At 70.7% G+C, this 56663-nt stretch carries 52 protein-coding genes, 2 pseudogenes and 1 riboswitch (2 of these 55 cut by a window edge); of the genes and pseudogenes, 36 read left to right on the forward strand and 18 right to left on the reverse strand.

Annotation, left to right across the window (positions count from 1 at the left end; genetic code table 11):
* Positions 1–61, forward strand: partial view of an NAD(P)-dependent oxidoreductase gene (locus JIG38_RS00730; RefSeq protein ID WP_199421584.1) — the 3' end only. It extends 680 nt beyond the left edge of the window; only the last 61 of its 741 coding nucleotides appear in the window; the start codon falls outside the window, past its left edge; its stop codon occupies positions 59–61.
* Positions 62–212: 151 nt separating this feature from the next.
* Positions 213–413: pseudogene (locus JIG38_RS21200) on the forward strand (GNAT family N-acetyltransferase); the annotation flags it as partial.
* Between the two features lie 35 nt (positions 414–448).
* Here the strand turns inward: JIG38_RS21200 and JIG38_RS19835 are convergent.
* Both JIG38_RS19835 and JIG38_RS00740 read right to left on the reverse strand, forming a co-directional pair.
* The gene (locus tag JIG38_RS19835; protein WP_233404110.1) at positions 449–1423 is read right to left on the reverse strand and encodes an ATP-grasp domain-containing protein; all 975 of its coding nucleotides are present in this window, start codon (positions 1421–1423) and stop codon (positions 449–451) included.
* A 53-nt stretch (positions 1424–1476) separates the two neighbouring features.
* Complete coding sequence (locus tag JIG38_RS00740) at positions 1477–1938, reverse strand: RyR domain-containing protein (protein ID WP_199421586.1); 462 nt, start codon at positions 1936–1938, stop codon at positions 1477–1479.
* Between the two features lie 53 nt (positions 1939–1991).
* On the opposite strand from JIG38_RS00740, the gene JIG38_RS00745 reads away from it, so the two are divergent.
* From JIG38_RS00745 to JIG38_RS00795, 11 genes are all read left to right on the forward strand, one after another.
* Positions 1992–3758, forward strand: coding sequence for an NAD-binding protein (locus tag JIG38_RS00745; RefSeq protein WP_199421587.1), 1767 nt, complete (start codon positions 1992–1994; stop codon positions 3756–3758).
* Between the two features lie 73 nt (positions 3759–3831).
* Complete coding sequence (locus tag JIG38_RS00750) at positions 3832–6576, forward strand: TIR domain-containing protein (protein ID WP_199421588.1); 2745 nt, start codon at positions 3832–3834, stop codon at positions 6574–6576.
* A complete protein-coding gene (locus JIG38_RS00755; protein ID WP_199421589.1) occupies positions 6573–7526 on the forward strand; it encodes a D-2-hydroxyacid dehydrogenase in 954 nt (317 codons plus the stop codon). The genes JIG38_RS00750 and JIG38_RS00755 overlap by 4 nt, the downstream gene beginning before the upstream one ends.
* Positions 7526–8752 (forward strand): DegT/DnrJ/EryC1/StrS family aminotransferase, encoded by a 1227-nt coding sequence (locus JIG38_RS00760; RefSeq protein WP_199421590.1) that lies wholly within the window; start codon positions 7526–7528, stop codon positions 8750–8752. Before JIG38_RS00755 ends, JIG38_RS00760 begins: the two co-directional genes overlap by 1 nt.
* Positions 8749–9762: an ATP-grasp domain-containing protein gene (locus tag JIG38_RS00765; protein WP_199421591.1), complete on the forward strand. Its 1014-nt coding sequence runs from the start codon at positions 8749–8751 to the stop codon at positions 9760–9762. The genes JIG38_RS00760 and JIG38_RS00765 overlap by 4 nt, the downstream gene beginning before the upstream one ends.
* A complete protein-coding gene (locus JIG38_RS00770; protein WP_199421592.1) occupies positions 9752–10516 on the forward strand; it encodes a class I SAM-dependent methyltransferase in 765 nt (254 codons plus the stop codon). Before JIG38_RS00765 ends, JIG38_RS00770 begins: the two co-directional genes overlap by 11 nt.
* The gene (locus tag JIG38_RS00775; protein WP_199421593.1) at positions 10513–11013 is read left to right on the forward strand and encodes a hypothetical protein; all 501 of its coding nucleotides are present in this window, start codon (positions 10513–10515) and stop codon (positions 11011–11013) included. The genes JIG38_RS00770 and JIG38_RS00775 overlap by 4 nt, the downstream gene beginning before the upstream one ends.
* 1474 nt (positions 11014–12487) lie before the next feature.
* Entirely contained in the window at positions 12488–13660 is a 1173-nt protein-coding gene (locus tag JIG38_RS00780) for a site-specific integrase (RefSeq protein ID WP_199421594.1), read from the forward strand.
* A 129-nt stretch (positions 13661–13789) separates the two neighbouring features.
* Positions 13790–14086, forward strand: a complete 297-nt coding sequence (locus JIG38_RS00785) for a helix-turn-helix domain-containing protein (RefSeq protein ID WP_199421595.1) — start codon at positions 13790–13792, stop codon at positions 14084–14086.
* A gap of 418 nt (positions 14087–14504) precedes the next feature.
* Positions 14505–14699: a hypothetical protein gene (locus tag JIG38_RS19840; RefSeq protein WP_233404114.1), complete on the forward strand. Its 195-nt coding sequence runs from the start codon at positions 14505–14507 to the stop codon at positions 14697–14699.
* Between the two features lie 86 nt (positions 14700–14785).
* Positions 14786–15181, forward strand: coding sequence for a hypothetical protein (locus tag JIG38_RS00795; RefSeq protein WP_199421597.1), 396 nt, complete (start codon positions 14786–14788; stop codon positions 15179–15181).
* Positions 15182–15206: 25 nt separating this feature from the next.
* Here JIG38_RS00795 and lnt read toward each other — a convergent pair whose 3' ends face one another.
* The 3 genes from lnt to JIG38_RS00810 are packed head-to-tail and all read right to left on the reverse strand — an operon-like array spanning position 15207 to position 17342.
* Complete coding sequence (lnt, locus tag JIG38_RS00800; RefSeq protein WP_199421598.1) at positions 15207–16817, reverse strand: apolipoprotein N-acyltransferase; 1611 nt, start codon at positions 16815–16817, stop codon at positions 15207–15209.
* A gap of 31 nt (positions 16818–16848) precedes the next feature.
* Positions 16849–17097 (reverse strand): DUF2933 domain-containing protein, encoded by a 249-nt coding sequence (locus tag JIG38_RS00805; protein ID WP_199421599.1) that lies wholly within the window; start codon positions 17095–17097, stop codon positions 16849–16851.
* Positions 17094–17342, reverse strand: a complete 249-nt coding sequence (locus tag JIG38_RS00810) for an SHOCT domain-containing protein (protein ID WP_233404116.1) — start codon at positions 17340–17342, stop codon at positions 17094–17096. Before JIG38_RS00810 ends, JIG38_RS00805 begins: the two co-directional genes overlap by 4 nt.
* Before the next feature lie 252 nt (positions 17343–17594).
* Positions 17595–17738: riboswitch (cyclic di-AMP (ydaO/yuaA leader) on the forward strand.
* A 2-nt stretch (positions 17739–17740) separates the two neighbouring features.
* Here JIG38_RS00810 and JIG38_RS00815 point away from each other — a divergent pair.
* The 4 genes from JIG38_RS00815 to JIG38_RS00830 all read left to right on the forward strand — a co-directional run bounded on the left by JIG38_RS00815 (position 17741) and on the right by JIG38_RS00830 (position 21664).
* On the forward strand, positions 17741–18511 hold the full coding sequence (locus JIG38_RS00815) for a C40 family peptidase (RefSeq protein ID WP_199421600.1): 771 nt from the start codon (positions 17741–17743) through the stop codon (positions 18509–18511).
* 90 nt (positions 18512–18601) lie between these two features.
* Positions 18602–19297 carry a DUF305 domain-containing protein gene (locus tag JIG38_RS00820; protein ID WP_233404117.1) on the forward strand — a complete coding sequence of 232 codons (696 nt, stop codon included), beginning with the start codon at positions 18602–18604 and terminating at the stop codon, positions 19295–19297.
* A 193-nt stretch (positions 19298–19490) separates the two neighbouring features.
* On the forward strand, positions 19491–20315 hold the full coding sequence (locus JIG38_RS00825) for a prolipoprotein diacylglyceryl transferase (RefSeq protein WP_199421601.1): 825 nt from the start codon (positions 19491–19493) through the stop codon (positions 20313–20315).
* A complete protein-coding gene (locus tag JIG38_RS00830; protein ID WP_199421602.1) occupies positions 20315–21664 on the forward strand; it encodes a phenylacetate--CoA ligase family protein in 1350 nt (449 codons plus the stop codon). The genes JIG38_RS00825 and JIG38_RS00830 overlap by 1 nt, the downstream gene beginning before the upstream one ends.
* Positions 21665–21924: 260 nt before the next feature.
* On the opposite strand, the gene JIG38_RS00835 is transcribed toward JIG38_RS00830, so the two are convergent.
* Genes JIG38_RS00835 through JIG38_RS00845 form a run of 3 tightly spaced genes read right to left on the reverse strand, consistent with a single transcriptional unit; the run spans position 21925 to position 23866 of the window.
* Entirely contained in the window at positions 21925–22551 is a 627-nt protein-coding gene (locus JIG38_RS00835; RefSeq protein ID WP_199421603.1) for a peroxiredoxin family protein, read from the reverse strand.
* Positions 22548–23558 carry a cytochrome c biogenesis CcdA family protein gene (locus tag JIG38_RS00840; protein WP_199421604.1) on the reverse strand — a complete coding sequence of 337 codons (1011 nt, stop codon included), beginning with the start codon at positions 23556–23558 and terminating at the stop codon, positions 22548–22550. The genes JIG38_RS00835 and JIG38_RS00840 overlap by 4 nt, the downstream gene beginning before the upstream one ends.
* Positions 23558–23866, reverse strand: coding sequence for a glutaredoxin (locus tag JIG38_RS00845; RefSeq protein WP_199421605.1), 309 nt, complete (start codon positions 23864–23866; stop codon positions 23558–23560). Before JIG38_RS00845 ends, JIG38_RS00840 begins: the two co-directional genes overlap by 1 nt.
* Positions 23867–24018: 152 nt before the next feature.
* Here JIG38_RS00845 and JIG38_RS00850 point away from each other — a divergent pair, with 152 nt between their 5' ends.
* The 7 genes from JIG38_RS00850 (at position 24019) to JIG38_RS00880 (ending at position 31893) form a co-directional block, all read left to right on the forward strand.
* Positions 24019–24726 (forward strand): response regulator, encoded by a 708-nt coding sequence (locus JIG38_RS00850; RefSeq protein WP_372419622.1) that lies wholly within the window; start codon positions 24019–24021, stop codon positions 24724–24726.
* Positions 24723–25853: a sensor histidine kinase gene (locus JIG38_RS00855; protein WP_199421607.1), complete on the forward strand. Its 1131-nt coding sequence runs from the start codon at positions 24723–24725 to the stop codon at positions 25851–25853. Before JIG38_RS00850 ends, JIG38_RS00855 begins: the two co-directional genes overlap by 4 nt.
* Before the next feature lie 145 nt (positions 25854–25998).
* On the forward strand, positions 25999–26211 hold the full coding sequence (locus JIG38_RS00860; protein WP_199421608.1) for a heavy-metal-associated domain-containing protein: 213 nt from the start codon (positions 25999–26001) through the stop codon (positions 26209–26211).
* A 101-nt stretch (positions 26212–26312) separates the two neighbouring features.
* Positions 26313–28616, forward strand: coding sequence for a heavy metal translocating P-type ATPase (locus JIG38_RS00865; RefSeq protein ID WP_307844409.1), 2304 nt, complete (start codon positions 26313–26315; stop codon positions 28614–28616).
* 217 nt (positions 28617–28833) lie between these two features.
* Positions 28834–29616 (forward strand): class E sortase, encoded by a 783-nt coding sequence (locus JIG38_RS00870; protein WP_307844411.1) that lies wholly within the window; start codon positions 28834–28836, stop codon positions 29614–29616.
* A gap of 136 nt (positions 29617–29752) precedes the next feature.
* Positions 29753–31060 (forward strand): M23 family metallopeptidase, encoded by a 1308-nt coding sequence (locus JIG38_RS00875; RefSeq protein ID WP_199421610.1) that lies wholly within the window; start codon positions 29753–29755, stop codon positions 31058–31060.
* Positions 31061–31095: 35 nt separating this feature from the next.
* On the forward strand, positions 31096–31893 hold the full coding sequence (locus JIG38_RS00880; RefSeq protein WP_233404119.1) for a thioredoxin-like domain-containing protein: 798 nt from the start codon (positions 31096–31098) through the stop codon (positions 31891–31893).
* 48 nt (positions 31894–31941) lie between these two features.
* Here JIG38_RS00880 and JIG38_RS00885 read toward each other — a convergent pair whose 3' ends face one another.
* Positions 31942–33096, reverse strand: a complete 1155-nt coding sequence (locus JIG38_RS00885; RefSeq protein WP_199421611.1) for a YVTN family beta-propeller repeat protein — start codon at positions 33094–33096, stop codon at positions 31942–31944.
* Between the two features lie 649 nt (positions 33097–33745).
* Here JIG38_RS00885 and JIG38_RS00890 point away from each other — a divergent pair.
* Positions 33746–34861, forward strand: coding sequence for a prolipoprotein diacylglyceryl transferase family protein (locus JIG38_RS00890; RefSeq protein WP_199421612.1), 1116 nt, complete (start codon positions 33746–33748; stop codon positions 34859–34861).
* 470 nt (positions 34862–35331) lie between these two features.
* Here JIG38_RS00890 and JIG38_RS00895 read toward each other — a convergent pair whose 3' ends face one another.
* The 3 genes from JIG38_RS00895 to JIG38_RS00910 form a co-directional block, all read right to left on the reverse strand.
* The gene (locus JIG38_RS00895; RefSeq protein WP_199421613.1) at positions 35332–35607 is read right to left on the reverse strand and encodes a metal-sensitive transcriptional regulator; all 276 of its coding nucleotides are present in this window, start codon (positions 35605–35607) and stop codon (positions 35332–35334) included.
* A 74-nt stretch (positions 35608–35681) separates the two neighbouring features.
* Positions 35682–38462 carry a heavy metal translocating P-type ATPase gene (locus tag JIG38_RS00900; RefSeq protein WP_199421614.1) on the reverse strand — a complete coding sequence of 927 codons (2781 nt, stop codon included), beginning with the start codon at positions 38460–38462 and terminating at the stop codon, positions 35682–35684.
* 746 nt (positions 38463–39208) lie between these two features.
* Positions 39209–39715: a flagellar basal body-associated FliL family protein gene (locus tag JIG38_RS00910; protein WP_199421616.1), complete on the reverse strand. Its 507-nt coding sequence runs from the start codon at positions 39713–39715 to the stop codon at positions 39209–39211.
* A 681-nt stretch (positions 39716–40396) separates the two neighbouring features.
* On the opposite strand from JIG38_RS00910, the gene JIG38_RS00915 reads away from it, so the two are divergent.
* From JIG38_RS00915 to JIG38_RS00925, 3 genes are all read left to right on the forward strand, one after another.
* Positions 40397–41080 carry a M15 family metallopeptidase gene (locus JIG38_RS00915; RefSeq protein WP_199421617.1) on the forward strand — a complete coding sequence of 228 codons (684 nt, stop codon included), beginning with the start codon at positions 40397–40399 and terminating at the stop codon, positions 41078–41080.
* A 146-nt stretch (positions 41081–41226) separates the two neighbouring features.
* Positions 41227–42012 carry an electron transfer flavoprotein subunit beta/FixA family protein gene (locus JIG38_RS00920; protein ID WP_199421618.1) on the forward strand — a complete coding sequence of 262 codons (786 nt, stop codon included), beginning with the start codon at positions 41227–41229 and terminating at the stop codon, positions 42010–42012.
* Positions 42009–42980 carry an electron transfer flavoprotein subunit alpha/FixB family protein gene (locus JIG38_RS00925; RefSeq protein WP_199421619.1) on the forward strand — a complete coding sequence of 324 codons (972 nt, stop codon included), beginning with the start codon at positions 42009–42011 and terminating at the stop codon, positions 42978–42980. Before JIG38_RS00920 ends, JIG38_RS00925 begins: the two co-directional genes overlap by 4 nt.
* Before the next feature lie 58 nt (positions 42981–43038).
* Here JIG38_RS00925 and JIG38_RS00930 read toward each other — a convergent pair whose 3' ends face one another.
* The 4 genes from JIG38_RS00930 to JIG38_RS00945 form a co-directional block, all read right to left on the reverse strand.
* Entirely contained in the window at positions 43039–43446 is a 408-nt protein-coding gene (locus JIG38_RS00930; protein WP_199421620.1) for a hypothetical protein, read from the reverse strand.
* A 64-nt stretch (positions 43447–43510) separates the two neighbouring features.
* On the reverse strand, positions 43511–44917 hold the full coding sequence (locus JIG38_RS00935; RefSeq protein ID WP_199421621.1) for an FAD-dependent oxidoreductase: 1407 nt from the start codon (positions 44915–44917) through the stop codon (positions 43511–43513).
* A 54-nt stretch (positions 44918–44971) separates the two neighbouring features.
* Positions 44972–46396 (reverse strand): 4Fe-4S binding protein, encoded by a 1425-nt coding sequence (locus JIG38_RS00940; protein ID WP_199421622.1) that lies wholly within the window; start codon positions 46394–46396, stop codon positions 44972–44974.
* Between the two features lie 20 nt (positions 46397–46416).
* Entirely contained in the window at positions 46417–47067 is a 651-nt protein-coding gene (locus tag JIG38_RS00945; RefSeq protein ID WP_199421623.1) for a hypothetical protein, read from the reverse strand.
* 258 nt (positions 47068–47325) lie between these two features.
* Between JIG38_RS00945 and JIG38_RS00950 the strand changes: the two genes are divergently transcribed.
* The 4 genes from JIG38_RS00950 to JIG38_RS00965 all read left to right on the forward strand — a co-directional run bounded on the left by JIG38_RS00950 (position 47326) and on the right by JIG38_RS00965 (position 51501).
* Positions 47326–47727 carry a four-helix bundle copper-binding protein gene (locus tag JIG38_RS00950; RefSeq protein WP_199421624.1) on the forward strand — a complete coding sequence of 134 codons (402 nt, stop codon included), beginning with the start codon at positions 47326–47328 and terminating at the stop codon, positions 47725–47727.
* 97 nt (positions 47728–47824) lie between these two features.
* Complete coding sequence (locus JIG38_RS00955) at positions 47825–48466, forward strand: DUF305 domain-containing protein (RefSeq protein WP_233404121.1); 642 nt, start codon at positions 47825–47827, stop codon at positions 48464–48466.
* A gap of 116 nt (positions 48467–48582) precedes the next feature.
* On the forward strand, positions 48583–50868 hold the full coding sequence (locus tag JIG38_RS00960) for a heavy metal translocating P-type ATPase (protein WP_199421625.1): 2286 nt from the start codon (positions 48583–48585) through the stop codon (positions 50866–50868).
* Between the two features lie 66 nt (positions 50869–50934).
* Positions 50935–51501, forward strand: coding sequence for a CueP family metal-binding protein (locus JIG38_RS00965; RefSeq protein ID WP_307844412.1), 567 nt, complete (start codon positions 50935–50937; stop codon positions 51499–51501).
* 481 nt (positions 51502–51982) lie between these two features.
* Here JIG38_RS00965 and JIG38_RS00970 read toward each other — a convergent pair.
* Positions 51983–52940: pseudogene (locus tag JIG38_RS00970) on the reverse strand (IS481 family transposase).
* A gap of 276 nt (positions 52941–53216) precedes the next feature.
* Positions 53217–53615, reverse strand: coding sequence for a heavy metal-responsive transcriptional regulator (locus JIG38_RS00975; RefSeq protein ID WP_199421626.1), 399 nt, complete (start codon positions 53613–53615; stop codon positions 53217–53219).
* Between the two features lie 56 nt (positions 53616–53671).
* On the opposite strand from JIG38_RS00975, the gene merA reads away from it, so the two are divergent.
* From merA to JIG38_RS00995, 4 genes are all read left to right on the forward strand, one after another.
* Entirely contained in the window at positions 53672–55045 is a 1374-nt protein-coding gene (gene merA / locus JIG38_RS00980; protein WP_199421627.1) for a mercury(II) reductase, read from the forward strand.
* 577 nt (positions 55046–55622) lie between these two features.
* Complete coding sequence (locus JIG38_RS20850) at positions 55623–56078, forward strand: helix-turn-helix domain-containing protein (protein ID WP_307844413.1); 456 nt, start codon at positions 55623–55625, stop codon at positions 56076–56078.
* Positions 56056–56454 carry an ArsR/SmtB family transcription factor gene (locus JIG38_RS00990; protein ID WP_199421628.1) on the forward strand — a complete coding sequence of 133 codons (399 nt, stop codon included), beginning with the start codon at positions 56056–56058 and terminating at the stop codon, positions 56452–56454. The genes JIG38_RS20850 and JIG38_RS00990 overlap by 23 nt, the downstream gene beginning before the upstream one ends.
* Positions 56451–56663 carry the start of a cation diffusion facilitator family transporter gene (locus tag JIG38_RS00995; protein ID WP_199421629.1) on the forward strand. The gene runs 456 nt beyond the window's last position, so only the first 213 of its 669 coding nucleotides appear in the window; the start codon lies at positions 56451–56453; its stop codon lies beyond the right edge, outside the window. The genes JIG38_RS00990 and JIG38_RS00995 overlap by 4 nt, the downstream gene beginning before the upstream one ends.

The raw sequence follows: 56663 nt of genomic DNA on the forward strand, positions 1-56663 counted from the left end.
CACCTGGGCCGACCTGCGCGCCAGTCGGCTCCCGGCAACACTCGTCACAAGGCCCGGCTGACGGCGTGCCAGGACGAGGGGAGGCCGGCCGCGCCGGCGACGAGGGGACCCGTCTGGTGTCACCGGTCGGCGAGCGCCGCGTCGACGAGGTGATGCGGCTCTACGCGCAGGCGTGGTGGACCCGCGACCGAGACGCGCGCGACGTCGCAGCGATGCTCCGCTCCGCGCAGCCGACCATCGGGGCCGTCACGCCCGACGACCGCCTGGTGGCTTTCGTCCGGGTCCTGACGGACTTCCGGTTCAAGGCAGTCGTCGTCGATCTCATTGTGGACGCACCGCACCGCAGAGCGGGTCTGGGCGGCCGGCTGGTTAGAGCCGTCGTCGAGCACCCGGCGCTCAAAGCTGTCGAGGACGTCGAGCTGTACTGCGACGAGGACCTCGTGCCCTACTACGCCTCCCACGGGTTCGCCGAGCCGCCGCGCACGCGGTTCATGCGCCGTTCGCGCTCGCGCGCCGAGGGGACGATCCCGCTCACGGCCGCGGCGAAGCGTTCCGCCGACGACGGGTCGAGCCGCAGAAAGTAGCTGGGTTCGAAAAGCTCCGCCTCGAGCACGCGGGGCGCGCCGTCCTCGTCGCGCGCGACGTCGATCCGGGCGTACAGAGGCACAGCGAACTCCTCCGGCACCCCCCGCCCGTGAGCGATGTCGCTGGCTGCCCGGAGACACGACCGGGCGAGCTCGATCTCGTCGGGTGCGGGCGTGCCGACGTCGATGCGTTCGGTGTACGCCCCGCCCCGGTAGCTGCCTCCCCGCTCGAGGATCGGGCCCTTGCGCCCGCAGTGCGAGAACTCGCCGCCGAAGAAGATCAGGCCGTGCTCACCCACCCGCTCCACGGAGTCGAGCGCGGGGAGCACCATGGGCGTCTTGCCGAGTCGAAGTATCAGCTCGACGAGCTCGACCGCGCGAGGGTCGTCAGCCTCGAAGAGGCCGGTGTTGCGCGATCCGGCGGAGACGGTCGGCTTGACGACCACGCGTCGCCCCGCACGTCGGGCGAGCTCCGCGCGCGCGGCCGCGGCGGAGGCGACGCAGACGAAGGGCGTCACCGCCACACCCGCGGCGTCCAGATCGCCAAGGTAGCGCTTGTCGAAGTTCCAGCTGATCAGCCCCGGGTGGTTCAGCACGGTCGCCACCGGTGCAACCGAGGCCAGCCAGGCGGAGAACTCCTGCGTCCGCAGCGAGTAGTCCCATGGTGACTTGAGGACGACGAGGGACAGCGCCGACCAGTCGACGGAGTCGGTCCAGGGGGCTACCACGGGCTCCAGGCCCTGCTGGTCCAGAGCCTGCGAGACGAGAGCGATCTCCGCATCGGGGTGGACGCCCGGCGAGTCGGGCGAGGAGACGACGAGTCCGACGCGTGGGCGCATGGCTCCTTACCGTGTCGAGGGCGGATCCGGGCGTGGCGTCGCCGTGCGGTGGTCTAGGCAGGGCGCGAGACACTGTAGCCGAGGCGCGCGGCCAGGAACGGCGCCATGCGCACACGGTCACGGTCGCGGTCACGCGTCGCCTCGTCGAGCGCTTCCCACGGCTCGAGGTCCGGGTGCACGCGTGCGCCGTCGTCGCGCGGACGTCCGTGCCGGTACCCGGCGGCGGTCTTGGCGGCGACCCACCGCTCGTGCTCGGCACGCGCGGCCGCGTCCACCTCCTCGGCCGTCAGCTCAATGACCGGGTCGTGCGGCGTGCCGGTGGCCTCGACGCGGAGGCCGAGCGAACGCAGGTGGTCCACGGCCGCCAGCACCTGCTCGCGGTTGGCCGCCTTGATCTCCTCCGGGAGGTCCGCGTACGCCGTCCTGCGCCAAGGCGACCCGGTGTCCAACCTGTCGCGCAGACGCTCGTGCATCCAGGCGGCGAGCGCCTCCACCGGTGGGTCGGGAAGCGGCATGATGACGCACGCTACCCGCTCGCCGTGGGCGGTGCCGATCGAAAGGGGACGCCGTGGCAGCCGCAGTCCGTTCTCGGCTCGCTCGCTTCTCCGCCGCTCTTCTCCTCGGTCGACGACGCCGCGGTTGGCTGCTCGTCGGTGCCGTCGCCCTGGTCGCATTCGTCTTGTCGTGGTGGGGTGCGGTCCTCGTGCACGAGGCGGACGGCGGGCACGCGCACTGGAGTGACGCCCCCTTCGCCGCGGTCCAGACCTTCTTCCTCGAGCCGCCCACGTCCGCGAGCGTCCCGACGCCGCTGCCGCTCGTGATCGGCCGGGTGCTGGCACCTCTCAGCCTCGCGACCGCCGCAATCCGGGCGCTGTCGGTGCAGCTCGCTGACCTGGTCGACGGGCTGCGCGCGCGTTCCCGTACCGACCACATCGTCATCGTCGGCCTCAACGCGGCGGCCTTCGCGACGATCGAGCGGATGGGCGACGCCGCAGCTCGCCGCCGCGGTGGCGTCGTCGTGCTGGAACGGGACCCGCACAACCCGCGGATCGGACTCGCTCGCGTCCGACTCGTCCCGGTCGTCGTCGGCGACGGGCGGTTTCCCGACGACCTGCGTCGCGCGGGTGTGGACCGGGCAGCCCGGCTGGTGACCCTGGCCGGCACCCCGGGCAACAACGCGGCGATCGCCGGCGCCGTGAGCGCGGTCGTCGCGCACCGCCGCACGAGGACCCTACTGCGCTCGCACATCGAGATCGACGACCCCCGCGCCCTAGCCGATCTGCAACGTGCGGCGCCCTTCCACCCTGACCACGCCCAGGAGTTCTTCAGCCTGCAGGAGCGCGCCGCGCGACTGGTCGCCCGACGCGTCACCGACGGAGCGTCCCTCACGCGCGAGCGCCGGCTCGTCGTGTCCGGCGGCGGGCACCTGTCACAGCACCTGGTGGCGCAGCTCGCCCGCGAGCACTTCACCGAGGTCTACGCCGCCCTGCCCGACGGGAGTTCGAGAGACGTTCAGCGCCTGGTGGTCCGCGTGCTGTGCTGCACCGAGGCGGAGGCCCGAGCGATCCGCACCGTCCTCACGCCCGCACTCGCTGCGGTTCTGGACCTTGAGGCGGTCATCGCACCCGACCCGGACCTCCACGGCGTTCTCTCGCGCCTGGCCGTGACCCAGCCGACGCATGTCATCGTCGCGGACGACGACGAGATCCGGCGCATGCGTGTGCAGCTCTGCCTGGATGACCTGTCCCCTCTGCGCGACGTCGACCGCGTCGTGGTTGCCGGAGCCGAACGTCACCTGGAGTCGCTCCTGGCAGCACCACGGGGCGCCCGCCGGAGCGCCGTGGTCCTGCCCGACGACGTGTGCGACCTGTCGACCCTGCTCGACGGCCGCCTCGACGACATCGCACGCTCGATCCACGAGCGCTACCTGCGCTCGAGTCGGGAGGAGCAGCTCGCCACCGCGGACGCCGTGCACCGGCGGGTCGACGCGGGTTGGGACCAGCTCGACGAAGACGTGCGACGGCTCAACGTGGCGGCGGCGCTCGGCCTCGTCTCGATGCTGAACCAGGAGGGGCTGCGGATCGTCCCGCTCCGCGACATCACCCGCGCCCGCGAGCCCCTGGCCGAGGGCCTGGTCGACCGCCTCGCCCCGGTGGAGCACGAGCGGTGGCGTCGCGCCCGGTTCGGCGACCGGCCGCCGACACCGCATGAGCCTCGCAACCGGCCCTGGGCCGAGGCGCTCGACGACCACGACCACACCCGCAAGCAGCTGCGGGCGACCCATCAGATCCTCGCGTTCGCTGGGCTGCAGGTGGACGACCCGCGGGAGACCTGAGCGCCCTCGCCGCTAGAGTTTCGCAGCGTGGCGCACGCCCGCGCTGCCGAGCGCAGACGAAAAGGTCGGTGGCGTGGCAGGACTCGAGCGACGGGCCAGCACCTTCATCAGCTTCGCCTCGCAGGACGAGGCAATCGCGCGGGCTCTCAGCGCGCACCTGGAGGCCGCCGGAATCTCCACCTTCTTCGCACCGCGCGATATCCGCGGTGGCATGAACTTCGCGGTGGAAATTGTGCGTGCGGTCGCGTCGAGCGACGCGGTCGTCGTCTTGCTGTCCCGCCCAGCCGTCGAGTCCCCGCACGTGCGCCGCGAGGTGTCCCTTGCGATCGACGAGCGGCGCGTACTGCTCCCCGTGGCGCTGCCGGGCACACGGTTCCCGGTGGGGTTCAGCGCCGAGTGGACCTACTGGCTCAGCGCCGTCCAGGTGGCCGACTACGGCGGCCCGGAGGAGACCCTGCGGCTGCTCCGTCCGATGCTGCCGGTGCAGCCGCAGCATCCGCAGCATGCGGAGAGCAGGCGCGCGGGTGAGCGGACCCTGAGCGACAGGCGTCGTCCTCTGCGCGGCCGCAGCTCCAGCCCAAGCGCGCTCCTGCGCCCGGATCGGGCGGTGCCCGCCCTCGTTGGACGCGAGACCGAGCTCGCTCGCCTGGAGGAGTGGTGCCGGCGCGGCGACGAGTTCGACGTGCGTCTGATGAGCGGCGGTGCAGGGCAGGGAAAGAGCCGTCTCGCACGCGAGCTCGCCGGCCGCCTCGAGGCCGACGGCTGGCGGACCGCTTTCGTACCCCCGGAGCGGGATGGGCGAGCAGTCGTGATTGAGCTTCCGCCGGAGCCCACGCTGCTCGTCGTGGACTACGCCGAGACCCGGACGAGCCAGCTTGCGGCCCTCTTCGACGCTTTCCTCGAGCACGGTGTTGAGGGCACGGTCCGAATGCTCCTCCTCGCCCGCACCGCGGGTGACTGGTGGACCACGCTGCTCGCGCGGGACCCCGACGTATCGGACCTCGTGTCAGACGCCACCGTGCAGCCGCTCCTGCCGCTCACCGATGACCGCGCGACCGTCGTCGGGCTGTTCACCACCGCGTGCGAGCAGTTCGCCGCTGCGCTCCGCCTGGGTGCACCGCGGGACGTGCCCGTGCCGTACAGGGCCTACGGCTCCGCGCTCGACGTGCTCCAGGACGCACTCATAGCCGTCCTCGGCGCTACCCCCGAGGCCGCGACCGGCGGCGACCGCCTGCTCGCCCACGAGCGTCGCTACCTCGGCGCGGCGGCCCGTGCGGCGGGCATCGACGAGGTCGACGACGTCGACCTCGGCCGCGTCGCCGCCGCCCTGACGCTGTACGGAGCAGCCACCGAGGACGAGGCCGCTCAGGTCGTCCAGGAGTGCAACCGCGACCTCGAACCCACCGTCCGTCGCCGGGTCGCGCGCCTGTTCCACCGGCTGTACCCCGGGCGACCTGCGTACGTCGAGGGCGTCCGGCCCGACGTCATCGGTGAGGACCTGATCGCGGGCGTGCTCATGAGCGACGGGCGCCTGCCCGGAGCGCCGCTCTCGCGCGACCTGGGCGATCGCAGCGACGAACAACGCCATAGGGCTCTACTTACGCTCTCGCGCGGCGCCACGCGGCACCCGCCGATCGCGGCCGAGCTCGGCCGAGTGGTCCGGAACGCCGACGTGGAGCTCCTCCTCCTGGGCATCCGCGTAGCGACGCAGGTCGAGGACCCTGGCCCGCTCCTCGGGGCCATCGAGGCCACGCTCGAGGACCGTCCGTCCGGGCTGCACGCGACGCTCCTGTCGGCGGTGCCCGACGAGTCCGTCGCGCTGGCGGACCTCGCGGCACGCCTCGCACGGCGCGCCATCGCCGACATCCCGGAGGAGAGCGAGCACACCCTCGCGGACGTCGTCGTGGCGATCGCGTGCTCGAACCGCTTCTCCGACGCGGGATGGACCGCCGAGGCCGCCAGCTCGGTGCGCCTGGCTGTCGACCGGCTGCGCCGGCTCGACGCCGTGGACCGTGACGAGCGGGTGCTCGGCACGGCGTTGACGAACCTCTCCAACCGACTCTGGGAGCTGGGCGCGCTCGGCGACGCGCTCGAGCCCGCCGTCGAGGCGGTGCACACCCTCGACGGAAGCCGGGCCACCCCGGTCGAGCGGGCTTCGGCGCGCTCGAACCTCGCGTTCCGACTCGCCGAGCTGGGCCGGCACTCCGACGCTCTCGCCGAGCTCACGATCGCCGAGCGCATGTGTGGGGCGGGCCCCGGCGACGACGCGGCGACGCGCGCCCACGCGTCGATCATGAACAACCTCACCTGCGTGCTGCTGAGCACCGGCGAGCCGCTGCGCGCGGCGCAGTACGGGACGGCGTGTGTCGAGCTGCGCCGGAGCCAGGCACTGCGCGATCGGGATCGCTTCTTGCCCAACGTCGCGCGGGCCCTGGCCAATGCCGCGCCCGCCCTGGAGGCCAGCGGCGATAGCCTGCTCGCCGACAGGCTGCTCGTCGAGGCGCGCGCGCTGCACCGGATCGCCGGTCGCCGTGCGCCGATCTTCCGTTTCGAGGAGGCCGAGAGCGCTACGCTCGAGTCGATCATCCTGCTCGGGCGCCAGGAGTGGGCGTCCGCGAACCGCGCGGCGGAGGAGGCACAGCACGTGCTCGCCTCGGTGCAGGTCGATCTCGGTGACCTCGGCTGGCGACTTGGGACGACGCTGTCCTCCGTACTCGCGGCCACAGAAGCGCGCGACAGCGTCCGGGTGGCCGACGTGGCCGTTGGCGCTCACCCCGCGATGCACCTCCCCCGCCTGCTGGAGTACCGCGACCTGTGAGCGACGGACTCGCCGTCGGCGTCTCGCCGCGAACAATCGAGCGCCTCTCCGGCGTGCCAGCGCCCGGGGTGCGGTGGGCGGTGCTGTCCGGCACGGGGAAGGCCGCCGACCGCTGCGTCACCGTTCTGTGGCGGCGGCAGTGGGACAGGACTGCGTGGGTCACGGCCGCGATCGACGATCTGCCGGGCCTGCGCTGGGTGCACACGGACACGGCAGGCGTCGACCGGCTCCCGCTCGCTGTCCTGGCCGAGCGCGGGATCCTCTTGACCAACGCTCGCGGCGCGCACACTGCGGCGGTCGCCGAGTGGGCGCTCGGGGCGATGCTCGTGGCGGCCAGGCAGTTCGATCGCACCATCACGGACGCCGCGCAGCGCCGCTGGTCTCCGCACCGGGGCGGCCTGCTGCTCCAGGGCCGGACCGTCATGGTTCTCGGGCTCGGGGACATCGGCAGACATCTCGCACGTGCCTGTGCCGCGCTGGGGATGCGGGTCCTCGGGACGTCCCGCTCCGGCCGGCTCGTGCCCGGCGTCGAGGTGAGCGTTTCGGACGGCCCGTGGCGCGAGCGCCTGGGCGAGGTGTCCTTCCTCGTCGACTGCCTCCCCCTGACCCGGCAGACACGAGACCTCGTCGACGCCGCCTTGCTGTCGAGGCTCCCGGCCAGCGCCGTGCTGATCAACGTTGGGCGCGGTGAGACGGTGGTCGAGGCCGACCTGTGCGCCGCCGTTCGCGCTGGGAGGTTGCGTGGAGCCGTGCTCGACACGGTGCGCACCGAACCCCTGCCGGACGACGACCAACTGTGGCGCTGCCCAGGGGTCCTCGTCAGCCCGCATGAGTCGGGGTTCTGCGACCAGACCGAGCCCCGCACCCGAGCGCTCTTCGTCGAGGAGCTCACGCGCCACCTGGACGGCCGGGCGCCTCTCAACTTCGTCGACCTTGATCGGGGCTACTGATGGACATTTCCACCGTTCGACCGTGGCCCGTTTACAGCCAGGCGGCGGCCGACGAACTGGCAGGGCTCGCGACGGCTGGCACGGTCTACGACTACGCGGGTGCCGGTCCGGTCGACCAGTTCGAGCGCGAGTTCTCGGCCCTGCACGGAGGACGCCACGCCGTATCGTTCAACTCGGGCACGAGCGCGCTGTTCGCCGCCCTCTGCGCGCTGGGTGTGCGCGCCGGCGACGAGGTGATCGTGCCAAACCTCACCTTCCTCGCCAGCGCGTCGCCGGCCCTGTGGCTAGGAGCCGTACCCGTGCTCGTCGACTCCTGCGTCGCCGAGCCTTCCGTCAGCCCGAGGTCCGTGCGGCAGGCGCTAACCCCGCGAACGAAGGCCGTGGTCGTCACCCACCTGTTCGGCAACCCGGTGGACGTCTCCGCCGTCGCCGCCGTCTGCTCGGAGCACCGTGTCGCGCTCGTCGAGGACTGCTCACACGCGCACGCCTCGGACGTCGCGGGGGCGCACGTCGGCACGTTCGGTGACGCGGCGATCTACAGCATCGGCGCAGGGAAGGTGATCAGCGGCGGGCACGGCGGCGTGATGATCACCGCGGACGAGGCTGTTCGGGACCTGGCACTGCTCATCGGCCACTTCAAGCCACGCACGCGGACGGACGTGCGAACCGAGGACCTGCGGCGCTACGCCGAGTTCGCGCTCGGTGGGAACCTGCGCCTGAGCCCGATGGCTGCCGTACTCGCGATGGACCACCTGTGCTCGCTCGATGCCATCTCCCGCGCCCGCTGCCACAACGTCGACGTCCTCGACGACCACCTAGCGGGACTCCTCGAGCCCGTCCGGTCGCCCGAGCCGCGGCACAACCGGACGCACTTCGACGTCGTGTACCGGCTGCCCGAGGAGGTTCCCACGGAGGCACGCGACGCCCTCGTCGGTCGGCTCCAGCGCGCGCACGTCCCGGTGACGCCCCCGGCAACGCGCCCGCTCAACCGGGTTCTGCGTGCGATCCCTCCCGAGCCCGCCGTGGACAACGACCTGGTGCGCCGACTCGCCAGCACGGCCGCCGCAGCACCGCCGGACGAGGCACTGCCGCACAGCACGTCGGCGCACGACCGGATGATCAGCTTCCCCGCGCGCCTGCTTCACCACCGGGACGCCGAAGTCGCGCACGAGTTGGGGCGACGCGCGCACCGCGTGCTCGCCGAGGTCGTGGGTGGTCGGACGTGAGCTACGCGGGGTCGGAGCTGCTCACCGTTGTGTCGCCCTCGAGTCTCGAAACGTGGTACGGCCGGTTCTGCGGCCCTGCTGATCGCGTGCTGTTCGTCGGTGAGGGTGAGCAGGAGGTGAGCGCTCTCGCGGAGCGCGTGGTGCGCGAGGCCGCAGGCACCGTCGTCCGCGTCTTGTCCGGTCACGACTCGCTGCTCCGCGACTGGACCCTCGCCCAGGACCTGAGGCGGCGAGGGCTGACAGTCAAGTCACAGTCGGGCATGGCGGTCAGCGCCGGGCTAGACAAGGTGCTGCAGAAGAACCTCCTCGACGGGGTGCACGTCGCCGTTCCCGCATGGGGTGGGCAGATGACGCCGGTTCCCCGCGGGACGCGCGCGTTGTGGAAGGGGCGCGCGTCCACCCAGAGTCGGCTGGTCCGTTGGCGGACGCCCGACGAGATCCCGCCGCCGGACTGCTACTGGGAGGAGTTCGTCGACGGCGACGAGTACTCAGTCGTCCTGCACCGAGACGAGGGACGGACTGCACTCTTCCCCGCGGTGTGGAAGGGCGCGGTGCAGGCGGACCTGACGCCACCCTGGCGGCGCCTGCGACTCGTCCCCGCCGGGGCTCCTGAACCGCTCGTGCGCCGACTGCACGCCATCGCCGAGCAGATCGCTGAGCTGTTCGATCTGTGGGGCTTCGCCGAAGTCGAGTTCATCGTGCCGCGCGACGGCGAGCCGCTGGTGACCGAGGTCAACCCACGGGTGTGCGGGACGATGCGGATCGTTGCCATGGCGACCGGCGTCGCGATCTTCGACCCGACCGCCGTGTCGCGCTTGGTCGAGCCGCCGGCCGCCTACCACGCCGCCGAGATCCCGTACGCGGGGCCGCCGGTGGACTCACCGACGGTGGTCGCCACATCCCGCCTGACGTGCCGGGGAACCAGCCCGGATGAGGTCTTCGCCACGCTCGCGGCACGCGGTTTCGACGGCTCCGCGTCCACCGTGCCCGAGGCGTGGCGTGCCCACTGACTACGATGCGCAGACCTTCGCGGAGCGGTACAACCGCTCCCGGGCACTGAGTGAGGGGCTCGTGCAGCAGTGGGCGACCGTCCTGGCCGCGCGCACGCCCGCACAAGAGGTCTCCGATGTCCTCGACGCCGGCTGTGGCACTGGTCGCTTCTGGCCCGTCTTTCGGTTGGCGTGGTCGCCTCACCGGATCGTGGCCGTCGACCGGTCCGCCAGCATGCTGCTCACGGCCCGACCGGGTTCCGACGTCGTGCGAGTCGTGGGCGACCTCAATGCGCTGCCCTTGCGTCCCGATCCTGCTTTCGACGTCGTCTTCGTGTCGATGAGCCTTCACTACAGCAGCGACCCACAGGCGTGCGTCGCGGAGCTCGTCGCGCGACTCCGCCCCGGAGGCAGGCTCTTCGTCCGGACCGGGACCGACGAGACCCTGCTCTCGTTCGACTTCCTCGCACACTTCCCGTCCGCTCTAGCAGCTGAGCGTCGCGCCATGCCGAGGCTGGCCGACCTCATGGAGTGGCTCAAGGGCCAGGCGGTGACCGTGGTCGCCGTCGAGACGGTCGCTGCCGCGACGCCCACGTCGCGGCGACGGGCGTTGCGCCAGGTAGTGCGCAGAGGGTTCCCTTCTCTCGAGCTCGTGTCGCGCGGCGAGTTCGTCCTCGGGACCGCCCGGTACGCCGTGAACCTCGCGCTCACTTGGGTCATGCGAAGGCCCCGGCCGCCGGAGCGCTCGGTGCTGGTGACCGCGAGGCGACCATGACGGGCGTCGTCTTCATCGCGTACCCCTTGACCACGACACCCGACCTGGCGGGTGTCGAGCGCTGGGTCATCCAGTTGCGTGCGCGGCTGGTGGCTTCCGGGATGGACGTCGTCCCAAAGCTTGGCGGCCGTGAGCGGGCCCTGGCTGCTGCCGGGGAGCCCGACGGGGACCTCCTGGAGTCCAACGTCGCGGCGGTCACAAGGGCCGACGTCGTCGTAGTACTGCTCCCAACCATCGTCGAGCCGTCCAGCATCTGGGTCGAGCTAGGCATGGCGCTCGCCGCTCGACGTCCGCTCGTGGTGGCCGGGCCGGCGGATGCGGCCCTCCCCTTCCTCGCCCGTCTGGCGTTACAGGGTCCGGGACCGGGGGGCGACGACGGGACGGCCGACGCGCGACCAAGCGCCGTGCGAATACTGGTCGACGTCCCGCCGTCCGACGACGCCGCCGCCGCTTCCCTTGAGAGGGTGGTCGCCGCCGTACAGTCCGTCGCGGGCTGACCGCGCGATGGCGTCGTCCAGCGGATTCTGACGGGGCCACGGCCACCTTGAGACCACCGTGCCGACCCGGGCAGTGCCGCGCCGGTGTGACGGCGCTGACGCTCGGTCGCGGGGCGTCATGACCTGGCTCGACCACCACTCCCGCTACGCACTCGTCGTCTCGACGGCCTAGCTGGTCGAGCGCCTGGACGCGGCGGCAGCAGCCCCCGTGCAGCTGGCCCCGGATCGGGGCGGATCGATGGTCCTGGGTGGCGATCGATGGTCCTGGCCGGGCGGGCAAGGCCACACTCATCGAGCAACTGCGAGCACAACGCCGCACTCGGTCGTCGTGCACACCGACGACGTCGCCTGGCACCACGCGCTTTCGATCGGGCCGACCTCCTGGCCGAATACGTGCTCAAGCCACTCCGTGGGCGGGCAGCGGTCAGCTACCACCCCCGTACCTGGCAGGAGCGCGGACGGCCCGGGTCGATCACCGTTCCGGCCGGCCTACGAGCGGTCTGGATTAAGGAACCGGGATCCTGTGTACCCGCCTGGCGTCAGTGCTCCACGCGTCGATCCGGGTGCAGGTCGATCGCCACGACGCCCAACGCCGACTCATCGGCCGCGACGTGAGCGCATCGAAGCAACATCAACTCGTCGAGGACTGGGCACGCGAGGAAAACCCTTTCATGCTGCGCGTACGCCCGTGGACGCACGCTTCCTTGATCGCCCCGGCAGCCCATTCCGCGGGCAACTGTCGACTACGCAGAGGCCGTCGCTGAACCCATCCGCCTGCGACCTTGAGGAACGCTAAGCGGCTCCTGACGGCGAGCAGTACGCCGTGCTACAGCGGATCGCATCCGCTCATCCCGCGGTCCCCGCCGCTCTGCCGATGGAACCGGGGTCCAGTATCGATCCGGGCTGGATCACTCCATTGGCCTTTCGCACACCAAGCACAGAACTGACCCCGTCTCGTCGGCAGTGGCGCCCACCTGGGTGGAAGCGGCCGAGCTAGTCCAGGATGCGCAGAGTTGCGGCGTTCCAGAGCCGGATGGTTGGCCCAGTGTCGTCGGCGGTCCGTTGCGAACGAGCAGGACTCAGGAACGCTTGAGCACTGAGGACCGCTGCTATGCGGCACGCACTCCCTTAGCGGGACGGTTCCCCGCGCGATCGTCACGACAGCGGAGTCTCGCGGCGACCCCTTGACGCGACTTAGGCACCCCTAGGCTCCCCCGGTTCGCAGAAGGGCCGCCCCGCCTCGGCGGAACGGCCCTCTGACCTGCTCTTTCACTGTCGGGATGACAGGATTTGAACCTGCGACCCCTTGACCCCCAGGCTCTCCCAGCCAGTGAGCATGGCATCCGAGGAGCCGCGTTCCCGCAGGTCAGCGTCCATATCAGTCCACGAGCGTCCATCTTTGCCCACGCCCGTTAGGCCTACTTAGGCTTACCGATAGGCGGACCGCTGAGGCCGCCCGGAGGGGCGGCGCGCGATGCCACGACAGAGGCGGGAGCGAGGAGAGGGCGCCGTCTACTACTCGAAGACGCGACGCCGCTGGATCGGCCAGCTTGATGCCGGAACCGACGCCAACGGGGTACGTATTCGTCCGCTCGTCGTCGCGCGCACCCGCGACGAGGCGCGTTCGCGCCTCGCCGAGCTCCGGGAGGCCCGGGACAAGGGCATCGACGTCCGTTCTCGCCATGTGACCTTCGACGAGGTGGCCGACCTCTGGCTCTCGCGAGACATCGCGGGGCACGTCTCCGAGGAGACGCATTCCAACTACGCGTCCCTGCTGCACGGTCGGATCTCACGGGCCATCGGCGGGACTCCGGTCACGCAAGTGCGCGCCACCGATGTCGAGAAGATGCTCCTGGAGCTCCAGGAGCTCGGTCGCTCCGCCCGGTACATGCGGCTTGCCCGAAACCTCACGGAGCGGGTCCTGGACTACGCAGTGCGGCGGGACATCGTCGACCGCAATGTCGCCGCGAAGGTCCGAGCGCCCGCCGGCCCGACGGCGGAGCGCTACGGACTGACCGTGAAGCAGGCGCGTCGTCTACTCAAGGTCGCCGCCGAGGATCGGCTGGGCAACCTCGTGACGATTTCTCTCCTTCTCGGCCTTCGCCCCGGCGAGGCGGCCGGCCTGACGTGGGAGCAGGTCAAACTCAAGGGCAAGCGTCCGACGATCACCGTGGCAGCGAGCCTCCGACGCACCCCGATGGGCGCTCTGGTGCTGGTGCCCCCGAAGACGCGGACGAGCCGACGCACGCTGGAGATCCCTCCCCCGGTCGTCACCGCGCTCAAGGCCCAGCGCGCCCAGCAGAAGGCCGATCGCGCCGCAGCGGCGCGGGGTTGGCAGAACTCTCGGGACCTGGTCTTCACGACGGAGGTCGGTACGCCGCTCGACCCTTCGAACGTCCGGCGCACCTACGCGCGACTCGCACGAGACGCCGGCCTGGAGCACCTCCACCCCCACATGCTCCGGCACGCGGCCGCGAGCTTGCTCTCGGCAGCTGGCGTACCGATCGAGGACATCTCTGACACGCTCGGCCACCGGTCTGCTGCGGTCACCGCCGAGGTGTACCGCCACCCGATCACGCCGGTGCGCTCGGGCCACATGGCAGCGATGAACCAGTTGCTCTCCGCCGGCCACAAGACCCAGCGATGACGAGCGCTCGCAGGGGCGCAGGCCCGTCGTCTTGATGACGCCGGCGATGACGAGTCGCCAACGTGCGTGGCGTCATCGGCGCCGCTATCGGCATCGGCGAGCGTTGACCTCGAGAAGGAGGTGGTCCCGATGGCCAACACCATTCCTCTTCGGCTCATCTCGACGAGCACCGAACCGCGGCGCCGACGGCTCCGTGAAGTCGAGCAGCCCGTGATCCACATCACGCTGCAGGCGGACGAACGCCGACTCTTCAACATTACCGAGGCGGCGGCCGTTCTAGGAATCGGCCGGAGCAAGCTCTACGAGCTCATCGCCGCAGGCGAGATCCGCACGGTCCACATCGGTCGCCTGTGCAAGGTACCCGTTGGGGCGATCGACGAGTTCCTGGCGACGCTGCCTCCGACACCGGGGCCTCCCGGTAGGTGATCTCGACAGACAGCTGACGGGTGAGCTCGACATCGCCGCGATGAAGCGCTGCCACCGAACACCGCTCGCCCTCCCGCGAACTGCAGCTGCGCGCGTCGCCGAAGCGAGTCGGTGACCCACAGGCGTGTAGTGAAGGCGCCCCTACACTCTTCCGGTGCTTGACCAGTCCCCGCCCCTGCCCAGATCCACCTCCGGAGCGCTGCCTGACGCGCTGGGTGCGTCAGATGGCCCTGCAGTCCCCAGGACAGCCGACGGCGTGCCTGGACTGACGGCGTGCTCGCTCTGCTCCGGCGAGACGCTCGGCGCGGACGACCCTCTCGACGGGGGGCAGACAGCCCGGCTCCGTGGGCTGGCGCATGCGGGAGCGGCGCGGCTGACCTTCGTCGAGTGCCTCGACGAGTGTGAGCGAGGCGACGTGGTGGTCGCACGACCCTCGCCGTCGTGCCGCCGTGCGGGCGCGACCCCCGTGTGGTTCGAGCGTCTCGCTGGTGACGACCTCACCATCGAGCTCGAGGGCTGGCTCCGGCGCGGCGGACCGGGTGCGGGTCCCCTCCCTGCCACGCTCTCGGACCTGCGGATCCAGCGCGACACGACCCGCCCTGAGCCCGACTGACGCATGTCAGCCCAGCGGTTGCCACCTTGACCGCATCTTCAGGAGGCGTGAGCCATGCCTCTACCCTGCGCACGCATGATGGTGGGATGACCGCCGCACCGCTTGACGAGACGACCGACGCGTCGTCGGCAGAACGGAAGCCCCGGCGCACGGTAGCCACCGCCCTGACTGGCTTGCTGGGAGCCGTCGGCGGCATCGCGCCGCACGTTCTGCACCACGTCGGACCTCTCGTAGGCACGGCGTTCGTTGCCGGCGCGACGGGAACCGTCATCTTCGGAGTCGTCGGGTTCGTGGCCTCAGTGCCGATGCTGGTGCGGTTGAGGCGACGGTTCGGGAGCTGGTGGGCGCCGGCGATCGCCCTCGCGGTGTTCACCGCCATGTTCCTCGTCTCGTCCTTGGTCGTCGGGCCGCTCATCACTGGCGCCGGTAATGAGCCGGTCACGACAGAGGTGCCCGCGCACGACGACTCGCATCACGAGTGAGCTGAAGACCGAACGGGCCGAGGCTTCAACCCTGCCTCGCGAGCGTCCTGATCAGCCAGCGAGACCGTCCTTGGAGACTCCGCACCGCGGCGCACACGACGATGAGCGCCGCCAGCGCGTCGACGGCACGGCTCGGCCACGGACCCAACCTGTCCGCGAGGGTCAATGATGTGCGCAGCGGCACCTCCTCGAGCATCTGGTCGCTCGAGAAGAGACCCGTCTCGTCGAGGACCTGGCCGTCCGGCGTGATGATCGCACTGACGCCGACCGTCGACACCTGGATCGTTGCTCGAGCGTGCTCGGCCGCGCGGAATCGCGACATGGCGAGCTGCTGCGTCGACTCCTGCGTGTAGCCGAAGGAGGCGTTGTTGGTCGGGATGACGAGGAGCTCGCCCCCAGCCCGGACCGCCTCTCGGATCAGCTCGTCGTCGGCCACCTCGAAGCAGATGGCCGTCGCGATCGGCACGGAGCGGCCGAGCGATGCAATCGGGACTTCGACGAGCGCCACGGAGGTCCCGGCGGCCATGTCGACCGCGATGCGGTCGATCGCCGGCGCAACACGTCGCAAGAGCTCGCGGAAAGGTACGTACTCGCCGAACGGCACGGGGCGCTGCTTGGTGTAGACGTCGACCGCTCCTTCGTCAGGCGTCCACACGACGTAGTCGTTGTATCGGACGTCACGGACGAACCGCTGCGTCCCGAGCAATATCGGGACTCCCGCCTCGCGGGCGACCGCCGAGATCTGTGCGCCTAGCGCATCATCGGTCCGCGGGTCGATGTCGGAGGCGCTCTCGGGCCAGACGACGAGGTCGAGCGCCGCCGCAGAGGACCGCTGGAGCGCGGCCCTGGTGCCGTCGATATGGTTCGCCGCCACCGCTCGGGCTTGTGCCATGGCGTCCGCACCCCGTGTGGGCACATTGCCTTGCACGGCTGCCACGCGGAGCACTCCCGACTCGCTGGACCCTGCGAGCGGTAGTGCGCCTGGCACAGTTGCTACGGCGATAGCGGCAGCGAGCGGCGCGACGGCGGTGCGGAGGCGCGCCCCCCGGGTCTTCCTGACAGCAACGGCGAGCGACGCTCCGACGGCAACGGTCGCAGCGCTGACCAGTGGAGCACCGCCGAGCGGCGCCAGGCCGAGGAGCGGGCTGTCGTTCTGGGAGAAGGCGAGCAGTCCCCATGGGAACCCGCCGAACGGGACACGGGAACGTAGCTGCTCGACCGCGACCCAGAGGACGGCGAAGACCAGAACCTCGAACAGGGCATCGCGTCGAACCGCAGCCAGCTGTCGAGCGGCGGCCGTAGCGGCGCCGAGCAACGCCACGGCTGATGACTGCAGCAAGGTCAGCGCCAGCCACCCGATCGGGCCGCCGACCGCGACCTCCGCCCACCACAGGTGCGGGAGGAAGAACGCGAGCCCGAAGAGCCCTCCGACGACGAAGCCGCGACGGATGGTCAGGTCGTCCAGTGAGAGCGAGAGAAGGGCGATCCCGACGTACGCCATCACCCACCAGGACTTACCTGGGAACGCGGTCTCCGTCAGAAGGCCCCCGGCGACAGCGAGGAACAACGGCGCGGGCCACCCGACGGCGAACGTCCGACGGCCGGCGGCCCGTTGGGGCCGCGCTTCGGTGTGCATGCGCGGAGGGGGCCCGGGGCGCAGCCCGAGATCAGTGATGCTGGTGCTCCGGCGCGGTGTCGCTCGGGTGCACGGTGTTGCCCTGGTCCCGGGTGGCGCTGCCGTGCCCACCGTGCCCGCCCTGACCGCGGTTCATCGTCCACATCATGGCGACCATCATGAGCGGGCATGCCAGCAGAGCCGCCCAGGGCAGCGCCTTGCCGACGTCCACGCCGAAGACGAGCAGGAGGGCGAAGACGCCCACTCCGGCGATGACCATGTGCTTCAGGTGGTTCTTCATGACGTTCCTCTCGTCCGGGCCGCCGTCTCGGCTGCCAGCTCGTCACGGATGTCCCGGTAGGTCTCCGGGTCGATGTCGCCTGCTGCGAAGCGCGCGTCGAGGACGGCTCGGGCGTCCGGCTCCGCCTGCGCCGGAAAGAGCCGACTGACGCCCCACACGACGACGGCTACAACCACGACCCAGAAGGCGATCATGGAGAGCCACCCGCCGGCACCCATCTGACCGCACCACGGACCCATTGCCATCTCCCGCTGTTCCGTCCGGTGCCTCGTGGCACCTGTGTCCAGACTCGCGACCCCGGATCAAGAACCCACCCGCAATCCGGTGAAGAGTTGCTGAAGGTCGATGGCGGGGCGCAACGCAAGGCGACGACCCCGTCGGCGCTGCGACGTCACCGATTCGTGACAATCGGACGGACGCCTGCCTAGGATGTGCGCGCTCGGGGTCGTCCCGGGCGTCCCGAGGCGGACCGCCGAGTCCTGCCACCGCCGAGGGGACAGCTCGAACCGCCGGCAGGAGCGGGGGAACCACATCGCGGCCGCGACCCGTCGTCGGCCTTGGGGTGAAGCCGGAGACCATCCGGCCGGGCGCACTCCCGCCCGAACCCGACAGCTCACCTCGTAGGCGACCGGAGAGGCTGTCCATGCCCGCGATTTCTGCTTCGGCGCGCCACCGCGCCCCCGGCGCCCCCCACACCGTCCTGCACGACGTCGCCGCGAGCACCACGCGGATGGTCGAGAGCTCAGGGCGCCGGGCAACGGTCGCCGTCGGCGCATCGGGTCTTGTCGCCTCCATGCTGGCGGGGCCAGCCAGTGCCGCGCCGAGCGACCACCCGAACCTTCCTGCCGTCGACACGGCCCCGCTCACCGCCCCGGCCGAGCAGGCCCTGGCTGTCTCGGCGCCTGTGTCCGTGCCGCTCGATGCGGCGTGGACGTTCGACGTCCCGGCCATCACCGTGGTCGCCGACCCACCACCGCCTCCGCCCGCGCCCGAGCCCGAGCCCGACCCGGCACCGTCGCGCGGGGCGGAGCGGGAGGCGGCGCCAGAGACGCCGATCGGTGCGCCGGCGCCTGCCAGCGCGAACGGCAGCGCGATCGTCGAGATCGCTTCACGCTACGTCGGCGTGCCGTACCTGTGGGGCGGCACGACGCCGGACGGCTTCGACTGCTCCGGCTTCACGTCGTACGTCTACGCGGAGGTCGGCATCACGCTTCCCCGTACGTCGGCCGATCAGCGCTACGCCGGCACGGTCGTGCCGTTCGACCAGGCGCAGCCTGGTGACCTCATCTGGTCCCCCGGGCACATCTCGATCTACGCCGGCGGCAACCTACAGGTGGACGCCCCGGTTCCGGGCAAGACGATCCAGATCCGCGAGATCTGGCAGTCCGATCCGGTGTTCATCCGCGTGGGCTGAGCCCTTCGCGCCCCCGCGCCCGTGTGGGCCAGGCTTCATGGGATCTTCATCGCTCGGGAGCGCCCGGGCGCGCTTCATGACGCAGGCTTGATGCACGCCACCTTCCGGCGCAATTCGAGCCGTCGCCGCCACGGCGACCGAAGCGAGGAGCTGTACTTGATGACCCCTACCCGCCGATCCGCCGTCGCCGCGGGCGCCGCGCTGCTACTAGCCGCGTCGCTCACCGCGTGCGCAAGCGCCACCGAGGAGAGCGGGAGCCCGGCCACCGCCTCGTCAGCGTCCCCGACCGCTGACGAGCCTGCTGCGGAAGAGGTCCACAACGACGCCGACACCGAGTTCGCGCAGATGATGATCGTGCATCACGAGGGCGCGATCGAGATGGCTGAGCTTGCGGTCGAGCGCGCAGGCAGCGAGGAGGTCCGGGCGCTCGGTGAGCGCATCGCGGCAGCGCAGGGCCCCGAGATCGAGACGATGACGTCGTGGCTCGAGGCGTGGGGCGAGGAGACCCCCGACGGGATGGAGATGGGCGGCATGGACCATGGGGACATGCAGATGGACGGCATGGACCAGGAGATGGTCATGGAACAGCTCTCCGGGCTGTCCGGCGCCGACTTCGATCGCCGCTTCCTCGAGCTCATGATCGAGCACCACCGTGGTGCGATCGAGATGTCGGAGCAGCACCACGAAGCCGGCGAGAACCCCGAAGCGATCCAGCTGTCGGCCGAGATCATCGACGCTCAGACGCTCGAGATCACGGAGATGACGAACCTCCTCGCGGCGCTGTAGCGGATCGAGGGCGGTGCACGCCCGTGTACCGCCCTCGGCGGTCGGTTCGAGCCAAGGCCTGACACCGGATCTCTTCAGCGATCCTTGATCGGCGCAGCCGCAAACCTTCATCTCCACGCGGGACGCTGAGGTCCTCCGCATCGAGTGGCGCGCGTCCAGTGCCCCACCGACGGGCACGACCGTGGGACGCCTCATGCAACCTGTCCTCTTCACGATCCTCGGGCTCGACGTCCAGACGTACGGCCTGAGCAAAGCGCTCGCCGCTCTGACGGGCGCCTACCTGCTCGGGAGAGCGTTCGAGCGGCACGGGCTCGCCAAAGAGGTCGCGCACACCCTGGTGCTCTGGGCGACCGTCGTGGGATTCGTGGCCGCGAAGGCCTACTTCCTTGCTGAGCAGATGCCCGACGTGACCGTCCATGACCTCGGCGGTATGGGCTTCACCTGGTACGGCGGCCTGATCGGGGGCGTCGTGGCGGCAGCGGTCGTCGTCCACCGCCATCGACTTGACCTCGGGGACGTCGCGGGCCTCGCCGCCGTCCCGCTCGCGGTGGCGTACGGCATCGGCCGGCTCGGCTGCTTTGCCTCGGGCGACGGAACCTACGGCGCGCCCACGGACCTGCCGTGGGGTGTCGCCTTCCCGAATGGCGTCGTGGCGACCGACGTACCGGTGCATCCGACGCCTCTCTACGAGGCCCTGGCCGCTGCGCTCATCGCGTTCGTGCTCTGGCGGCTCGGTCAGCGGGTGCGGCTTCCCGTCGTCTTCGCTGCCTACCTCGTGCTGAGCGGCGTCGCTCGGCTGCTCGTCGAGTTCCTGAGGACCAACGAGGTCGCACTCCTCGGGCTGACGCAGGCTCAGCTGTGGGCGCTGCTGAGCATCGCCGTCGGAGCGGTGGCTGCAGTCCGCTTCTCGCGTCGCAGTGTCGAGAGGGACATCGCCGGTGAGGCGCAGCGCGAACGGGCGGACGATGGACCCACAGGCGCACCTGCAGAACCGTCGATGGCGTCGAGCGCCCCCTGATGGACGTCGACCTGCTCGCCCGCGTCCTGGTTGGTCGCCGAGCGCTCGCGCGCAGGGACATGTGGACGCGCGCTGAGCTCGTCGCACACCAGCAGCGGCGCCTCGATGCTGTTCGCCGAGCGGCGGCGGAGCGGTCGCCCTTCTACCGTCGCCAGCACGCCGGCCTTGACGCTGCACTACTCCAGGAGCTGCCCTCGGTCACCAAGGAGACCGTGATGGCGCAGTTCGACGCGGTCCTGACCACCCGCGACATCAACCTCGCGGTGATCGAGCAGCGGCTTCACGACCTGACCGCATCCGACGGCGACCCTGGTCAGCCGCTCGAGCGGCGCTGGTGGGTCGCCGCGACAGCAGGGACGACCGGGCGGCGAGGCGTGTTCGTGTGGGACCGCGCGGAGTGGGCGACCGTTCTCGTGTCCTACGCACGCGCAACCCAGTGGGCGGGTGTCCGTGCAGGGCTCTTGACTCCACTTCGGATGGCGGTGGTCAGTTCGCGCGTGCCCACGCACCAGAGCGCCGTCGTGGGCGCCTCCCTGCGGTCACGTACCGTGCCGACCCTTCGCCTCGACGCACGGGCGCCGATCGCTGAGATGGTCACTGCGCTCAACGAGTTCCAGCCACGGGTGCTTGTGGGGTACCCGTCGGTGCTGCGGCCGCTCGCCGGTGCGCAGCTTGTCGGGTCCTTGCGCATCGCACCTGAGGCGGTCATGTCGGCGTCGGAGGTCCTCTCCCCCGTCGCCGCGCTCGAGATGGAGCGGGCGTGGTCGTGCGCACCGAACGACGTCTACGCCGCGACGGAGACCGCAGGTATCTCCTCGCAGTGCAGACTCGGGCGCAGGCACGTCTACGAGGACCTCGTGATCGTGGAGCCGGTGGACGGCGACGGTGCACCGGTGTCCGACGGGACCCCCGGTGATCGCCTTCTGGTGACCGTGCTCTTCGCCCGCACGCTGCCGCTGATCAGATACGAGCTGAGCGATCGTGTGGCCCTCGATCCCGATCCGTGCCCGTGCGGGCTGCCGTTCCGCACCCTGGCCTTGGTCGAAGGTCGCCGGGAGGATGTCCTGACCGTCCAGGGCGGGACGTCACGCGTCCTCCTTCACCCGAACGTCTTCCATGCCGTGCTCGACACGCCGGAGGTGGTGCAGTGGCAGGTGGAGCAGCGGGACGGCGGGCTCCACGTCAGGCTCGTGGCCGCCTCGGGTGGGTTGGACCTCATCGCGCTGCGCAGCCAGCTGGCGACCGCCCTCGCGTCTGCCGGCGCGCGGGTCGAGATCGGCGTCGAGCTCGTCGCGAGGATTCCCCGCACTGCGCTGGGGAAGTCACCGTTGATCCGCCGTCAGGACTGAGCGTGGCACGCAGCAGGACGCCCCGGACCCTTGGAGAGGCCGGGGCGTCCGAGCATCGGGCCGTCAGTGCGTCGCGCTGTTGCCGCCTCCGCAGCAGCCGTGGCCCTTCTGGCTGGGAGCCTGCGCGACGCGCGTCGCTGGCTCGGCCGGCGTCGCTACGCCGGTACCACCACAGCACTGACCATCGGTCTCCGTGCAACACGTGCTCATCTCTTGCTCCTCCGTCGTGCGGTTCAGCGTGCGGGCTTCGTCGTTGGTCGCTACAGGCGGCTCTGCACCTCCCGGAGGAGGTCCTGCGGTGCGAGCCACATGGACGGGTAGTTGCCGTACCACTGCTGCACGCCCTCGGCGTCGATGAGGATGAATCCGTGGCCGGGCAGCCCTTCGTGCATGCCCGTCCCCAACGTGCCGTACTGCTCGGAGACCGTGCCGTCGTCGAGCAGGAAGTCGGAGGTGACGCCGAGCCGGGCGCGCTCGGCGTTGATCTGCTCGGCGGTGTTCATCACGATGGGCAGGACGGTGATCCCGGCCTCGGCGAAGGCTGGGTCCTTCTCGATCTCGGCCATCTGCATGAGGCATGAGTCGCAGCCGGCGCCCTCGTTGAAGTACAGGACGACGGGCGAGCCCTGCAGCTCGGAGAGGGTCACCGTCTGGCCGTCGGACGTCGGCAGCGTGAAGTCTGGCGCCACCCGGGCGTCGGACGACACGACCGGCCTGGACGCGAGGAGCGCCGCCACGACGAGCGTCACGATGATGACGAGCGCGACACCCCACGCCGCCAGGCTGATGCGGTGCCGACGCTTCGCCGCGTCGACCTGTCCCTGGCGGAGCTCGTCGAGCATCTGCTGACGCTCGGCCTGGCGGCGGACTGCTGTTCCGGAGGTCATCGGACCACCTCTTCCTCAGTGGCGCTGCTGTGGCAGCTGGGGGCTTCGACTGATCCGGCGGGTCCGCCGGTGAGCGAGGGGTGGCCCTCGACGGGCAGGACACCGGCCTCGGGAGACACGGGCGTCGCACCATGAGCGGAGCCCCGCGGGCGGCGGCCGGCGAGCGTCGCCCACACGAAGACGGCCGCGAGAGCGAGCAGGGCCATGCCGAGGACCGGCTCGGGGATCGGGCTCACCCAGGCCTGCACGGCGAGGAAGACGTCGGTCAGCGTGCTCGCGGCAGCGTCCTGAGCCGCTGTCCCGCCCGTCATGTCCGTGTCGCCGGCGAGCGCGATCACGAAGACGCCCATCACCACGAAGCCGACGGCGACCGCGATGTTCAGGCTGTTCGTCGCGATGACTCGGCCTGCGACGCGTACGCGCACGGGACGGGCGCGGAAGAGCTTCCGCTCGCCGAGCCGTGCCCGGTCCCAGACCAGCGCCATGACGAACAGCGGGAAGACCATGCCGAAGACGTACGCCAGGCCGAGGGCCAGGCCCCCGGCGGCCGACCCGGACAGGACCGAGAGCGTCATGACGCCGGCGAGCACGGGGGCGCAGCAGCTCGAGGCGACGCCGGAGAAGACGCCGAGGGAGAAGAAGCTCGCTGTGTCGCCTCGCGAGGTGTCCGGCGCACGCAGGAAGCTCGGCAGCGACCACATGGTCCCGGAGAACGAGAGAGCGGCCAGGGCGAACATGAGCACCCCGCCGGCGATGTAGAGGGGCACGTGGTAGCGCGCGATCGCGCCCGCCAGCAGGCTCATGCCGAGCGTGATCGGGACCAGCACGACCGCGAGACCGGCGGCGAAGATGAACGTCAGTGGAAGGAGCCGCCAGCGGCGGTTCTTCACCGCGCCGGCGAGGTAGCTGGGGGCCAGGAAGACGATGCAGCAGGGTGCGAAGAGCGCGACGCCACCGGCGAAGAAGGCCGCGAGGATGCTTCCCGTGGTGAGCAGCTCGGCGCCCATCAGGCGCTCACGACGCGGAGTGCGGGGCGTGCAGCGGCACGAGCGGCGAGGAGCTTCGCGAGCTTCCTGCGCGGGAGGCGCCCCGAGCTGAAGTACTCCCCCTCGACGAGCACCAGCGGGTTCATCGCGGGCCGGTGCCGCATCACCAGCTGCGCTCCTTCGGCGGACTCGAGCTCGACGACACGGACCGCCAGCGGCCATGTCTCGCCGAGCTCGGCCAACGTGCGGGTCGCGTCGTCGCAGAAGTGGCATGCCGGTGCGTGCACCACGGTCACGTGGACCGCAGCGGGGACGGGCGTCGGGGTCATCGGGCTCTCCGGGAGGTAGGGTGGTCGATCTCCACCAGCGTCCCGGGTGGATGCTGTGCTGCGGTCGTCGTTCGATCAACGTTCGGTGAAGACCTCGACGAACCGCCCGCAGCGGCTGGGTCCCCCGCGAGGACGCCCGCACAATGAGGACCATGGTTTCCCCGACGACACGCCGCGCCCTGGTCATCGACGACGAGCAGGCCCTCGCCTCGTTGGTCGGGGGCTATCTCGAGCGAGAGGGCTTTGAGGTCCACCTCGCGCACGACGGTCCCGACGGCCTGGAGCAGGCGCGATCCGTGGATCCCGATCTCGTCGTGCTCGACCTCGGCCTTCCCCAACTCGATGGGATCGAGGTGTGCCGTCAGCTCCGGACGTTCTCCGACTGCTACGTCGTCATGCTGACGGCGCGGTCGGAGGAGATCGACACGCTCATCGGCCTGTCCGTCGGTGCCGACGACTACATGACCAAGCCTTTCAGCCCCCGGGAGCTGGTGGCCAGGATCGCAACCCTGTTCCGCCGCCCTCGCCGCGCCGAGAGCTCCAGCGGGTCCGCCGAGCCGCTGTGCGTGGGACCCCTCACGCTCGACCTCGAGTCGCGTGAGGTGCGGATCGACGAGGCGTTGGTGCCGCTGACGAGGACGGAGTTCGACGTGCTCAGCACCCTGGCCCGGTACCCCAACCGGGTCTTCAGCCGTCGGGCGCTCATCGAGGAGGTCTGGGGACAGAACTGGGTCGGTGACGAGCACCTCGTCGACGTCCATGTGCTGCACGTCCGGCAGAAGCTCGGCGACTCAGCGGCTGAGCAGCGTTTCGTGCGGACCGTCCGCGGGGTGGGCTACCGCGTCGGGTCCGGCGAGTGACCCTCCCCCGGTGGTCGGATGCCCAGGGGCTCGCCGGGCGCCTGCTCGCGGCCTTGGCCCTCGTGGTGCTGGCAGGTGGGCTCACCGCCTGGCTCGTCGCCGGTGCCGTCGGTCCCGCGGTGTTCCACGACCACATGATCGAAGCGGGCCTCCACGAGGAGACCCCCGCGGTGCTGCACGCCGAGGAGGCGTTCCGTTCGTCGAGCGCGCTCGCGTTGACGATCGCACTGAGTGCATCCGTGCTGGCTTCCTTAGCGGTGAGCCTCTTCCTCACCCGGCGTATCGCCTCGTCGCTGCGCACACTCGCGACGGCTGCCACGCGTGTGGCGTCGGGCCAGTTCGACGCCCGCGTCGCAAGTCCGCGTCTGGGCAGCGAGTTCGAGCAGCTCGCGCACGCCTTCAACGACATGGCGGACCGACTGCGCGAGAGCGACGCGCTCCGTCAACGCCTGTTGTCTGATGTCGCGCACGAGGTGCGCACCCCCGTCGCGGTCCTCAACGCCTACCTCGAGGCGGTCGAGGACGGCGTCGAGAGTCTGAGCGCGGAGACTGTCGCGGTCCTCCGCGACCAGGGAGCACGCCTCACGCGTCTGGCGACCGACCTGGCGTCCGTGACCCGCGCGGAGCGCGGTGACCTCGCCCTCGTCCTCCAGTCGGCCACGGCGGCCGAGATCGTCGAGAGGGCACGCGCGGCAGCCCAGGAGCACTACGCCGGCCGCGGCGTGGTGCTCGACGTGGACGTCGAGAGCGGCCTCCCTGCAGTCACCGTGGACGTCGACCGCATCGGCCAGGTTCTGGGCAATCTCCTCGAGAACGCGCTGCGCCATACCCCCGCTCCGGGACGCGTACTCGTCAGCGCCACTCGGGCCGATGGCGAGGAAGTATGCCTCGCCGTCACCGACACGGGCGAGGGCATCGATCCCGAGCACCTGGCGCACATCTTCGAGCGGTTCTACCGGGTCGACACAGCTCGCGATCGTCACCACGGCGGCTCAGGGATCGGGCTTGCGATCGTCCGCGCCATCGTCACCGCCCATGGTGGCTCCGTCACCGCCTCGAGCCAGGGAGCCGGCACGGGGACACGCTTCGAGGTGCACCTCCCGGTCCGCAGTCGCGCCCACCGGTGAGGCCTGTCCGAGCTCATGAAGACTTGCTGAAGAAGCGCTCCGAGAGCCCCGCTGGCGCCCTCGACGCCCTCGGCGCTGGCTAGCGTCGTCAGGCACCTCGCACCCACGCGTGCAACGCCCAGGATGCGCCACGAGAGGAACGACGATGGAGACCACCTACCACGTAGTCGGGATGACCTGCGGACACTGTGTCTCGTCGGTGACAGGAGAGGTGAGCAAAGTGCCGGCGGTGACCGACGTCGCCGTCGACCTGCCCACCGGGACGATGACGGTCACGAGCTCGCGCGCGCTGGACGACACGCTGGTCGAGTCCGCGGTGACCGACGCCGGCTACACACTGAGCGGCCAGGCGTCATGAGAGCGACGGCGATGGTGCGCCTGGGCGCCTACCTCGTCGGACTGGTCGGTGTCTTCGCGGCGACCTACGCCCTCGGCCTTGCGCTGCGGGGTTGAGCTCGAGTGACCACCTCTCACGTCTCCGACGAGCCCGCCGCACCCCTGACGAGCTCGATCACGCTCGCCATCACGGGCATGACGTGCGCATCGTGCGCAGCCCGGATCGAGCGCCGCCTGAACAAGGTCAGCGGAGTGGAAGCCAGCGTCAACTTCGCCATGGAGTCGGCGACCGTGGCGTTCACCGCGCCCGCGACCGTCGCTCAGCTCATCGACGAGATCGCTGCGGCCGGCTACGGCGCCACGCTCCCACCGGAACCGGTGGAATCGACGGTCGACGGCGCCGAGGCCGCGGAGCCGGTCGACCGCGTCGACGTCGCGCTCATCGCGCTACGCCGTCGATTGGTGCTCTCCGGGCTGCTCACGACGCCGGTCCTGGTGCTCGCCATGCTCCCGCCGCTCCAGTTCGAACACTGGCAGTGGCTCTCGCTCACGCTGGCGAGTCCTGTCGTCGTCTGGGGAGGCATGCCGTTCCACCGAGCCGCGGCGAAGAACCTGCGGCACGCGACAGCGACGATGGACACGCTCATCTCCATGGGCGTCACTGCGGCCTACCTGTGGTCGGTCTGGGCGCTCTTCCTCGGTGAAGCCGGCATGCCGGGTATGCGCATGGAGTTCACGCTCTTTCCCGAGCCCGGGGCCGGGTCCGAGGAGATCTATCTCGAGATCGCCGCTGCGCTGGTCGTGTTCATCTTGCTCGGCCGGTACCTCGAGGCGCAGGCCAAGCGACGGTCAGGGTCCGCGCTCCGAGCTCTGCTCGAGTTGGGCGCCAAGGACGTCGCCGTCCTGCGGCCGGGGCAGGTCGGTGAGGTCCGCATACCGATCGACGCGCTCGCCGTCGGGGATCGGTTCGTCGTCCGGCCGGGCGAGAAGGTGGCCACCGACGGCGTCGTGGTGGAAGGCACGTCGGCGATCGACGCCGCGCTGCTCACCGGCGAGCCGGTGCCGGTCGAGGTCGCGCCGGGTGATGCCGTGACCGGCGCCACGGTCAACGCGGGCGGTCGCCTGGTCGTCGAGGCGACCCGCGTCGGCACGGACACCAAGCTGGCACAGATCGCACGTCTGGTGGTCGACGCGCAGTCGGGCAAGGCTGCCGTCCAGCGCCTCGCCGACCGGCTCTCCGCCGTCTTCGTGCCCGTCGTCATCGCGCTGGCCGTGGGCACAGCCGGCTTCTGGGTCGGTGCGACGGGCGATGTGGTGACCGCGTTCACCGCGGCCGTCGCAGTCCTCATCATCGCGTGCCCCTGTGCGCTGGGGCTCGCGACGCCCACGGCACTGCTCGTCGGCACAGGCCGCGGTGCCCAGCTCGGGATCCTCATCAAGGGCCCGGAGGTGCTCGAGTCGACCCGCAAGGTGGACACGATCGTGCTCGACAAGACCGGCACCGTCACGACGGGGCGGATGACCCTCGTGGACGTGGTACCGGCCGCCGACACGGACTCGGCGGAGGCGCTGCGTCTCGCCGGGGCCCTGGAGCACGCCTCGGAGCACCCGATCGCAGCGGCGATCGCCACCGGCGCCCGCGCCCTCACCGGCGATCTTGCGGACGTCGTGGACTTCAGCAACGTCCCTGGTCGCGGCGTCACGGGCACGGTCGACGGCCGGCGGGTCCTCGCCGGACGCGCCTCGTGGCTGACAGCGCAGGACATCGATCTCCCGATCGAGCTCGCCGACGCGGTGGACGAGGCGGAGAGCGCCGGCCGGACTGCCGTGACGATCGGCTGGGACGGGCGCGCCCGCGCGGTGTGCGTCGTGTCCGACACCCTGAAACCAACCTCGGCAGAGGCGATCACGCAGCTGAGGCAGTTGGGTCTGACGCCGGTGCTCCTGACCGGCGACAACCGGCGGGCGGCCGCCGAGGTCGCGCGCGGCCTGGGCATCGACGACGTCGTTGCCGAGGTGCTCCCGGAGGACAAGGTGGCGGTCGTGCAACGGCTCCAGCGGGAGGGCCGCGTGGTCGCCATGGTCGGCGACGGCGTCAACGACGCGGCCGCACTTGCGCAGGCAGACCTGGGCCTCGCGATGGGGACCGGCACGGACGCAGCGATCGAGGCGTCCGACCTCACCCTGGTGCGCGGGGACCTGCGTGCGGCGGCCGACGCCATCCGGCTCGCTCGACGCACGCTCTCCACCATCAAGGGCAACCTCTTCTGGGCGCTGGCATACAACGTCGCCGCGATCCCGCTGGCGGCCTCGGGGCGCCTCAACCCCCTGGTCGCGGGGGCGGCGATGGCGTTCTCCAGTGTGTTCGTCGTGTCCAACTCGCTGCGGCTGCGCCGTTTCGCGGCGTGGTCGCAGCAGGTTCCCTGATCCGCCGGCCCGATCGCCGCCCACCCCCGGTGGCCGTCGGGCCGGCACCTATCCGCGAAGTGCCGGCTGCCTCATGTCGCGCGGCTGACGAGAGCAGAGCAGGACGAATGGCGACAGGACGATCATGGCGAAGCTCGCGCATCGTCGTCGTCACTGCCTCCGCTGCGGCGATCTCGCGGGACGAGGCCACCTTCGCATCCCTCCGTACCACCTCGATGTGAGCACGACCCACGCCTTCGACGCCCCTCCACGACGGTCACGGCCGCGTCGGAGGCCGCTCACCCTGCTCGGCGTCGTCGGCGAGCTGCTCGTGACACTCGGCGCGCTGCTCGGGCTGTTCGTCGTGTGGCAGCTGTGGTGGACCGATGTCGTGGCGGCACAGGAGCAGGAGGCGGCGCTCCGCGAGCTCGACTGGGTCGTGGACACGCGGCCGGAGACGCGGCACGCGGACGACCACGCGCTCCCGGCGCCTCGGTCGCGTGACCTCGGCGCACCACCGGTCCTGGCCGAGCCAGCTGTCGGCGCGACCTTCGCCACGCTGCGGGTTCCCCGGTGGGGCACGGACTACCTTCGCGCCGTGAGCCAGGGCAGCTCCCGGGAGGTGCTCGACGAGCTCGGAATCGGGCACTACGAGGGCACAGCGATGCCAGGGGGCCTCGGCAACTTCGCGATCTCGGGGCACCGGACCACCTACAACAAGCCGTTCAACCGGATCGAGGAGCTGCAGGTCGGTGATCCGCTCATCGTGCAGACGGCCGACACCTGGTTCGTGTACCGGGTGAGCGGGATGGAGATCGTCTCTCCGGACCAGGTCGAGGTGATCGCGCCGGTGCCGAACTCACCCGGCAGCGTGCCGAGCGTCGCCATGATGACGCTGACGACGTGCCACCCGATGTACTCGGCGCGACAGAGGTACGTCGTCTACTCGGTCCTGGAGTACTGGATGCCCGTCTCGCAAGGCGTGCCGCCGGAGGTCGATCTGGTCCCGCCCCTCGAGTGACCGCCCGGAGCCGCGCCAACCCGAGAGGGACGATCAAGATCTGATGCAGTTCCGCTGAGGGGCAGCCGGACTCGCGGCGCAAGCGCAGCGCCCGCTGCACCATGGTCAGATGCCGACTCGCGCCCACGCACGCATCATGACGGTCCTCGTCGTGGCCCCCCTGCTCCTGGCATCCGCCGCCGCCGCGTCCGGCGCCCCGGGCGCGGATGACGACAGCGCACGCAACCGCGCCCAACAGGAGTCGGTCGGCCTCTCGGTGGCCGAGATCGACGAGCTTCTGGAGGACACCGACGCGGCTCTCGTCGCCGTGTACGCGGAGCTTGAGGTGCTCAACGCCCAGGTGCCGGTTGCCGAGGCGGAACTTGCGACGGCCCAGGCCCTGGTCGACCAGCTCCAGCGGGAGGCGAGCATCCTCGCGGAGCGGCTCGACGCGGCGGAGGCCGAGCAGGCGGGGCTCGTTGCCGCGAGCGAAGCCGACGCGGTGAGGGTTGGAGACCTGCGCAGCAACCTGGGGCAGATGGCCCGGGATGCGTTGAAGGGCACACCCGCGGCCACCACGGTCTCCGTCGTACTGGGCTCGTCAGACGTCGACGACCTCACCAGCGGGTTGGCCCTGACCGCGCGCTCGGCCGCCATCCAGGCGCGCACCCTGAGACAGCTGCAGGAGGTCGGTGGGATCAACCGCAACCGTGCTGCCCGGCTGGACGCCGTACGCGACGAGATCGCCGTGCTGAAGGCGGACGCAGACGCGACCCTCGCCGCCGCGGACGCCGCTCGCCAGGCCGCACAGGTCCGGGCCGACGAGCTGGCGGCGATGGTCGAACGCCAGCAGGCGAGCATCACGGCCCTCGAGACGCAGCGCGCTGCTCAGCTCTCCGAGAGGGACCGCTATGCGGCGCAGCAGGCTGCGCTGCAGGCAGAGCTCGCGGCCATCGTCAGAGCCGAGGCGGAGGCGCGCACCGCGGCGGGGCCCGCAGCGGCCCCTGGCGCGCAGCCTGCACAAGTCGGCGCTCCCCCCAACTCGGCACCCGGACCGCGTGGCGGCGTCCTTGCTTATCCGAGTCCGATGGAGACCCCGGTGATCACGTCGCCCTACGGCTGGCGGATCCACCCCATCTACGGCTACCGCAAGCTGCACGCCGGCACTGACTTCCGCGCCTACTGCGGCACGCCCATCATCGCCGCGGCTGCGGGCACCGTGCAGTGGGCCAAGTCGGTCGGCGGCTTCGGCAACCAGGTGATGCTCAACCACGGCCAGCAGAACGGTCGATCCCTGATGACGAGCTACAACCACCTGTCGACCTTCGCGGTGAGCTCAGGCCAGATCGTCGCGCAGGGCGATGTGGTGGGGTACTCGGGCACGACGGGCACCTCGACGGCGTGCCACCTCCACTTCGAAACGTATGTCGACGGGACGGCGGTCGATCCCGAGACGCTCTTCTGAGACGGCGGCTGCGCGGCCGCTTCTATGAAGCCTCGATGAAGATGTACGACGAGGAGGGCGCCGTCATCGAGACTCCACACGGCGCGACGTACGATCCGGCCTGGCGCGCTCGGTGCCGTCCACCACGCACGGAACCGTGCACAGCATTGGAGATGCCCATGAGCTCCCGAAGCAAGCGCCCGACCCAGGACGCCGAACGGCAGGCGCGCCTCGCCGCACTGCGTGAGGCCCAGCAGAAGGCCGACCGTCGCCGCCGGATCATTCTCGTCATCGCGGGCGCTGCCGTCGCCTTCGCTCTGATCGTCCCGACCGCGATCGTGCTGATGAACCAGACACGCCGCACCGCCGAGGTCGAGGCCGCCGCCGAGGCTCCCATCGAGGGCGAGGAGCAGGTCGAGGTGCCGTCGGCGACGCATGTCGCCGAGCCGGTGCCCTACGAGACCGTGGCACCGACCGCGGTTGCCGGTGGCTCTCTGCCGCCGCTCGGTGGCGACCATGACCCTGTGGTGCAGAACTGCGGCTTCTACACGGCGCCGGTGCGCAACGAGAACGCCGTGCACTCGCTGGAGCACGGTGCCGTCTGGCTCACCTACCAGGAGGGCCTGGACGCCGCCGCGGTGGAGCGGCTGCGGGCACTGGCGGAGGACAACTCCTACGTGCTTGCCTCGCCCTACGCCGACCTCGCGGCGCCGGTGGTCGCCACGGCGTGGGGTGTGCAGGTGGCGCTCGACTCGGTGGACGACGAGCGCCTGGCGCCGTTCGTCGAGCGGTACCAGCAGGGTGAGCAGACTCCCGAGCCGGGCGCCCCCTGCTCGGGCGGCATCGGAGAGTGACGCCGCGCGCCGGTCGCCCGAGCGAGCGACCGGCGCAGCCCGCCTCGATCAGTGGTCGTCGTCGTGCCCGTCACCGTGGGCGTCATCGCTGCCCGGCGCCGCGGCGGCGTAGTCCGGGAACTCGACCCGTGCACGCGACGGTGCGGAACCCGGCATCGGCACGGCGCTGAACGAGATGCCGTTGGGCTTGTCGCCGACCGGCACCGTAGCAACGGCCCGGTTCGTCGTGAGATCGATGACCGACACCGTGTCGTCGTAGAGATTGGTGACCCACGCCATGACGCCGGTCGGATCGATGACGACGCCGTGCGGACCGGACCCCGTCATGATGCTCGCCGTGAGCGACATGTCGGTCGGATCGATGACCGACACCGTCGTGCCCGGTGCTGCCTCGCTGCCCTGGTCCGCCGAGAGCAGCGTCTCCCCGTCGGCCGTGAGGTAGAGCTGGACGGGCGCGCTCGGGACGTCGACCGTCGCAACGACAGCACGCTCCTCGAGGTCGACCTTCGCAACCGCGCTGTCGCCGGCGAGGCTGACATAGGCGTAGCGCCCACCGGGCTCGACCGCGACCTGGACCGGTGAGGCACCCACCGGGATGCTCGCACGGACCGACATCGCCTGCGTGTCGACCACGTCGATCGTGCCCGCGCCCGTGTTCGCCACGACGAGCGTCGCGCCGTCCGCCGTGCCGCGAAGACCGTGCGGGCCCTCGCTCAACCCCACGGTGCCGAGCGGCGCGAGGTCGGCGGTCCCGTAGGCGCTCAGCGTGGCGTCCCCGGAATTCGTGACGTACGCCCGGGAGCCGTCCTCGCTGATCACGACGTGCGCCGGCCCCGGCCCGGTGGCTTGCGTGCCCCGCAGCTCCAGGGTCTCGGCGTCGATGGCGACGACGGCGTTCTTGTGGCCGCTCACGGCCCAGACCGTTGCGCCATCAGGGCTCGACTGGACGTTGTGCGGGCTGTCGACACCCTCGACCGTCGCCACGACGCTGCTCGTCGCCACATCGATCGCGCTCAACGTGCCGCCGTCCTCGTTCGCGACCCAGATGGTGCCCGCCAGCTCCGCCGCCGTTGCGGTGGTTTCCGGCTCGCCGACCGCCACGGCACGCGAGTCCTGGGCAGGGCTGCCGCAGGCGGCGAGCACCAGTGCACCGGCCATGGCGATCACCCCGGCCGTGAGCCGTCCGCTGATAGCGCGCTTCATCGTTCTCCTCCATGTCGTCCGGGTCACGTTGACCCTGGACGAGCATCGAGGCCCTTCCCTGCACTAACGCCGCTTGTTCCGTGAAGATCCGTTGAAAATCCCCGCGCGTCCCCGGTGAGCCCGGTCGACTCGCCGTCTTCGCGATCTAGGTGGCCCCAGTGCGAAGGCCAGCCCGCCACCTCGTGGTCTTGTTCCCAGCGACACCCAAAGCTGATCGAAAGTGCGGCCGGATCTTCATCACGCAGAGAAATGCTTGTCGGCGGGAACGCAGCGCACCGCCAGCGCGACGACATCAGAGCGGACGGGGAGAGCCATGGCACGTCGACCACCGAAGAAGCGCTCTCCTGAAGCGCGGCGCGGAGCATCGGCCGGGCGAAGAGGAGCGTCCCCGTCGCCCGCTGTCCCAGCACTTCCACAGGTACCGCGCACGCCGCCCGTGGGCCCAGTCCGCCTCCCGCTGGTGACGTCCGTGCCCTTGACGGGGCACCATCCGCCGGTACCCGCTCCGCTCGCGCAGGCGCGACCGGCCGCTTCGAGTGGTCTGGCCCAGGGCCCGGGCCCCGACGGCGCCGGCACTGGCGCGGGCTCACCACGCAGGCCGGACGCCCGCCCCTCGCCCGGTCCCTCCCCTCTGCCGTCGGCGCACCCGATGCCGACGCTCGCACGGGTAGGCGGCGCAGCAGGCACCGCCGGCGCGCTGGAGTTCGTCAAGACTCCCCTGTCGGCGCTCGGCCAACTGATGCCCCATGCCCTCGGCATGACGTACTGGTTCGACGCGCCGACGACGCCCGGGCCTCACAAGGTCGTGCTGCGACTGACCGGGCGACGACTCGACGTCGACCACGACCGGGTCGCCGCCGACGACTTCGTCACCACCACCACCCTTTCTGGAATCGAGCAGGGCAGCGGGCGGATCGCACTCACCCACCGCGTCGCAGGTAAGGCGGCGGGCAGGTGGCACGTCACCGCCGACGCCGTGGCCCTCCCGGAAGGGGCAGACCACTCCGAGGCCGTGAGACTGCCCTCCGCCGAGCGCGTGGGGGTGTCGACTTTCGCTCCCGTCGCGTTCATGCGCGCCCCCGGCGTGGTGCTCGGCTCCTGGCCGGCCATGGTCGGCCTCGGCGTCCTGCTGGCGCTCGTCGTGCAGAACACCCTTGCGCGGGCGCACGGGCTGCCGCCCGGTCGTCTACTCCTCCTCGCGTTGGTTGCCAGCCTGCTGGGCGCCGTCGGAGCCAGGGCGTACTACCGGCTCACCCACCGCAAGGAGCGCGGCGGCGTGGGCCTCGCGGGCATGAGCGTCCAAGGCTTCGTCATCGTGGCGACGGCGACCTTCGTCGTCGGCGGGGCACTCCAGGGTGCGCCCGTGGGCCACCTGCTGGACGGGACCATCCCGGCCCTGCTCGTCGGTCAGGGGGTCGGTCGGCTCGGCTGCCTTCTCGCGGGGTGCTGCGCCGGTAACCCGACTCTATCCCGCTGGGCCATCTGGTCCTCGGACCGGCGGGTGGCGGCCCGACGGGTGCCGGTCCAGCTGATGGAGTCGGCTGCCGCCGGGGCGCTCGCACTCGTCGCGGCCGTGATCTCAGCTCAGGCCCCATCGCCAGGAGGGCTGCTCTTCGCCGCAGGGGTGGCTGCGTACGTGGCCGTCCGTCAACTGCTGTTCCCGCTGCGCGGCATCCCTCGTAGCACCCCGTACGGACGCCAGGCCACGCTCCTCCTGGCCCTCGTGGTGCTGCTAGGCACGATGCTCGTCGCCCGGCTCACCTGAAACGTCAAGCACCACACGCTTTCGTCAGCGCGGTCGTCGTCCGCGGTGAATCGTCGGGATGGGAGCGACGTGGTCCTTGTGCACGTCTACATCCATGGGTCGCCGTGCGCCTCGTGGCCGCATTGACCGGGGCCGCCCCGATGATCCGGGTGGGTGACCTCCGTCCGCCGTTGCGGTCGGTTTCGGCCACCGGTGGCACACATGACCAGGTACCGGCTGGCCGGCACAGTGCTACCCGCGGTCGTTGACCCGTCTCACGAGCTGCGCGACCGAGGTCCGACCCGGGTCGTAGGCGACGGTTGCGGTCTGCGAGACGGCGCTCGCCTCGACGCCCCGTACCACCGGCTGGCGCAGCAGAGTTCTCTCGATGACGACTCGGAGGGGAATGCACGCCGCCGACCTGCAGCACTGTGGACTGACCGCCCATGATCATCCCCTTGCATGTCGCTCGCTCGGTCCCGGTGGCCGCCTCAGCTGCGCACGAGACGGGCGATGGCGTCCGTGGCCTCCTTGAGCTTGGCGTCCTTCTCGGGTCCGCCGGCTCGTGTGGCGTCGACCAGGCAGTGGCCCATGTGGTCAGCGAGCAGGCCCAGGGCCACGGACTGCAGCGCCCTGGAGGCGGCCGAGACCTGGGTCAGGACGTCGATGCAGTACTTGTCGTCCTCGACCATGCGTGCGATCCCGCGAACCTGGCCCTCGATGCGGCGCAGCCGGATGAGCAGGTCCTGCCGGTCTGTCTCGGTCATCAGGTCCTCCTTGCCTGATAGGGCCCGAGGCGCCACCGATGTCAGGCTCGGTGGCGCCCCGGGGGCTCGCCCGGTCAGCGCTCCGCCGCGGTCGCGTAGCGGGCCGGGTCGGCGCGGAAGCTCTCCGCGCAGTGCTGGGAGCAGAAGTGGTAGGTCTGGCCCCCGTGCTCGGCGGTAGCGGCCGCAGAGGCGGGCTCGATGCTCATCCCGCAGACCGGGTCGGTCACCGTCTGTGGCTTCTCGGACATGGAGTCCTCCGTTCCTTCGTGATCGTCTCTCCCAACCTCCACCACCGGGTCGGTGGCGGGGACCTGGACGGCCTCGGGCAGGGGCCGTGGAGTGAAGGCGCGCAGGCGGTTGGCGTTGGCGACCACCGACAACGAGGACAGCGCCATGGCTGCCGCGGCGATGATCGGGCTGAGCGTCCAGCCGAACGCCGGGTACAGCGCACCCGCCGCGATCGGGATGCCGATCGCGTTGTACATGAACGCGAAGACCAGGTTCTGGCGGATGTTGCGCATGGTGGCGCGGGACAGATCCACCGCGGTGACCAGGCCGGACAACGCGCCCGAGATCAGCGTGATGTCGGAGGACTCGATGGCCACGTCGGTGCCGGTGCCGATCGCCGACCCGACGTCGGCCTGGGCCAGCGCAGGTGCATCGTTGATGCCGTCCCCGACCATGCCGACCACCCGCCCCTCGGCTTGGAGCCGCTTGACCTCGGCCGCCTTGTGCTCGGGCATCACCTCGGCCACCACACGTGTGATGCCGACCTGACGAGCGATCGCTGCTGCGGTGGCCCGGTTGTCCCCGGTCATCATGATCACTTCGATCCCGCGCTTGCGCAGCGCGACGATGGCAGCCGTCGAGCCGTCCTTGAGGGTGTCAGCCACGCCGATTACCCCGGCGAAGCGCCCGTCGACGACCACGAACATCGGCGTCCTGCCGTCCGCAGCGAGCCGGTCCGCCTCACGGGCGGGGGCGGCGACACCGGCGCTGTCCAGCAGGCGCCGGTTCCCCACGAGCACCTCGCGGCCGCGAACCAGGGCGCGCACACCTTGACCGGTCACCGAGTCGAAGGCGTTGACCTCCGGCAGCTGGATCCCCCTATCAAGTGCGCCCGTGACGATCGCCGCGGCCAGCGGGTGCTCGGAGGAGCGCTCCACGGCCGCGACCAGGGTGAGGAGCTCGACCTCGGTGAGCCCATCTGCGGGCAGCACGTCGGTCAGCGCCGGGGCGCCCTTGGTGATCGTGCCGGTCTTGTCGAGCACGACGGTGTCAAGCTTGTGCGCTGTCTCCAGCGCCTCGGCCGAACGGATGAGGATGCCGGCCGTGGCGCCCTTGCCGGTACCGACGGTGATCGACAGCGGTGTTGCCAGCCCCAGGGCACAGGGGCAGGCGATGATGAGCACCGACACGGCCGCCACCAGGGCGAAGACCGAGGCCGGCGGGGGGCCTACCAGTGCCCAGATCACGAACGTCCAGACCGCGATTCCCATGACCGCCGGGACGAAGTAGCTCGAGACCCGGTCCACCAGTCGCTGGATGGGTGCCTTGGAGCCTTGCGCCTGGCGCACGAGGCGGATGATCTGCGCCAGCATCGTGTCGGCGCCGACCTTGGTCGCGTTGTACCGGAATGCTCCGGTCTGGTTGATCGTCGCGCCGATCACGGGGTCACCCGGGCCCTTGGTCACCGCGATCGGCTCACCGGTCACCATGGACTCGTCGACCGCGGACGTCCCCTCCACCACCTCCCCGTCCACGGGCAGCTTCTCGCCGGGCCGGACCACCACCACGTCACCCACGAGCACTTCGTCGATCGGCACCTCGCGCTCGTCGCCGGCACGGATCACTCGTGCGGTGCGCGGCTGCAGGCCGATGAGTGTCCGGATCGCCTCTCCGGTGCCGGCCTTGGCCTTGGTCTCCAGCAGCCGGCCGACGAGGATCAGAGTGATGATGACGCCGACCGCCTCGTAGTACACCTCCCGGGTCTCCTCCGGCAGCAGGCCTGGGGCGAACGTCACCACCAGGCTGTAACCGAAGGCCGCGATCGTGCCGAGCGTGATCAGCGAGTTCATGTCCGCGGTGCGGTGTGACAGCGCCAGCCAACCCGTCTTGTGGATGGGCCAGCCGGTGTAGAGCATCACCGGGGCGATGAGCACCATCTGGAGCCACGGGTTCATCAGGGCGTCCGGAACCCACATGGCCGTGAAGAACTCCATCGCCATCACCGCGACCAGGACGGGGAGGGTCAGCACGGCTCCGGCCAGCACCCGGCGGCGCAGATCGACGATCTCGGCTGCCCGCTCCCGCTCCTCGGAGTCGCCATCCTCGCTCCCGTCGGACACCGACACCAAGGGCCCCCGGGGACCTGTCCCGTGGCCGGCGGCGCCATGCTCGAGCGCACCGGCGCCCGCCACGTCGTCGTAGCTGAGCCGTGGCTCGGTGACAACACCGAGAGTCCCGGCCTGCCCGGACACGGGGTTCACGACTCGCACGCGGCCGTGCAGCATGTTCATCCCGCAGGCGAAGCCGTAGTCGCCGGCCACAGTGGGCGTGAACTCGACGGCGGTCCTCGCGTTCGCCGGCAGACTTTGGTTGATCTTGAAGTCAGGGAGCACCACACGCGAGGAGCAGTCGCCCGTCTCTTGGCGGTCGAACAGCAAGCGCACGGGAACCCCGGCCACGACCTCGACGAGGTCAGGGCTGTATCCGCCCCGCACGGTGACGACGACCTGCTGCAACCCGTCCGTCACGTCCGCCCGACGAGACTTCTTCGGGCCGAAGAAGTACCACCCAAGCAACACCGTGAGCAGGACGCCCACGACCACCGCTGACGCCTCAAAGCCGCTCATCTCGACACCTGCCCAGTCCCGGTCAAGCCCGGCCTCGTAGTGAAGAACCCTGCTTCCACGACCGCGTCCTGCACGGCCTGCCGATCGGGCATCGACGCCCCGACGACCACCAGGCGTGACGCCCCGTCGGTCACGAGCTCGACCTTGACTGACCGCACACCCGCCAAGGAGCGAACCTGGTCCATCAACTCGGCCAGGCATGCTCCGCACGTCAGGCCCCACACTTGATAGCTGTTCCGTCTCACGGCACTACCTCCCATACCCCCAGTGGGTATGAGCCCATGTAACGCCCACTGCTTCTGGAAAGCCCCCCTGAAGCGATAGAGGTTCGATGAAGAACGGTCCACTCACGGTGACGCCTTGCCGACATGCGCCAAGCACCACTGCAACGGGCCTTGACGACCTGACCTGCTCGTGGTTCGAGGCGGAGAGGTCAGCTCAGGTTCTCGAAGGCAGGCGCCCGCTCGCCTCGGGCGGACCGAGCGCGCCGCCCGCACATCGGTTCTGCTGCCATTCGCCGATCGGGCGTGCGGGACGGGCCCCCGAGTCACGGCGCGTCGAGGCCATCGCCCTGAGTCGCTCGCTGCGGTGCCGTGCGGGCCCATGGAGTGAGAGGTCGGAGCCTGGCGAGCCGACCTTTCCGCCGGCCTCGCGCAAACCGTCCTACGGAGCTTTTGGCGCCCAAGGATCAGGGAAGGACGCTTCACCCCCCTGAACCGGACGGGATGTGGAGGTCGAGGGTGTCCCTACTGGGTGACGAAGTTGGTGAAGACAACGTCCATGACCTCTCCGCCGTACGCTTCCGAAATCAGGGACACGAGCTGCGATTTGAGCGCCGCACGACCCTCAGCGTTGCTGACCTCCTCGAGCGTCCGGCCTGAGAGCACCGCGATCGCGATGTCGAGCGCCTTGGACGGCTCGATCTCCTCCTCGACCTCGGCGGTGAGCTGTAGACCCAACCCGACCAGGAGATAGCGGCCCTCCGCGAGGTTCAGGCTGATCGGCTCGAGGACTTGCACGACGCCCGGTTCGGGGACGTTCTCAGCGATTGCGACGTCGTTGCTCGCCCCAGGACCGGTCAGAAACCAGTAGCCGGCTCCGCCTCCGAGCGCTGCGAAGACCAGTGTCAGGAGAACGAGCCGCTTCCGCGTCCGGCGGGCAGGCGTGGTAGCTGCCTTCCCTAGGGTCGCCGCGGGCTCGGCCCGTCCCGGGATCTTCTGCTTGTTCGCGATCACGCGTTGTTGGGTCGTCATGAGCCGCATCCTTCGTCGGGACCCCTGAACCGGGGAACTCACCACACGGGTCGACAACCCGGGCTCGAGCGTGAGCAGCTCGCTGATGAAGGTTCGATTGAAGCCACTGACCAAGGCTGACGAACCCGACCCCGTACGACCGCACTTCGCCCGACGAGCCCCGGCATGCCGCCGGTGGCCGAGGCCAGCGCCGCGGGGGCGCGCGGAACCTGTCCGTCTGGCAGGCGGGCGCCCCTCGGCATCGAATTGCAACCACCTGACCGTGGGCGCTGCGGCGTGACACCAGCTCACGGGCGACATCAGCTAGCGGACGGGCACGACGCCGGGCCTTTGGCTGTTTTGACGCAAGCGGCGGGCACCTTCATCAAACCTTGTCCGCTAGCCAGGCGTTTCCGCAGTGTGAGTGCCCCAACCTGAGGATGCTCATGGCCGGCTCGACTAAGGAGGGCCCATCACCCGCCAAGACGCGCAGGAGTGCGCCTCCCTTTCCGACTGCCTGCTGTCCGACGGCGCGGCCTCGCGCAGTGCACGGCGAACCGTGGAGCCGACATGCGCTCGTAGCGCATGAGACAGGATGACGGTTCGCCGGGGCTCTATCTCCGGCGGCGCGACCTTCACGGGTCCGGACGACGCAGGCGTCCAAGGGCTGACCGCGCGCCCTGGCCGCGGCAGCTCGCGCGCGTGGCGCTTGTCGGGGCCATGGTGCTGTCGACCGTCGCGTTCGCGGCTCGACCCTTCGAACCACCGGCCGAGTTGCCAACCTCCGCTCCACCGCAGGGCCTCACCGCCTACGAAGTGCTGAGCAGCGACGCACGGCCCACGGAGGGCGGCGAAGCGGTGCTGGCCGACCATGGCACCGCCCCCCTGGCGGACCGAGCGGCGTTCTCCGTGTCGCGCTCAGCCGACCGTGCTCCGCTGGGTTGCAGCGGGATCGTGACGGAGACAGGGCCCAACGGACGTCTGCCGGACTCGGCGCTCTGTGACCTGTGGCAGGCGCCATTCCGCGACCGGCCAGATGCCGTCGTGGCCCTCTTCGAGCTGAACGACGCGTTCCGGGCTGCCTTCGGCAGCGACATGTGCCTGAGCTCGGCCTACCGCGACTTCGAGGAGCAGCTCGCGCTCGACGCGCGGAAGGGCGGCCTCGCGGCACCAGCCGGCGCGAGCAATCACGGGTGGGGCCTGGCCATCGACCTGTGCGAGAGCGCCTACACCGGGGAGCGAGGGCGGTGGCTGCACGATGTTGGCCCCATCTTCGGCTGGGAGAACCCTGACTGGGCACATGCCGGTGGTGCCGGCCCGTTCGAACCCTGGCACTGGGAGTTCGCCGACGCCGTCGCCGCGCTGGAGACACGGGGAGCCTCATGACCGCGCCACAGCGGTTCAGCTCCGCGATCCATGAAGGTCTGCTGAAGGTCTCCCCGCGGGGGACCTCTAGCGCCGGCGAACCTCTCCCCTCCTCGTACGGTCGCTCCTGCCCATGCAGGGTGGGCTGCCGTCACGCGAGGAGCACCATGAGGATCATCGTCTGCGTCAAGCACGTGCCCGACCCGCAGTCGGACCGTTCCTTTACCGAGGATGGCCACCTCGATCGCACCGCCGGTGACGGCTCCATGAACGAGATGGACGAGTACGCCGTCGAGGCGGCCCTCGCCCTCGCCGACGCCCGGGGCGCACGCGTCACGGCCGTGACGATGGGTCCGCCCGAGGCAGAGGACGCCGTGCGCCGCGCACTGCAGATGGGAGCGGACGACGCCGTTCTGGTCACGGACCCCGCGCTCGCCGGCTCTGACCTCTTCTCCACGGCGGCCGTGCTCGGCGCCGTCGTCACCAAGCTCGCGGCCGAGGAGCCCGTCGACCTCGTCCTGACCGGGACGGTGGCTCTCGATGCGCTCTCGGGCGTGATGCCGGCCCTGCTGGCCGCTGAGCTGGCACTGCCGTGCCTCACGCTCGCCACCGAAGTGGCGCTCGTCAACAGCAGCGTGCGGATCAAACGTGAGGGAGAGACCGTGGAGATCCTTGAGGCTCCCCTCCCCGCCGTGGTCTCCGTGACCGACCGCGCCAACAGTCCTCGCTTCCCCGACTTCAGGCGGATCGTCGCCGCTCGCAAGAAGCCGGTCACCACGTGGTCGCTCGCCGATCTTCCGCTCGACCCGTCCGCCGTGGGAGCAGCCGCCGCGCGCACCCACGTCGTCGCGGCGGCAGCCCGTCCTCCACGAACCGCCGCACTTCTCCTGGCCGACGACGGAACAGCCGGCGCAGTCCTCGCCGACTACCTCATCAAGAACGGACTCGCATGATGCCGACCGCAGCCCCGATCCTCGCCGTCCTCGCTGGACACGAGGGCCTCACTCCCACGGACCGAGAGCTGCTGACCCTCGCGCGAAGGCTCGGCGTGGGGCACGCCGTATGGCCCGGCTCGGGCAGCGAGGCACCCGCCGAGCTGTGCGCGCTTCACGGCGCGAGCGCCACTCACGTTCTCGCGGGTGGTTCCTCGGACTCGCTTTCGGCGGACTCGACCGCGGCGCTCGTCGCGGCCGTCGCCCGCGAGGTCGGGGCGAACGTGGTCCTGCTCGCGTCCGGCCCGTCCGCGCGGGAGGTCGCGGCCCTGTCCGCGCGTCTCCTTGGGGCTGGGCTGGTCCTGGATGCCAGCGAGATCCGCATCGGGGCCGACGACCACGTCAGCGCGGTGCGTTCGGCGCTCTCGGCAACCTGGGACGTCCACATCCACGTGAAGCGCCCTGCTGCCGTCGTGACGGTGGCGCCCAACTCGGTCACCAGGATCGAGGCCGACGACGCCCGCGCCGCGCGGCTGGTCGAGCACGCCGTCGACATCGCGCAGCCGTCCGCCGTCACGGTGATCGAACGTCATCGTCCAGACGTCTCGGAGGGGCCCGACCTGGCACGGGCATCGGTGGTCGTGGCGGGTGGACGAGGCACGAACGGGGACTTCAGAGCCGTACGGGAGCTCGCCGAGCTGCTCGGCGGCGCGGTGGGCTCGACCCGAGTCGCCACCGATGAAGGGTGGATCGCCCCAGCGACGCAGATCGGCCAGACCGGTCTGACCGTCGCACCACGGCTGTACATCGGTGCAGGCGTGTCCGGCGCGGTGCACCACCGCGGCGGGATGCAGGCCGCCGGGACGATCGTCGCGATCAACACGGATCGCGAGGCGCCCATCTTCGAGATCGCGGATGTCGGAGTTGTGGGCGACCTGCACACCGTCCTTCCTCAGCTCACGGCGGAGCTGAGGCGCCGACGGGGATGATGGACGCAGCTATCCACGCCCGCGAATGCGTGGTTGAAGACGGCGGGATGTGCCCGGGCTAAGCCATGACCGCGGCCGTCGTCGCTGCGAGCCACAAGCACGCACCGGCGAGCAGGATCCATCGGAACGCGGAGTGGATCAGGAAGTTGACCACCACCATGAGTCCCATGCCGACAGCTCCAGAGGCAAGCAGCGCGATGACCGCCGCCAGGTTTCCCTGACGTACCGCGGTCACGGCGGTGAACACCGTCAGAACACCAGACGCGAGAGCGTGGCCGCCCAGGACGACGAAGACGCGACGCAGCCACGTCTGCAGTCGCGGTAGGAGAGCGTCGATCTCGCGCTGCTCCCGGTCGAGGTACCGCAGATCCTCAGGCAGGAGCGGCGGGCGGGCGACGACGAAGAAGATCCCGATCCCGACCAGCACCACGCCCGCGCCGGCGAAGAGCCACGCAGCGGCCGTCATGCCCGACCCGGCCAGTCGTGCGCTCCCCGTACCTGCGTCCCGAGCGCCACCACGCCTCCGAGCGTCACGAGGGCTGCTCGTCCAGTGCGACCGCGAGCATGTCTTCCCGCGGGACGACCTTCATCCGCTCGCGGCCGCGCAGCTCGCCCAACGACCGCTCGTAGGCGTCCAGCAGCATCCATCCGGACCACTCGACGTAGCGGACGCCGCGCTCCATGAGCAGCGCCCGCACGGCAGCCTCGCTCCGCTCGGGCGCTCGAGGCAGCTCGCCGACGTCGGAGACCAGGTGCTTGATCGTCTCTGCGGCGTCAGACTTCGTGTGCCCGATGAGGCCCACCGGGCCGCGCTTGATCCAGCCGGTCGTGTAGACCCCGGCGATCGGTGCTCCCGCGCGCGTCGTCACCCTCCCCTCGTCGTTGGGGATCACGCCGGCGACCTCGTCGAACGGCAGGCCGGGCAGCGGCGAGCCGAAGTAGCCGACCGCCCGGTAGACGGCCTCGACCGGCCAGTCGTGCAGCTGGCCGGTCCCCGCGACGGACCCGTCGCCGGTGAGCACGGTGCGCTCGGTCCGCAGGCCCTCGACCCGGTCCTCGCCGAGCACCGCGACGGGCTTGTGCAGGAAGTGCAGGTGGATGCGCCGGCTCGCGGTCAGCTCCTCCGGCTCCTTGAGCGTCCAGTCGGTGAGGGTCTTGACGACCTGCTTGGTCTGGTTGGACGAGTGGATCGCCGCCATCGACCCCTCGTCGAAGTCGAAGTCCTCGGGGTAGACGATGACGTCGACGTCGCGCACGTGGCCGAGCTCGCGCAGCTCCAGGGGGCTGAACTTCACCTGCGCCGGCCCGCGTCGCGCGAAGACGTGCACGTCGGTCACCGGGCTCGCCAGGAGGCCCTGGTGGACGTTGTCCGGGATCTCGGTGGGCAGCAGGTCCTGGGGGTGCTTGGCCAGGATGCGGGCGACGTCGAGCGCGACGTTGCCCGCCCCGATCACGGCGACGGTCCGGGCCTCGAGCGGCCACGTCCGCGGCACGTCGGGGTGCCCGTCGTACCAGGACACGAAGTCGGCCGCCCCGAACGAGCCCGCCAGGTCGATGCCGGGGATCGGCAGCTCGGCGTCGCGGATCGCGCCGGTCGAGAAGATCACGGCGTCGTAGAACCGCCGCAGGTCGTCCAGGTCCAGGTCCGTGCCGTAGTCGACGTTGCTCAGCAGCCGGATGTCGCCGCGGTCGAGGATCTTGTGCAGCGCCACGATGATCTGCTTGATCCGCGGGTGGTCCGGCGCGACCCCGTAGCGGACGAGGCCGAACGGCGCGGGCAGACGCTCGAACAGGTCGATCGAGACCTCGAGGCCGGCCTTGGACAGGATGTCGGCGGCGTAGATGCCGGCCGGTCCCGCGCCGACGACGGCCACGCGAGCGGGGCCCACGTGCTCGTCGACGGGCGGCTCCGGAGCGGCGCACTGGGTGGGTCTCATCGAGGCGTCTCCAACAGGTTGCGGTCGGTCATGGTGCGCGTCGGGAACTGGACCTCACATGCGGTGGGCCATCGGGAGCAGGAACATCCAGACGTTCACGGCGCCGAGCAGGGCGATGATGACGACGAAGGGCATGACGGTCGCGCGGCGACGGGCGGCGGTCTGGTAGCGGCGGTGGGCGATCCGGCGTGCGGTGTAGATGGACCCGGCGATGCCCAGGGCGAGCAGTGCGAACTGCAGGATCTGGATCGTGCCGGCGCTGACGAGGGCGGGGTCGCCGGTCGCGGTGGAGCCGAACAGGGCGGCGGTCGTGTAGTAGACCGAGCCGCCCTCGGCGAGCAGGTGGAACAGGTTGTGCGCCAGGTGGCCGGCGACGTCGAGCGGGATGAGCGCGTACCCGAACCGCGCGAAGTTCATCTTCGTCGTCTCCAGGTTCCTGCCGGCCGCCACCTTGGAGGCGACCGCGAGGAGCCCCACCGGGACAGTCACCGCGACCGCGAACGCGACCGTGAAGATGACCGGGTAGCTGGTGATCCCCGTCGTCGCGGCGATCCAGGCCAGGACGTCCTGCCAGACCTCGAGCATGGTGATGTTCTGGATGAGGACGATGCCCATGATCGCCATCGCGAGGTAGGACTGCTCGAGCTTCGGCTTGGTGATGAACCACAGCTCGGAGGTCGGCTTGCGGAGCCGGACCTGGATGGCGTCGTTGGGGCAGCTCTTGATGCAGTTGGCGCACAGGTTGCAGTTCGCCGAGTCCTCCATCGTGCGGGGGAACGTGAACAGAGGGCAGCCGGCGACCTTCTCGTTGCCGTTGTAGCAGACGGCCTTGGCCTTGCAGGTCTTGCAGATCGCCGAATCCGCGCGGAGCTCGACCATGCCGACACGGGCGTAGTTGCCCGACAGCCCCCCGAGGAAGCACAGGTACCGGCAGAAGGTGCGGCGCTGGAACAGCGCGCCGGACGCGATCACCGCCGTGGTGAGGATCAGCAGGAGCACGCCCGAGCCCCAGGGCGACTCGACCACGCCCCAGACGTGGTCGGCCCACGTGATGAAGAGGAAGGACGCGTCGATGATCCAGATGCCGTAGTTCTTGAGGAAGTTGGGCACCGGCCGGTTGACGCCGACCCACTTCTGCGCGAAGTCCGAGATGGCACCGAACGGGCACACGGCGCACCAGAACCGGCCGAGCAGCACGAACACGATCGGGATCACCGGCCACCACAGCACCCACATGAGTGCGGTGCCGGCGTTCTCGTGGGCGACGTCGGGACCCACCAGCAGCTGGAAGGCGACCAGTCCGAACACGGCCGCGACGGGGATCTGCAGGATCTTGGGGTACCAGCCGCTGCGCAGCGTGCGCGCCACCCACGGGATGGTCATGAGGTTGCGCCCGACGGGCGGGGGCGTGGTGTCCGGGCCGGCGAGGTCCGGGTCCGGCACGGGCGCCGGGGCGTCCGTCAGGGTGGGGGCGGTCATGGTGGTCTCCTCGCGGACGATCAGGCGGTCGGGGTGGCGGCCGGCGCGCCAGCCGCCCTGGGGCGATGGCGCGGCTTGTCGCCGTCGCGCCGGCGGAGCCAGGCAGCGCCGATGAGGACGGCGGCGTTGACGCCGGCGAAGCTTCCGAGCACCGCGGCGCGCGGGCGTGGGGACGCGGCCTCGGTCTCGCCGTGGCTCTCGCCGCCCGAGTCGTGCTCGGCGCTGCCCTCAGAAGGGTCCGCGGTGCCCTCGGCGTGGTCGGTCGAGCCCTCGTGCTCAGCCATGTCCTCGTCGGTCATGTCCTCGTGCTCGGTCGTGCCGCCGTGCTCGGCCATGTCCCCGTCGGCCATGTCCCCGTCGGTCATGTCCTCGTGCTCGGTCATGTCCTCGTGCTCGGCCATGTCCTCGTCGGTCATGTCCTCGTGCTCGGCCATGTCCTCGTCGGTCATGCCCTCGTGCTCGGCCATGCCCTCCTGAGGCTCGACCGGCTCGGTGTGCGACGAAGAACCGTCCATCTCCTGGCTCTCGTGCGCTCCGTCGCCAGGGTCGGTCACCACCCGGCGGCCGACGCCCGGCGTCAGCGCGACGCCGAGGTCTGCCGCGGGTGCGTACCCGACCGCAGGCAGGGCAAGCAGTACTGCGACGGGCAGCGTGACGAGCATCGGTTGCATGAGCGTTCCTCCGGAGTGGTCCGGGGGAACGCTCCTGCCCTACAGGGTGCGCGTCGTAGGACCTGCCGGGCGGGACGCGCAACCTCCATCGAACCTTCATCGACCTGCGGTCGTGCCGGGGGCGGCCACCTTCATCGAACCTTCATGGCCGCCTGACCGCTCTGGTCGCGCGGGCGCGCGCTGCCCTCCGTAGCGTCGGAGAGGTCCCGCGGCGACCGGCCACCGGCAAGCCGCACCAGTTGCAGCCAGGAGGCCGTCATGAAGACCACGGAGATGCTCGAGACCTACCCCGCAACCATCAACCTCGACCGGCAGCTATTCGCCCGAGTCATCGAGACGCTCGTCGCCTGCTCCCAGGCGTGCACCGCGTGCGCGGACGCGTGCCTGAGCGAGGAGATGGTCGCGGACCTGCGCAAGTGCATCCGGTCCAACCTCGACTGCGCCGACAGCTGCGCGACCACCGCCCGGATCCTGTCCCGGCACACCGGCTACGACGCCACCATCACGCGCGCCCACCTCGAGGCCTGCATCGCGGCGTGCCGGGCCTGTGGTGACGAGTGCGAGCAGCACGCGGGCATGCACGAGCACTGCCGCGTCTGCGCCGAGGTGTGCCGGGACTGCGAGGCCGCCTGCGCCGAGCTCCTCGCGGCCATCCGCTGAGCGCGGTCACGCTGGTGCCGGCGGGCAGCCCGCCTGCAGCACCGCGTCAACCCGTCCAGAGCTCGAGCAGGTACCAGCGAGACGAGGAGGACCGACGATGTCCACGCAGCGCGAGCACGACCACGAGTCGATGAAGGGACACCACGACGGTGAGGGCGCCCGCCGCGACGGCCGGCACCATGGCGGTGAGCAGGGCCATCAGATGAAGGGCATGTACCTGCGCTTCGCCGCCATGATCCTCACCGCCATGGTGGTCATGTACTTCGTGATGTTCGTCGGCTCGTGGGAGCTCGACCACGTCCGGTTCAGCCAGAGCCGCGTCTTCATGGCGGTCACCATGGGCGGCACCATGGGGCTGATCATGCTCGCCTGGATGCTGAACATGTACAAGAACGCCAAGGCTAACATCGCCGTCGTCGCCGTCAGCGTGCTGCTCCTCGCCGGCGGCGTCGTGCTGGACCGCAGCCAGGTCACGGTCGGTGACACCGCGTTCATGCGCGCGATGATCCCCCACCACTCCCTGGCGATCACACGCTCCGAGCGGGCACAGATCGACGACGTCCGGGTGTGCGAGCTCGCCGTCGAGATCATCAAGGCCCAGCAGCGGGAGATCGCCGAGATGGACTGGCTCATCCAGGACATCGAGCGCAACGGCATCGCCACGTCGCCGGCCGACGCCGACTCGCGTGCGGTCCCGGACTTCGAGGGCACCGCGCTCCGCTCGTGCCCGACCTCCTGACCTGACCCACCGGGCGTCGAGGCGCTGCACACAGGGAATATCCGCCATGCGCCCACGGTTCGACAGTCACATACCCCCTGGGGGTATGGTCGGATGACGGGTGGAGGAGAAGAGCCATGAGCAACGCGCACCAGGGCCACGGCGTGCACGGCGATCGGCAGGGTCAGGCGGGTCAGCGGCACGAGCCGTCCGTCGACGAGACGGATCCGCCGGCTCACGACCGCCACGGCGGGCACGACGCCGGCCAGATGGAGCACGAGGGCCACCACACGCCTGCGCATGTGGACGGGCACGATGCCGAGCACCGGCCCTCAGCCGGCGACCACGGCGGGCACGTGGGCGCGGACGGCGGGCACGGGGCGCACGGTGGGGGTCACGGTGGCGGTCACGGTGACCACGTCGCGCTGTTCCGGCGTCTGTTCTGGATCAACCTGGCGCTGGCCGCGCCGACGGTCCTGCTCAGCGCGATGTTCGCCGACCTGCTCGGCTACACCCTTCCCGACGTCCCAGGGCTCACCTGGGTCGCGCCGATCCTCGGCACGGTCATCTACCTGTGGGGCGGACGGCCGTTCCTCACCGGAGCGATCGCCGAGCTCCGGGCGCGCAAGCCCGGGATGATGCTGCTCATCGGCATGGCGATCACCGTGGCTTTCGTCGCCTCGTGGGGCGCGACCCTCGGGGTGCTCTCCCACGAGCTGGACTTCTGGTGGGAGCTCGCCCTGCTGGTCGTGATCATGCTGCTGGGCCACTGGCTGGAGATGCGGTCCCTGGCGCAGACCTCCTCCGCTCTGGACTCCCTCGCGGCGCTGCTGCCGGACGAGGCGGAGAAGGTCGAGGGCGACTCCGTCGTCCTGGTCCCGCCGTCCTCGCTCGTCCTGGGTGACGTCGTCGTCGTGCGCCCGGGTGGCCGGGTCCCGGCCGACGGGCAGGTCGTCGAGGGCGTCGCCGACGTCGACGAGTCGATGATCACCGGTGAGTCGCGGCCCGCGCGCCGGAAGGTCGGCGACCAGGTCGTCGCGGGGACCGTCTCGACCGACAGCGCCCTGCGGGTGAGGGTTGACGCCGTCGGTGAGTCGACCGTGCTGGCCGGGATCCAGCGCCTCGTCGCCGAGGCGCAGTCGTCGACGACGCGTGCGCAGCTGCTGGCCGACCGGGCCGCCGGGTGGCTCTTCTGGTTCGCCGTGGTCGCGGCAGTCGTCACGGTCGCGGTCTGGAGCGCCGTCGGCACACCGGACTTCGCCGTCGTCCGGGCCATCACGGTCCTCGTCATCGCCTGCCCGCACGCCCTCGGGCTCGCCATCCCGCTCGTGGTGTCGATCTCCACCGAACGCGCTGCCCGCGGCGGCGTCCTGGTCAAGGACCGCGCCGCCCTGGAGCGGATGCGCGTGGTCGACACCGTCCTGTTCGACAAGACCGGGACGCTCACCAAGGGCGAGCCAGCCGTGCACGACGTCGCCACTACCGGGATGGGCGACGACGAGCTCCTTGCGCTCGCGGCCGCCGCGGAGGCCGACAGCGAGCACCCGCTGGCGCGTGCCATCACCGCTGCAGCACACAACCGGGGGCTCACCGTCCCCCGTGCCCAGGACTTCCGGGCCTCGACCGCGGTTGGCGTCTCCGCCACCGTGGACGGACGCCGCGTCGCGGTCGGCGGCCCGAACCTCCTGGCGGAGCACGGGCTCGCTCCCCTGCCGGCGACCCAGCCCTGGTCCGACCGCGGGCAGATCGTGCTGCACGTGGTGGTCGACGGCCAGGTGGCCGGAGCGCTCGGGCTCGCCGACGAGGTGCGTCAGGAGTCCCGCGAGGCGGTCGACGCCCTGCACGCGCTCGGCATCCGCGTCGTGATGATCACCGGCGACGCCGAGCCGGTCGCCAGGGCCGTGGGGGCCGAGCTCGGCATCGACCAGGTGTTCGCGGGCGTCCGCCCGGAGGACAAGAGCAGCACAGTGGCTTCCCTGCAGGGGGCCGGCCGCATCGTGGCGATGGTGGGTGACGGAGTCAACGACGCACCCGCGCTCGCGCAGGCCGACGTCGGCGTGGCCATCGGCGCCGGCACGGACGTGGCCATCGCCTCGGCCGGGGTCATCCTGGCCTCCGACGATCCTCGCTCCGTCCTATCCGTCATCCAGCTGTCCCGTGAGGGCTACCGGAAGATGAAGCAGAACCTCTGGTGGGCCGCTGGCTACAACATCGCCGCCGTGCCGCTCGCCGCCGGGGCCCTTGCGCCGGTCGGGTTCGTCCTGCCGATGGAGATCGGCGCGATCCTCATGTCCCTGTCCACCGTGGTGGTGGCCGCGAACGCCCAGCTCCTACGGCGTCTCGACCTGAGCCCGCAGGCCTCGACGGCCGCAGCACGCGGGGCTCGACGCGCCGAACCACGCACGGCAGTGCCGGCTGCCTGAGCGGACGGCCCCTTCATCGAATCTCTATCGACGGCGGGACGTGGGACGGCGGAGTCGCGGACGACTGTGAGCGAGGATCTGCACATGCGTTCTCGACTCCGCCTTGCCGTCGCCGTCGTTGCCGCCACCGCTGTACTCACCGGATGCTCCGCCACTCCGGATGACGACGTCCTCGCCGACCTCGGGCTCGACGGCCTGACCGGTCAGGAGATCGTCGAGCGTCTGGACACGTCGACGGACAGCCGGCCGTTGGACTTCACGGCCTCGGTGCGCGAGGACGAGGTGCTCGTCGGTGACGGCAGCAGAGAGGTGGCGGTCCCGCTCGAGGAGGGTCAGTTCTACGTGTCGATCGCCCCATACGTCGACACGACGCACGAGTGCTACTTGCACAGCCTCGCCACCTGCCAGGGTGAGCTGATCGAGGAACCGGTGGACGTGTGGATCACTGCGGCCGACGGCGAGGTCCTCGTGGACGAGAGCACGACCACCTACGCCAACGGGTTCGTAGGGTTTTGGCTCCCTGAGGGCATCGAGGGCACGATCGAGATCTCGCAGGGCGACCTGGGCGGCACCGTGCCGTTCACCACCACCGAGGGCAGCCCGACCTGCGTGACCACCCTTCAGCTGGCCTGATCGTGGCGACACGGTCGTGGAGACCGTGGGGAGCGCGGCCAGTGGTGATGCTCACGCGGGCTGTCGTCGACATGGCCAGGTCCGCGTGAGTCCTCGCGGCACACCCGTCCTGTACCCGATAGCCGGGTCGATGACGGCCGAGACGCCGCGGCTTGTGCCCGACGACGTCGTCCACAGAGCGGACGTTTTCGGTGACGGTCCACCACGCCGGGTCTGCGTCATCGCCACCTGTATAGGAGCTCAGCAGCGTCTTGTCTATCCGGCACACGGAGGAGGCCACGATGAACAGCCGCGACGCACTCGGCGCCGGTCGGCAACTCGCTGGGCCACGCTGGCCAGGTGCCCGCGAGCACAGCGCCCTAGGGCATGACGAACGGGTTCCGTGACGCCTATCCAGAGACGTGCTGCCAGCGTCCGTCTTCGTCCAGGGCGTACGTTGGCTCCCCGTGAGGCTCCGCGGCATGCAGAAGGCCCGCTCCGCCTAGGTGTAGTGCCTCGTGACGTTCTTGACGCGGTCGATGGGTGAGGCGCCGCCGAGCGCAGTGTGTGTGCGGTGATGGTTGTAGGAGTGCAGCCAGATCGGCAAGGCTGCGGCGCGATCGTCTCCGGAGGCGAACGGGCGGGCGTAGGCCCACTCCTCGAGCAGAAGTGCGGTTGAACCGCTCGGCCTTGCGGTTGGTCTGGGGCCGGTATCGGCGGGTGAAAGTCGCGTCGGCGCCGATGTCGGCCAACGCGTCGCGCCAGGCGGCAGAACGGCGGTAGGCCATGGCATCGTCGGTCATCACGCGCTCGATCTGGGCGATGCCGTGGGCGGCGACCCAGGCCGCGGCCCTGCGCAGGAACCCCGCGCAGGTCTGAGCGCGTTCATCGGGGTCGATCTCGGCGTAGGCCAGGCGGGTGTGGTCGTCGATCGCGCAGTGCACATATTCGTAGCCCGCTCGGACGCCCTCGCGGGCTCGACAACGTTCCAGGCTGTCGCGGCCGTGAACCCGCCAACCACCCCCGTCGCGCAGTCGGCCGATCTTCTTGACGTCGACATGGAGCAGCTCACCGGGCCGCGCTCGTTCGTAACGTCGGACCGGCTCACCGCTGGGCCTGTCCAGCCAGGCCAGCCGCGGCATCCCGTGGCAGACCAGCACCCGGTGGACGGTCAGGGCCGGCAACCCGACGATCCCTGCGATCCTGGCCGGCCCCAGGCGACGATCGCGTCGCATGGCAACGATCGTCGCCTCGAGCACCGGGTCAGTGCGGCTCGGCGAGCGATGGGGACGACTCGATGGGTCCCGCATCCCGGCGCTGCCCTCGGCTCGTTAGCGGCGCACCCACTTGTAGGCCGTCGCTCGGGAGACACCCATCTCGGCCGCTACGTGCGCCGCAGGACGACCCGCCAGGACCCGTTCGACCAGCTGCAGACGTGACCACGGCGACAACCGCGGCATAGCGTTGACCACGAGGACCTCCGGTCTCGAAGCGATGGCGTCAGACACCACTCACTTCGCCCGGAGGTCCTCCCTCATGTCAACAACGTCCGTGGGCACTACTGCTCGTGCGAGGCTGGTCGCGACGCTCGCGACACGTCGCGACCGACCCCGACCTGCGGTTGTTGTGGGCGTGGGCGGCGCCGGCTGGCGGAGCTCGGCTCGGCCCCGGGGGTGTTCATCTGTCGGTCGTGCGCGCTGTGGGCGTGGCGGCGGGCCTCGCGCCGCTGACGCCGGTCAGCCGGTCGGGATGACGTGGCAGACCCCGTCCTCGCCGCACGCCGAGGGGTCCAGGCTGGTGGCACGCTCGCGGAGCCGGTGGACCTCCGCGCGGGTCGCCTGCAGCTCGGCGATGCGCTGGTCGAGTGCGGCGACGTGCCGGTCCAGAAGGTCGGCGACGTGCTCGCACGGTCGGCCCTGGTCCTCGCGGACCTCGATGATCATGCGGATCTCGGCGAGGGTCAGCCCGGCCGACTGGGCGGCGCGCACGAAGCCGAGTCGCGCGAGCGCGGTCTCGTCGTAGTCGCGGTATCCCGACGCGGTCCGGGCAGGTCTGGGCAGCACGCCCGCTTGCTCGTAGAACCGCAGGGCCTTGGTGCTCAGCCCCGCCCGCTGCGCCAGCTCCCCGATCCGCATCCCCACACGCTACGGCCTTGACCTTGACCCGCGCTGGAACGTCTACGTTCCCGCGCATGGACACCACCTGGGACCTCGTCGTGGTCGGCAGCGGGGGCGCGGCGATGGCCGCCGGGATCGAGGCCCGCTCACGCGGCAAGTCGGTCCTCCTCGTCGAGCACGCGGCGCTGGGCGGGACGTGCCTGAACGTCGGGTGCGTCCCGAGCAAGACCCTGCTCGCGGCCGCCGGGCGCCGGCACGACGCGCTGGCCAGCCCATTCCCCGCCATCGCGACCAGCGCCGCGGGTGTCGACCTGCCCGCGCTGATGGCGCAGAAGCAGGACCTGGTCGACCGGCTCCGGCAATCCAAGTACGTCGACGTCGCCGCCGCGCACGGCATGGCCGTCCGAACCGGGCACGCTCGGTTCCTCGACGAGCACACGCTCGAGGTCGAAGGCCAGGCCGTCACCGCCGGCGCCTACGTCATCGCGACCGGGGCCACGGCGCACATCCCGGACCTGCCCGGCATGGCCACGGCCGACCCGCTGACCAGCACCACCGCGATGGACCTGCACGCCCTGCCCGCGTCGCTGGTCGTCCTCGGCGGCGGCGACGTCGGCCTGGAGCAGGCCCAGCTTTGGGCACACCTCGGGGTCCGCGTCACCCTCGTCGGCCGCCTCGCCCCCCACGCCGAGCCGGAGGCCGCGGACGTGCTCCGGGCCGTGTTCGCCGCCGACGGCATCACCGTGGTCGAGGAACGAGCCGTCGAGGTCGAGCGGAGCGCCGACGGGGACGTGCTGGTGCGGACCGAGCACGGCGCCGAGGTCAGCGGGCAGCGACTGCTGGTCGCGGCCGGCCGGCACGCGAACACCGACGGCCTCGGCCTCGACGCCGCCGGCGTCGTCACCGGCGCCCGCGGCTCCATCACCGTCGACGAGCACCAGCGCACCAGCAACCCGCGGGTCTTCGCCGCCGGTGACGTGTCCGGCGCCCCCCAGCACGTCTACGTCGCCGCCCAGACCGGCCACGCCGCCGCCGGCGGCGCGCTCGGCGAGCCCCGAGCCGTCGACTACCGCGCCCTGCCCGCCGTGACGTTCACGACCCCACAGCTCGCATCCGCCGGCCTCACCGAGGCCCAGGCCCTCGCCGCCGGGCACGACTGCGACTGCCGTGTCCTCCAGGCCCACGACATCCCCCGAGCCCTCGCCAACCACGACCCCCACGGGGTCCTCAAGATCGTCATCGACGCCCGCACCCGCAAGGTCCTCGGAGTGCACGCCGCCCTGGACGGCGCCGGCGACGTGATCCTCGCCGCGACCTACGCCATCAAGCACGGCCTCACCGTCGACGACCTCGCCGACACCTGGGCGCCCTACCTGACCATGGGCGAGGCGCTGCGAATCTGCGCCGGCCTGTTCCGCACCGACAAGCCCACGAGCTGCTGCGCATGACCAGCAACCCCACAAGGCGGCCCGAACCGCGGCACCTGGTGGCTCGCGCTGGCCGCCATCCCCGTCCTCTGCTGCGTCGGACCCGCCGCCCTGGCCGCCCTCGCGGCCGGCGGCGGACTCACCGCCGCCAGCGCCGCCACCGGCCACAACAGACTCACGGCCATCGGCGCGCTGCTGACCGCCATCGCCCTGGCTGTACTCCTACGCCGCGCGCGACGGCGACGACACCGGACGACCTCGCCCACGCCCACGCCGAACAGCAACGCTGCGACGCAGATAGGTGGGGCCAGATCAGACCGTCACACTGGGGCCGCTTCGGGTTGACACAGCCACGCGATCACCGCCGAGGTGTATCGCCACCCGATCGCACCTGTGCGCTCTGGTCACATGGCAGCGATGGACCTGCTGGTCGCGTCGGGCCGGCCCAAACCGGAACGCTGAGGCTGCGGCGACGACCGCCTGCACGTCTTTCCCCCGATGACCGGGACGATGACGGATTGCGGCAGGCGCGGAGTGTCATCGGTTCGGCTATCGGCTCTGACGAGCGTGGAGCGCCTCGCCCAAGGAGGTGGTCCCGATGGCCAGCACCAGTCCCCTTCGCCTGATCTCAACGAGCACTGAGCCCAAGCGACGGCGCGTCCGGGAGGTGGAGCAGCCGGTGATCAACATCACACTGCAGGCCGACGAGCGCCGGGTCTTCAACGTGGCCGAGGCAGCGGCCGTCCTCGGGATCGGACGCAGCATGCTCTACCAGTTGATCGCCGCCGGAGAGATCCGCACCATCCACATCGGACGCCTCTGCAGGGTGCCGGTCGAGGCGATCGATGAGTTTCTCGCAGCGTGCCCCTCGACTCCCCGTCGACCGCTGGACCGACAGGCCGCGGGCCCTGCGAGTGCCACCCGGGCCGGAGCTCGAACTCGACCGCCCACTGGCCTCCAGACGCAGAGACCACCGGTATGCAGGCGCGCCTTCGTTGCGCCGACGCGCGGAGCAATGCAAACATCGCCATATGACGATGCCACCGATGGTTAGCGATGCACCACCGCCGCAGCGGTCGTTGAGTGCCGCAGCGTGCTTGTTCCATGGGTTCTCCGATGCGTCACGCTTGGAGATCCTGCGCCATCTCTCCTTGGGTGAGCACCGGGTGGTCGACCTGACGACGCACCTCGGTCTCGCGCAGTCCACTGTGTCCAAGCATCTCGCCTGCCTTCGCGACTGCGGACTCGTGACCGTCCGCGTCGAGGGTCGGGCCTCCGTGTTCTCCCTGGCGCACCCCGAGGCTCTGATGGACGTGCTCGCCGCCGCCGAGCGCTTGCTGGGTCTCACTGGGGACGCGGTGGCCCTGTGCCCGGTATACGGAGTGGATGGTGCTGCGACCGCGGCCCACGCCGCGGGGAACGCGTCGTGACTGCGGTCGAGCTGAGTGCGCCGGAAGTCGAGCGGCTGACCCGCCGGGGGCTGCGCCTCGCGCAGTTCACTGTCGCCTACAACGTGGTCGAGGGCGTCGTCGCGATCACGGCCGGCGCATTGGCCGGTCTGGTGTCGGTGATCGGATTTGGCATCGACTCGGGCATCGAGTCCATCGCCGCGTTCCTCGTCGCCCTCCGCCTGTCTGCT

This window comes from Actinotalea solisilvae (genome assembly GCF_016464425.1).
Lineage (GTDB): Bacteria > Actinomycetota > Actinomycetes > Actinomycetales > Cellulomonadaceae > Actinotalea > Actinotalea solisilvae.

Excerpts from the sequence above, each read along its gene's own strand:
- JIG38_RS00845 (WP_199421605.1), bottom strand. The coding sequence starts at position 23,866 with ATGACCCCGACGCCCGTCCCCGCTGCGGTCCACGTGACCGTGGTGCAC.
- JIG38_RS00935 (WP_199421621.1), bottom strand. The coding sequence starts at position 44,917 with ATGAGACCCACCCAGTGCGCCGCTCCGGAGCCGCCCGTCGACGAGCAC.
- JIG38_RS00885 (WP_199421611.1), bottom strand. The coding sequence starts at position 33,096 with ATGAAGCGCGCTATCAGCGGACGGCTCACGGCCGGGGTGATCGCCATG.
- lnt (WP_199421598.1), bottom strand. The coding sequence starts at position 16,817 with ATGCACACCGAAGCGCGGCCCCAACGGGCCGCCGGCCGTCGGACGTTC.
- JIG38_RS00825 (WP_199421601.1), top strand. The coding sequence starts at position 19,491 with ATGCAACCTGTCCTCTTCACGATCCTCGGGCTCGACGTCCAGACGTAC.
- JIG38_RS00920 (WP_199421618.1), top strand. The coding sequence starts at position 41,227 with ATGAGGATCATCGTCTGCGTCAAGCACGTGCCCGACCCGCAGTCGGAC.
- JIG38_RS00930 (WP_199421620.1), bottom strand. The coding sequence starts at position 43,446 with ATGACGGCCGCTGCGTGGCTCTTCGCCGGCGCGGGCGTGGTGCTGGTC.
- JIG38_RS00840 (WP_199421604.1), bottom strand. The coding sequence starts at position 23,558 with ATGGGCGCCGAGCTGCTCACCACGGGAAGCATCCTCGCGGCCTTCTTC.
- JIG38_RS00960 (WP_199421625.1), top strand. The coding sequence starts at position 48,583 with ATGAGCAACGCGCACCAGGGCCACGGCGTGCACGGCGATCGGCAGGGT.
- JIG38_RS00810 (WP_233404116.1), bottom strand. The coding sequence starts at position 17,342 with ATGGCAATGGGTCCGTGGTGCGGTCAGATGGGTGCCGGCGGGTGGCTC.
- JIG38_RS00740 (WP_199421586.1), bottom strand. The coding sequence starts at position 1,938 with ATGCCGCTTCCCGACCCACCGGTGGAGGCGCTCGCCGCCTGGATGCAC.
- JIG38_RS00820 (WP_233404117.1), top strand. The coding sequence starts at position 18,602 with ATGCACGCCACCTTCCGGCGCAATTCGAGCCGTCGCCGCCACGGCGAC.
- JIG38_RS00860 (WP_199421608.1), top strand. The coding sequence starts at position 25,999 with ATGGAGACCACCTACCACGTAGTCGGGATGACCTGCGGACACTGTGTC.
- JIG38_RS00900 (WP_199421614.1), bottom strand. The coding sequence starts at position 38,462 with ATGAGCGGCTTTGAGGCGTCAGCGGTGGTCGTGGGCGTCCTGCTCACG.
- JIG38_RS00975 (WP_199421626.1), bottom strand. The coding sequence starts at position 53,615 with ATGCGGATCGGGGAGCTGGCGCAGCGGGCGGGGCTGAGCACCAAGGCC.
- JIG38_RS19835 (WP_233404110.1), bottom strand. The coding sequence starts at position 1,423 with ATGCGCCCACGCGTCGGACTCGTCGTCTCCTCGCCCGACTCGCCGGGC.
- JIG38_RS00910 (WP_199421616.1), bottom strand. The coding sequence starts at position 39,715 with ATGACGACCCAACAACGCGTGATCGCGAACAAGCAGAAGATCCCGGGA.
- JIG38_RS00945 (WP_199421623.1), bottom strand. The coding sequence starts at position 47,067 with ATGCAACCGATGCTCGTCACGCTGCCCGTCGCAGTACTGCTTGCCCTG.
- JIG38_RS20850 (WP_307844413.1), top strand. The coding sequence starts at position 55,623 with ATGGCCAGCACCAGTCCCCTTCGCCTGATCTCAACGAGCACTGAGCCC.
- JIG38_RS00950 (WP_199421624.1), top strand. The coding sequence starts at position 47,326 with ATGAAGACCACGGAGATGCTCGAGACCTACCCCGCAACCATCAACCTC.
- JIG38_RS00775 (WP_199421593.1), top strand. The coding sequence starts at position 10,513 with ATGACGGGCGTCGTCTTCATCGCGTACCCCTTGACCACGACACCCGAC.
- JIG38_RS00805 (WP_199421599.1), bottom strand. The coding sequence starts at position 17,097 with ATGAAGAACCACCTGAAGCACATGGTCATCGCCGGAGTGGGCGTCTTC.
- JIG38_RS00835 (WP_199421603.1), bottom strand. The coding sequence starts at position 22,551 with ATGACCTCCGGAACAGCAGTCCGCCGCCAGGCCGAGCGTCAGCAGATG.
- JIG38_RS00780 (WP_199421594.1), top strand. The coding sequence starts at position 12,488 with ATGCCACGACAGAGGCGGGAGCGAGGAGAGGGCGCCGTCTACTACTCG.
- JIG38_RS00940 (WP_199421622.1), bottom strand. The coding sequence starts at position 46,396 with ATGACCGCCCCCACCCTGACGGACGCCCCGGCGCCCGTGCCGGACCCG.
- JIG38_RS00990 (WP_199421628.1), top strand. The coding sequence starts at position 56,056 with ATGACGATGCCACCGATGGTTAGCGATGCACCACCGCCGCAGCGGTCG.
- JIG38_RS00785 (WP_199421595.1), top strand. The coding sequence starts at position 13,790 with ATGGCCAACACCATTCCTCTTCGGCTCATCTCGACGAGCACCGAACCG.
- JIG38_RS00955 (WP_233404121.1), top strand. The coding sequence starts at position 47,825 with ATGTCCACGCAGCGCGAGCACGACCACGAGTCGATGAAGGGACACCAC.
- JIG38_RS00795 (WP_199421597.1), top strand. The coding sequence starts at position 14,786 with ATGACCGCCGCACCGCTTGACGAGACGACCGACGCGTCGTCGGCAGAA.
- JIG38_RS00890 (WP_199421612.1), top strand. The coding sequence starts at position 33,746 with ATGCCGACGCTCGCACGGGTAGGCGGCGCAGCAGGCACCGCCGGCGCG.
- JIG38_RS00880 (WP_233404119.1), top strand. The coding sequence starts at position 31,096 with ATGAAGATGTACGACGAGGAGGGCGCCGTCATCGAGACTCCACACGGC.
- JIG38_RS00925 (WP_199421619.1), top strand. The coding sequence starts at position 42,009 with ATGATGCCGACCGCAGCCCCGATCCTCGCCGTCCTCGCTGGACACGAG.
- JIG38_RS00850 (WP_372419622.1), top strand. The coding sequence starts at position 24,019 with ATGGTTTCCCCGACGACACGCCGCGCCCTGGTCATCGACGACGAGCAG.
- JIG38_RS00830 (WP_199421602.1), top strand. The coding sequence starts at position 20,315 with ATGGACGTCGACCTGCTCGCCCGCGTCCTGGTTGGTCGCCGAGCGCTC.
- JIG38_RS00875 (WP_199421610.1), top strand. The coding sequence starts at position 29,753 with ATGACGGTCCTCGTCGTGGCCCCCCTGCTCCTGGCATCCGCCGCCGCC.
- JIG38_RS00760 (WP_199421590.1), top strand. The coding sequence starts at position 7,526 with ATGGACATTTCCACCGTTCGACCGTGGCCCGTTTACAGCCAGGCGGCG.
- merA (WP_199421627.1), top strand. The coding sequence starts at position 53,672 with ATGGACACCACCTGGGACCTCGTCGTGGTCGGCAGCGGGGGCGCGGCG.
- JIG38_RS00895 (WP_199421613.1), bottom strand. The coding sequence starts at position 35,607 with ATGACCGAGACAGACCGGCAGGACCTGCTCATCCGGCTGCGCCGCATC.
- JIG38_RS00815 (WP_199421600.1), top strand. The coding sequence starts at position 17,741 with ATGCCCGCGATTTCTGCTTCGGCGCGCCACCGCGCCCCCGGCGCCCCC.